This is a genomic window from Micromonospora sp. NPDC126480 (genome assembly GCF_040302465.1).
Lineage (GTDB): Bacteria > Actinomycetota > Actinomycetes > Mycobacteriales > Micromonosporaceae > Micromonospora.
This window is the reverse complement of the sequence record NZ_JBEORU010000008.1, coordinates 1-56533: the sequence shown is the minus strand read 5'-3', so window position 1 is coordinate 56533 and position 56533 is coordinate 1. Positions and strand designations below refer to the sequence as shown.

The 56533-nt window shown below is 69.6% G+C and carries 56 protein-coding genes (1 of these 56 cut by a window edge); 27 read left to right on the top strand and 29 right to left on the bottom strand.

Annotated features, from left to right (window positions below):
* The 3 genes from ABTW87_RS09995 to ABTW87_RS09985 all read right to left on the bottom strand — a co-directional run.
* On the bottom strand, positions 1–614 hold the beginning of the coding sequence (locus tag ABTW87_RS09995) for a recombinase family protein (RefSeq protein WP_350650412.1). 1129 nt of this gene lie to the left of the window's left edge; the window shows 614 of its 1743 coding nt (coding positions 1–614); it begins with the start codon at positions 612–614; its stop codon lies beyond the left edge, outside the window.
* The gene (locus ABTW87_RS09990) at positions 611–832 is read right to left on the bottom strand and encodes a hypothetical protein (protein WP_350650410.1); all 222 of its coding nucleotides are present in this window, start codon (positions 830–832) and stop codon (positions 611–613) included. The genes ABTW87_RS09995 and ABTW87_RS09990 overlap by 4 nt, the downstream gene beginning before the upstream one ends.
* Positions 833–1246: 414 nt before the next feature.
* Positions 1247–3163 (bottom strand): Hsp70 family protein, encoded by a 1917-nt coding sequence (locus ABTW87_RS09985; protein ID WP_350650408.1) that lies wholly within the window; start codon positions 3161–3163, stop codon positions 1247–1249.
* A 161-nt stretch (positions 3164–3324) separates the two neighbouring features.
* Between ABTW87_RS09985 and ABTW87_RS09980 the strand changes: the two genes are divergently transcribed.
* The 4 genes from ABTW87_RS09980 to ABTW87_RS09965 all read left to right on the top strand — a co-directional run bounded on the left by ABTW87_RS09980 (position 3325) and on the right by ABTW87_RS09965 (position 8477).
* Positions 3325–6063: an AfsR/SARP family transcriptional regulator gene (locus tag ABTW87_RS09980; protein WP_350650406.1), complete on the top strand. Its 2739-nt coding sequence runs from the start codon at positions 3325–3327 to the stop codon at positions 6061–6063.
* Positions 6064–6246: 183 nt separating this feature from the next.
* Entirely contained in the window at positions 6247–7080 is an 834-nt protein-coding gene (locus ABTW87_RS09975) for an SAM-dependent methyltransferase (RefSeq protein WP_350650404.1), read from the top strand.
* An 18-nt stretch (positions 7081–7098) separates the two neighbouring features.
* Positions 7099–7329 (top strand): PH domain-containing protein, encoded by a 231-nt coding sequence (locus tag ABTW87_RS09970; RefSeq protein WP_350650402.1) that lies wholly within the window; start codon positions 7099–7101, stop codon positions 7327–7329.
* A 149-nt stretch (positions 7330–7478) separates the two neighbouring features.
* Positions 7479–8477: a hypothetical protein gene (locus ABTW87_RS09965; protein ID WP_350650400.1), complete on the top strand. Its 999-nt coding sequence runs from the start codon at positions 7479–7481 to the stop codon at positions 8475–8477.
* 224 nt (positions 8478–8701) lie between these two features.
* Here the strand turns inward: ABTW87_RS09965 and ABTW87_RS09960 are convergent, their stop codons facing one another.
* Positions 8702–9364: an immunity 21 family protein gene (locus tag ABTW87_RS09960; RefSeq protein WP_350650398.1), complete on the bottom strand. Its 663-nt coding sequence runs from the start codon at positions 9362–9364 to the stop codon at positions 8702–8704.
* A 59-nt stretch (positions 9365–9423) separates the two neighbouring features.
* Positions 9424–10128: a hypothetical protein gene (locus ABTW87_RS09955; RefSeq protein ID WP_350650396.1), complete on the bottom strand. Its 705-nt coding sequence runs from the start codon at positions 10126–10128 to the stop codon at positions 9424–9426.
* Positions 10129–10292: 164 nt separating this feature from the next.
* Here ABTW87_RS09955 and ABTW87_RS09950 point away from each other — a divergent pair, with 164 nt between their 5' ends.
* Positions 10293–10973, top strand: coding sequence for a hypothetical protein (locus ABTW87_RS09950; RefSeq protein WP_350650394.1), 681 nt, complete (start codon positions 10293–10295; stop codon positions 10971–10973).
* A 131-nt stretch (positions 10974–11104) separates the two neighbouring features.
* Positions 11105–11611 carry an STM3941 family protein gene (locus ABTW87_RS09945; protein WP_350650392.1) on the top strand — a complete coding sequence of 169 codons (507 nt, stop codon included), beginning with the start codon at positions 11105–11107 and terminating at the stop codon, positions 11609–11611.
* Between the two features lie 184 nt (positions 11612–11795).
* On the opposite strand, the gene ABTW87_RS09940 is transcribed toward ABTW87_RS09945, so the two are convergent.
* The 16 genes from ABTW87_RS09940 to ABTW87_RS09865 form a co-directional block, all read right to left on the bottom strand.
* On the bottom strand, positions 11796–12266 hold the full coding sequence (locus ABTW87_RS09940; protein ID WP_350650390.1) for a hypothetical protein: 471 nt from the start codon (positions 12264–12266) through the stop codon (positions 11796–11798).
* A 33-nt stretch (positions 12267–12299) separates the two neighbouring features.
* Positions 12300–13415, bottom strand: a complete 1116-nt coding sequence (locus ABTW87_RS09935; RefSeq protein WP_350650388.1) for a C40 family peptidase — start codon at positions 13413–13415, stop codon at positions 12300–12302.
* An 81-nt stretch (positions 13416–13496) separates the two neighbouring features.
* Positions 13497–13709 carry a hypothetical protein gene (locus tag ABTW87_RS09930; RefSeq protein WP_350650386.1) on the bottom strand — a complete coding sequence of 71 codons (213 nt, stop codon included), beginning with the start codon at positions 13707–13709 and terminating at the stop codon, positions 13497–13499.
* Positions 13710–13729: 20 nt separating this feature from the next.
* The gene (locus tag ABTW87_RS09925) at positions 13730–14278 is read right to left on the bottom strand and encodes a hypothetical protein (protein WP_350650384.1); all 549 of its coding nucleotides are present in this window, start codon (positions 14276–14278) and stop codon (positions 13730–13732) included.
* A gap of 110 nt (positions 14279–14388) precedes the next feature.
* Positions 14389–14826 (bottom strand): hypothetical protein, encoded by a 438-nt coding sequence (locus ABTW87_RS09920; protein WP_350650382.1) that lies wholly within the window; start codon positions 14824–14826, stop codon positions 14389–14391.
* Complete coding sequence (locus ABTW87_RS09915) at positions 14823–15221, bottom strand: hypothetical protein (RefSeq protein WP_350650380.1); 399 nt, start codon at positions 15219–15221, stop codon at positions 14823–14825. Before ABTW87_RS09915 ends, ABTW87_RS09920 begins: the two co-directional genes overlap by 4 nt.
* 121 nt (positions 15222–15342) lie before the next feature.
* Positions 15343–16332, bottom strand: coding sequence for a DUF932 domain-containing protein (locus tag ABTW87_RS09910; RefSeq protein WP_350650378.1), 990 nt, complete (start codon positions 16330–16332; stop codon positions 15343–15345).
* Between the two features lie 161 nt (positions 16333–16493).
* A complete protein-coding gene (locus ABTW87_RS09905) occupies positions 16494–17840 on the bottom strand; it encodes a helix-turn-helix domain-containing protein (RefSeq protein ID WP_350650376.1) in 1347 nt (448 codons plus the stop codon).
* A gap of 614 nt (positions 17841–18454) precedes the next feature.
* The gene (locus ABTW87_RS09900) at positions 18455–19186 is read right to left on the bottom strand and encodes a hypothetical protein (RefSeq protein WP_350650374.1); all 732 of its coding nucleotides are present in this window, start codon (positions 19184–19186) and stop codon (positions 18455–18457) included.
* A gap of 94 nt (positions 19187–19280) precedes the next feature.
* Positions 19281–19970, bottom strand: a complete 690-nt coding sequence (locus tag ABTW87_RS09895) for a hypothetical protein (RefSeq protein WP_350650372.1) — start codon at positions 19968–19970, stop codon at positions 19281–19283.
* 307 nt (positions 19971–20277) lie between these two features.
* On the bottom strand, positions 20278–21132 hold the full coding sequence (locus ABTW87_RS09890; protein WP_350650371.1) for a replication-relaxation family protein: 855 nt from the start codon (positions 21130–21132) through the stop codon (positions 20278–20280).
* Positions 21133–21336: 204 nt separating this feature from the next.
* Complete coding sequence (locus tag ABTW87_RS09885; RefSeq protein WP_350650369.1) at positions 21337–23802, bottom strand: type IV secretory system conjugative DNA transfer family protein; 2466 nt, start codon at positions 23800–23802, stop codon at positions 21337–21339.
* Positions 23799–25505, bottom strand: coding sequence for a VirB4 family type IV secretion system protein (locus tag ABTW87_RS09880; RefSeq protein WP_350650552.1), 1707 nt, complete (start codon positions 25503–25505; stop codon positions 23799–23801). The genes ABTW87_RS09885 and ABTW87_RS09880 overlap by 4 nt, the downstream gene beginning before the upstream one ends.
* Before the next feature lie 44 nt (positions 25506–25549).
* Positions 25550–26440: a PrgI family protein gene (locus ABTW87_RS09875; protein WP_350650367.1), complete on the bottom strand. Its 891-nt coding sequence runs from the start codon at positions 26438–26440 to the stop codon at positions 25550–25552.
* A complete protein-coding gene (locus ABTW87_RS09870; protein WP_350650365.1) occupies positions 26437–27348 on the bottom strand; it encodes a TrbL/VirB6 family protein in 912 nt (303 codons plus the stop codon). The genes ABTW87_RS09875 and ABTW87_RS09870 overlap by 4 nt, the downstream gene beginning before the upstream one ends.
* A gap of 11 nt (positions 27349–27359) precedes the next feature.
* Positions 27360–27629 (bottom strand): pilin, encoded by a 270-nt coding sequence (locus tag ABTW87_RS09865; RefSeq protein ID WP_350650363.1) that lies wholly within the window; start codon positions 27627–27629, stop codon positions 27360–27362.
* A 587-nt stretch (positions 27630–28216) separates the two neighbouring features.
* Between ABTW87_RS09865 and ABTW87_RS09860 the strand changes: the two genes are divergently transcribed.
* Complete coding sequence (locus ABTW87_RS09860) at positions 28217–28630, top strand: hypothetical protein (RefSeq protein WP_350650361.1); 414 nt, start codon at positions 28217–28219, stop codon at positions 28628–28630.
* A gap of 194 nt (positions 28631–28824) precedes the next feature.
* On the opposite strand, the gene ABTW87_RS09855 is transcribed toward ABTW87_RS09860, so the two are convergent.
* Positions 28825–29601: a hypothetical protein gene (locus tag ABTW87_RS09855; RefSeq protein ID WP_350650359.1), complete on the bottom strand. Its 777-nt coding sequence runs from the start codon at positions 29599–29601 to the stop codon at positions 28825–28827.
* A gap of 386 nt (positions 29602–29987) precedes the next feature.
* On the opposite strand from ABTW87_RS09855, the gene ABTW87_RS09850 reads away from it, so the two are divergent.
* The 9 genes from ABTW87_RS09850 (at position 29988) to ABTW87_RS09810 (ending at position 37853) form a co-directional block, all read left to right on the top strand.
* Complete coding sequence (locus tag ABTW87_RS09850; RefSeq protein WP_350650357.1) at positions 29988–30443, top strand: hypothetical protein; 456 nt, start codon at positions 29988–29990, stop codon at positions 30441–30443.
* Positions 30436–31281, top strand: coding sequence for a TRM11 family SAM-dependent methyltransferase (locus ABTW87_RS09845; RefSeq protein ID WP_350650355.1), 846 nt, complete (start codon positions 30436–30438; stop codon positions 31279–31281). Before ABTW87_RS09850 ends, ABTW87_RS09845 begins: the two co-directional genes overlap by 8 nt.
* A gap of 310 nt (positions 31282–31591) precedes the next feature.
* Positions 31592–32788, top strand: coding sequence for a hypothetical protein (locus ABTW87_RS09840; RefSeq protein WP_350650353.1), 1197 nt, complete (start codon positions 31592–31594; stop codon positions 32786–32788).
* Positions 32789–32928: 140 nt separating this feature from the next.
* On the top strand, positions 32929–33936 hold the full coding sequence (locus ABTW87_RS09835) for a DUF4192 domain-containing protein (RefSeq protein WP_350650351.1): 1008 nt from the start codon (positions 32929–32931) through the stop codon (positions 33934–33936).
* A gap of 51 nt (positions 33937–33987) precedes the next feature.
* Entirely contained in the window at positions 33988–34422 is a 435-nt protein-coding gene (locus ABTW87_RS09830) for a hypothetical protein (protein WP_350650349.1), read from the top strand.
* A gap of 104 nt (positions 34423–34526) precedes the next feature.
* Entirely contained in the window at positions 34527–34805 is a 279-nt protein-coding gene (locus ABTW87_RS09825) for a hypothetical protein (RefSeq protein ID WP_130327240.1), read from the top strand.
* Positions 34806–35178: 373 nt separating this feature from the next.
* Positions 35179–35856 carry a diguanylate cyclase domain-containing protein gene (locus ABTW87_RS09820; RefSeq protein ID WP_350650347.1) on the top strand — a complete coding sequence of 226 codons (678 nt, stop codon included), beginning with the start codon at positions 35179–35181 and terminating at the stop codon, positions 35854–35856.
* Entirely contained in the window at positions 35853–37145 is a 1293-nt protein-coding gene (locus tag ABTW87_RS09815) for an AcrVA2 family anti-CRISPR protein (protein WP_350650345.1), read from the top strand. Before ABTW87_RS09820 ends, ABTW87_RS09815 begins: the two co-directional genes overlap by 4 nt.
* 303 nt (positions 37146–37448) lie before the next feature.
* A complete protein-coding gene (locus ABTW87_RS09810; RefSeq protein WP_350650343.1) occupies positions 37449–37853 on the top strand; it encodes a hypothetical protein in 405 nt (134 codons plus the stop codon).
* A gap of 181 nt (positions 37854–38034) precedes the next feature.
* Here the strand turns inward: ABTW87_RS09810 and ABTW87_RS09805 are convergent, their stop codons facing one another.
* The 5 genes from ABTW87_RS09805 to fxlM all read right to left on the bottom strand — a co-directional run bounded on the left by ABTW87_RS09805 (position 38035) and on the right by fxlM (position 44107).
* Entirely contained in the window at positions 38035–38811 is a 777-nt protein-coding gene (locus ABTW87_RS09805) for a thiopeptide-type bacteriocin biosynthesis protein (RefSeq protein WP_350650341.1), read from the bottom strand.
* 15 nt (positions 38812–38826) lie between these two features.
* Positions 38827–39903: a lanthionine synthetase C family protein gene (locus ABTW87_RS09800; RefSeq protein ID WP_350650339.1), complete on the bottom strand. Its 1077-nt coding sequence runs from the start codon at positions 39901–39903 to the stop codon at positions 38827–38829.
* Positions 39900–42644, bottom strand: a complete 2745-nt coding sequence (locus tag ABTW87_RS09795; RefSeq protein WP_350650337.1) for a lantibiotic dehydratase — start codon at positions 42642–42644, stop codon at positions 39900–39902. Before ABTW87_RS09795 ends, ABTW87_RS09800 begins: the two co-directional genes overlap by 4 nt.
* Positions 42645–42707: 63 nt before the next feature.
* Complete coding sequence (gene fxlA, locus ABTW87_RS09790) at positions 42708–42854, bottom strand: FxLD family lanthipeptide (protein ID WP_350650335.1); 147 nt, start codon at positions 42852–42854, stop codon at positions 42708–42710.
* A 14-nt stretch (positions 42855–42868) separates the two neighbouring features.
* Positions 42869–44107: a methyltransferase, FxLD system gene (fxlM, locus tag ABTW87_RS09785; RefSeq protein ID WP_350650333.1), complete on the bottom strand. Its 1239-nt coding sequence runs from the start codon at positions 44105–44107 to the stop codon at positions 42869–42871.
* 472 nt (positions 44108–44579) lie between these two features.
* On the opposite strand from fxlM, the gene ABTW87_RS09780 reads away from it, so the two are divergent.
* From ABTW87_RS09780 to ABTW87_RS09765, 4 genes are all read left to right on the top strand, one after another.
* Positions 44580–45728 carry an NsdA family TPR-like regulatory protein gene (locus ABTW87_RS09780; protein ID WP_350650331.1) on the top strand — a complete coding sequence of 383 codons (1149 nt, stop codon included), beginning with the start codon at positions 44580–44582 and terminating at the stop codon, positions 45726–45728.
* The gene (gene ribD / locus ABTW87_RS09775) at positions 45728–46612 is read left to right on the top strand and encodes a bifunctional diaminohydroxyphosphoribosylaminopyrimidine deaminase/5-amino-6-(5-phosphoribosylamino)uracil reductase RibD (RefSeq protein ID WP_350650329.1); all 885 of its coding nucleotides are present in this window, start codon (positions 45728–45730) and stop codon (positions 46610–46612) included. Before ABTW87_RS09780 ends, ribD begins: the two co-directional genes overlap by 1 nt.
* Positions 46613–46770: 158 nt before the next feature.
* Positions 46771–47277, top strand: a complete 507-nt coding sequence (locus ABTW87_RS09770; RefSeq protein WP_350650327.1) for a hypothetical protein — start codon at positions 46771–46773, stop codon at positions 47275–47277.
* 29 nt (positions 47278–47306) lie between these two features.
* The gene (locus ABTW87_RS09765; RefSeq protein WP_350650325.1) at positions 47307–47642 is read left to right on the top strand and encodes a phosphotransferase; all 336 of its coding nucleotides are present in this window, start codon (positions 47307–47309) and stop codon (positions 47640–47642) included.
* Positions 47643–47825: 183 nt separating this feature from the next.
* Here the strand turns inward: ABTW87_RS09765 and ABTW87_RS09760 are convergent, their stop codons facing one another.
* Positions 47826–48542, bottom strand: coding sequence for a creatininase family protein (locus ABTW87_RS09760; RefSeq protein WP_350650323.1), 717 nt, complete (start codon positions 48540–48542; stop codon positions 47826–47828).
* A gap of 12 nt (positions 48543–48554) precedes the next feature.
* Positions 48555–49817: an NsdA family TPR-like regulatory protein gene (locus ABTW87_RS09755; protein WP_350650321.1), complete on the bottom strand. Its 1263-nt coding sequence runs from the start codon at positions 49815–49817 to the stop codon at positions 48555–48557.
* Positions 49818–50396: 579 nt separating this feature from the next.
* Between ABTW87_RS09755 and ABTW87_RS09750 the strand changes: the two genes are divergently transcribed.
* From ABTW87_RS09750 to ABTW87_RS09720, 7 genes are all read left to right on the top strand, one after another.
* The gene (locus ABTW87_RS09750; RefSeq protein ID WP_350650319.1) at positions 50397–50729 is read left to right on the top strand and encodes a hypothetical protein; all 333 of its coding nucleotides are present in this window, start codon (positions 50397–50399) and stop codon (positions 50727–50729) included.
* Entirely contained in the window at positions 50726–51418 is a 693-nt protein-coding gene (locus tag ABTW87_RS09745) for an N-acetyltransferase (RefSeq protein WP_350650318.1), read from the top strand. Before ABTW87_RS09750 ends, ABTW87_RS09745 begins: the two co-directional genes overlap by 4 nt.
* Before the next feature lie 99 nt (positions 51419–51517).
* Positions 51518–51901 carry a hypothetical protein gene (locus tag ABTW87_RS09740; RefSeq protein ID WP_350650317.1) on the top strand — a complete coding sequence of 128 codons (384 nt, stop codon included), beginning with the start codon at positions 51518–51520 and terminating at the stop codon, positions 51899–51901.
* Positions 51868–53358 carry an APC family permease gene (locus ABTW87_RS09735; protein ID WP_350650315.1) on the top strand — a complete coding sequence of 497 codons (1491 nt, stop codon included), beginning with the start codon at positions 51868–51870 and terminating at the stop codon, positions 53356–53358. Before ABTW87_RS09740 ends, ABTW87_RS09735 begins: the two co-directional genes overlap by 34 nt.
* 342 nt (positions 53359–53700) lie before the next feature.
* Positions 53701–54363, top strand: a complete 663-nt coding sequence (locus ABTW87_RS09730; RefSeq protein ID WP_350650313.1) for a hypothetical protein — start codon at positions 53701–53703, stop codon at positions 54361–54363.
* Complete coding sequence (locus ABTW87_RS09725) at positions 54360–55616, top strand: histidine decarboxylase (protein ID WP_350650311.1); 1257 nt, start codon at positions 54360–54362, stop codon at positions 55614–55616. The genes ABTW87_RS09730 and ABTW87_RS09725 overlap by 4 nt, the downstream gene beginning before the upstream one ends.
* Before the next feature lie 38 nt (positions 55617–55654).
* Complete coding sequence (locus ABTW87_RS09720) at positions 55655–56311, top strand: GNAT family N-acetyltransferase (protein WP_350650309.1); 657 nt, start codon at positions 55655–55657, stop codon at positions 56309–56311.
* The last annotated feature ends 222 nt before the right edge of the window (positions 56312–56533 follow it).

Below are 56533 nucleotides of genomic sequence, written 5' to 3'. Positions count from 1 at the left end.
TTGCCGTCGGCGGCCTTCGCCGGGTTTGGGTGCGGCCCGAGGTCTTTGAGCATGTACCCGTACGGTGGGCGTCCGCCCAGGTAGCGGCCTTCGAGTTGGGTTTGGGAGGCCATGGCGGTGCGGACGCGGACCTTGACCCGGTTCCGCTCGCCCTTGCTCATCCCGCCGAAGACGGACATCACCAGGTCGTGGGCCTCGTTGTCGGGGTCGATCGGTCCACCGACCTCCGGGACCCACAGTTGGACGCCGTAGTGAGTGAACAACGGCAGGGTCAGGCCGAACTGGTTGCCGTAGAAGGCACGGTGGGGCTCACCGATCACCACTGCGGTGAAGCCTCGCCGCGGGTTGCGTAGCGCGGCCAGGAGTCGGCTGGCGTCCGGGCGGCGCTGCCACGGCAGCGCTCGGCTGTGGCCGACATCGAAGAATTCCTCGACAATCATTCCGCCTCTCGGGGTGATCAACGTCTGGGCGAGGCACAGTTGCCAGTGTCGGGACGACTCAGGGTCCTGGTTGTCCTCCGTGGAGACGCGACCGTAGAAGGCGAAGGAGAGCTTCGGCGCTTCGAAGCTCTCCTTCGCGAGGTCTTGTCTCAAGCGTTGCTGGTCAATGGTCATGTTTCCTCCACAATGTGGTGATCGGCACCCGAGCGTTTGCCGTGTACCGCGACGAGAAGGCGTAGGAGAGCGCGCGCGCCGACCGGCCCGAACGCGGGCGGTTCGGGCGGCGCAATGACGCGCAGTTCGTCGGATCTGCTGTCTGTGGTTTCTTTTGGATGGTCGCTGAAATTGTAATTCAGCGTGGGCTGATCCGGGATGTCTGGTTGGAATGGCATGATTGTTCCCCCATTGGCTTGACATTTTTCTCACCCGATGGCTTGCAGTCATCGCGGGATCTCCTTCGGTCACTTGGCGGTCATCGGATATGGATGGTTGGCGTTGGCTCCGTGCTGTCCCGTGCTCAGTCCGAACACAGGGTTGGTGTGAGCAGGGTTTCGCGGCAGCGGCGCTTCGCGGCGTGGAGTCCACGTTGGTGGGTTTCAGGCAGACTTAGACGGCAGTGGAGGGCACGAAAACTGCCTTTTGCTGGTGTTTCTTGCTGGGTGGGTGGCTGCTTCACTCGCAGCGAGTCGTCGGACGACAGGAATCGGGCAGCACGCAGTGCAATTTCGGCCGGTGCTGGCCTTGATAAAATTCTCCTGAGGACGGACAGAGGCCGATTGGCGACGGCGTTTAGCGAAAAGAGCCCGTCAGGTCTTACGAGCGTCTATGAGGCGGCGGAGTGCCGCGCCCGCGGCGGGAAACGCGAGTTGCAGCGTGGACCCGACCAGCCGTACTGCCCACCAGGTGACCGCGATCAGGTAGCCGACGATGAGGGCGCCGCTGGTGGCGTTGGTGAAGACGATGGCGTAGCCGATGGCGAGGCCTGGTGCGGTGATGATGCGGATGGTGCGGCTTCGGATGGCCGTCAGGGCGGTGGCGATGCCGAGGAGGGCTGCTCCGGCGCTGCCGATGAGGCCGGGCATGCCGGTCCAGTCGACGGGTGGGGTGAGGGTGAGGGCTGCGCGCATGAGGTAGATGCCGACGGTGGCGATGGCGGCGTGCAGGAGGGCGGGTCGGGTGTGGTGGAGCCAGGTGGGCAGATCGGTGGCGGGGATGCGGGGTGCGGTGGCGGCGATGACGGCGGCGCACACCGCGAGCGGCAGGGCAGTGCCGAGGGTCCATCTCAGATAGGGGCTGTAGTCGTATCCGACGGAGGTGCCGGTGGCCAGGCCGTAGAGGGCGGCGGCGACGGCGCCGCCGACGGCGGCGGTCAGGTATCCGCGTCGGATGAGGTCGCCGGTGGCGGATTCAGGTGTTGCGGTGGTGGGTGCACCGGAGAGCCAGGTGGTGGGGGCGAGGTGCGCCACGGCGAAGGCGGTGAGCATGGCCAGTGCGCCGGCGGCGCCGAGTTGAGGCAGGGAGGTGCGCACGCCGATGATCCGGTAGGCGATGGTGGTGATGTCGGCGGTGAGAACTGCTTGCAGCAGCAGGGCGAGCGAGCAGGCGGTGAGTACGGTGGCGCTGGTCAGGTCCCGGACGCGAAGTCGCACACGCGGCAGGTGGGCGTGCGCGGCCGTCCTGGTGTGGTGGTGCGGTGCGGAGAGGGCGAGGGCGCCGTCAGCGAGGGCATGGGGCTGGCCGGTGAGAGTGGCCGGGGCGAGGCTGGTCGCGGTGGCCAGCCGATCCGCCAGTCCGGGCACCGGCTCGACCTGATGGAGGATGACGCCGACGAGGTGCTGAAGGTTGATGTCGGCTGCGTCGAGGACGTCGGAGACCGCGTCGTGGACTGCGTCGAGGAGGGGTTGTGCGGCGGCCGCGACGTCATCGCGGGTGATGACGGCGGGTGTGCGCGGCGCGGGAAGCAGGACTGGTGCGCGGTCCTGTGTGACGAGACGGTGTCTGGCCTGGCGCACGGATTCCTGCAGGATTCGCCCGTCCTGCGTGGGCTGAGTCAGCTCGGCGCGCAGCGGGTCGTCGTTGGTGGTGGCCGCGTCCAGGAGTTGCTGGGCGAGGACCTGGTCCAGGTCGCCCGGTGAGTCGATCGCTCGGGTGGCCAGTTCGCGGTATCCGTCGCCGTCTACTTGAAGGATGGTCAGGGCGACCGGGTGGCGGTCGGCCAGGCAGATCAGCAGGCACGAGCCGTCGGGGGCGGTGAGGCCTAGGGCTTGGGCGTGGGCGGCGAGCGCTGCTGGTGCGGTGACCATGGCGGGCGCGGGCAGTCCGGCGCGGGACGCCGCTTCGGTGAGCTCGTCACGTCGGCGTGGTCCCCAACTCGACGGGATGGCCATGGTGAGCGTGCCAATCGGCTCACCGACTTGATTGACGGCTTGACCAGCGACGTGCCGCAGTAGTGCGGCGATCAGGTCGACGGCGTCGAGGGCCGGTCCGCCCGCTTGGGTGCCGAGCAGGTCCAGCGGGTCGGGTACGAACTGGTGGCCGGCTGGCGGAGGGGTCGTTGCGGGCACGCCGAGGTAGAGGTTGCCGGCTGGGTCGAGGGCGACGCCGCGCGGCATGACGAGGTGACCGTCGAGGATGATGGGGATCCGGGCGCCGTGGTGACCGACGGCGGCGGCAATGGCCGACGAGTTGAGGTCGATCGACAGTTGTGCGCCCCCGCTTGGCATGTGCGGCAGTCTCACCCGACCCGGCGGTGGACCGTCAACCACCGTCCCGCGCAGTGATCCTTCGTGCGCGCATGGTGAGAATCCTTCTTCGCGGGATGGTCATCGGCATGCATCCTCGTGTATGCGGGAGAAGGTCAAGGTCGGGTGAAGGGGAGGGCACGGTGCCGCAGGAGTCCCCAGACAAGGTTCGCCGGCTGGCCGAGTACGGCACGCGTCCCACCTTCTACAAGCCCAGAGAGCAGGCACCGCACACCCGGCCTGCGCGGTCGGCAGTGGTGGTCCGACTGATGCGAGCGGCACTCGGCGCCGCGGTGTTCCTCGTTGTGGTGCCCGCGTTGCTGTGGGTCGTCGGCGGCGATCCGCTGCGGCGGTTACCGTCGTGGTCGCAGGTCGCCGTCTGGTTCGACCAGCCGAGTGGACGCTTCACCCCGACCGTCCTCGCCGGCATAGCGGTCTGGGCGCTGTGGCTGCTCTGGGCCGTGTTGGCCCTGCTGTTGGTCACCGAACTGGTCGCGGTGGTGACCCGCTGGCGGATCCCAGCGCTGCGACTTCCGGCACCGCTGCACCGGCTCGTGTTCGGCCTGGCCGGCACCGCCGCGATCGCCGTCACCTCCGCCGGCCAACTCAACACGGAAGACGACGCCGGCAGGCCCACAGCCCTCGTCGCCTCCGCTGACAACCCTGGCGTGATCCCTCGGCAAGCCATCGCGCGTGGCCCCGCATTGATCCGCGTCGCCGACACCCGCTACCTCTACACAGTCGAGCGCCACGATACCCTCTCCAAGATCGCCAAACAGTGGCTCGGCGACGCGAACCGGTGGCCGGAAATCTGCCGGCTGAACAAGCACCGCCACTTCCCCCGAACCGGCGGTACCCTGCGCGACTGCGACCTCATCTACCCCGGCTGGGACCTACGGCTGCCCGCCGATGCCCGCCCACCAGCAGACGCCATACCCGCCACCGCACCAAACCGGCCGACACCACCACAGGCGACCGCCACGCCGTCGGCGACGCCGAGCACCGCTGCGGACCCCTCACGTCCTACCCCGCCGGCCACCACGGCCTCGCAGAAACCAGCCACCCCACACGGCACCGCGTCAGCGACGGATGCGCCCACGACCGTGCCGCCCGCAACCTCCAGCCCCACCACACCGGCATCACCATCCACCACGCCAGCGGTCGATGGCCAACCGAGCCCGACTGCGGCAACCGACGGTGATGGCGTCAGTCTGTCGCCGGCGGCGTGGCTGCCCTGGTCACTCGCCGCCGCGGTCAGCGCCGCCGCCGCGCTCGTCTGGGCGCACCGCCGCCGCCGATACACCGGCCAGCCCGACGCAGAGCCGCCCACCGACCTGCCCCCACCCGTGCGACAGCTGCGCCGCGCCGTAGCCCGCAACCCTGACGTCGCCGGCCCGGATGACACCGAGCCAGCCACGCGTGTGCCGGACCTCGTACCACTGCACCCCGGTGGAACCGGCCTGGTCGGGGACGGCGCGCACCCAGCAGCCCGCGGTGTTCTCGTCGCGGTCCTGTCCACCGGCGGCGCGCACCACCCCGACACGCGCGGTGAAGTCATCACTGACGCCGCCACCGTGACGGCCCTGCTCGGCCCCGGGGCGGCGGCCCTCAGCCCGTGGCCACGGTTACACGTCACAGACAGCGTCGACGATGCGCTCACCACGATCGAGGCAAGGCTCCTGCACCGCAGTCGCATCCTCGACGAACACGCCCTGACCGACCTGGACGCCCCGCGTCAGCAAGCTCCCGGCGAGGAACCGCTACCACCACTCGTCCTGATCACCCACACCCCGCCGGCCGCGGCCAGCATGCGCGCCAAAGTCGCCCTCACCCTCGGCAGCGACCTGCACGTGTCCGCCCTGCTGCTCGGCGAATGGCCGCACGGCGCCACCATCGACGTCACCCACGACGGCCACACCACATTCGTCACCAACGAAACCGTCGAGCCGGTGCCACCGCGGCTGCCTGTCCTCGACGCCGACACGACAATCCAGATCCTCACCACCCTGCGTGAGGCACACACCGGCGAACCACCCACCGTCGCACCGGCACCGGCCGCCGTCGTACCACTGCACACAAGCCGAACCGACACCGAGCCGGAGAATCCATCCGCCATGCCAGCCCCGCCCGCCGCGACGGGGAAGGTACGGCTGCGGGTACTCGGCCAGCCACGAATCGACAACATCACCAAACCCGGCCGGCCACTGCGCGCCAAAGCCCTCGAAATGGCCGTGTTCCTCGCCTGCCACCCCGACGGCGCCACCACCCGCGACATCGGCGAATACCTCGAACCCGACGCCCGCATCAGCCAAGCCGACCAACGCGTCCACACCAACGCCAGCAACCTGCGACACGTCCTCGGCCGCGCCGGCACCACCGACCGCAAAAACGCCTACGTCATCACCACCGGCGGACGCTACCGACTCGACCCCGCCACCGTCGACGTCGACGTGTGGACACTGCGTGACCTGTTGCGCACCGCCACCATCGCCACCGAAACGCGCCGCCGGGAACTGCTCACCGTCGCTTGCGACCTCTACACCGCGCCGCTCGCGCACGGCCACGACTACGAATGGCTGCAGCCGCACCGCGAGACGGTCCACCGATGGGGCATCGACGCGCACCTTCTGCTGGCAGACGACCTGCTCCATCACGACCCGCAGGCCGCATCCGACCTACTCGACAAAGCGCTCAGCCTCGACCGCTACAACGAGGCCCTCTACATCAAAGCGATGCGCGCCCATCACGCCCTCGGCGACGCAGACGGCGTCACCACACTCCTGCGCGCCCTGACCAAAGCCCTCACCGACCTCGACGCCGCACCCCAGGACGACACGGTCACGCTGGCGACCCAACTCCGCAGCGACCTGGACCAGAAGTAACCGCCGCCGACGTCGCTCCGACACGCCGGCAGCCTCTGGCAAGGGCAGTCCACTGCTACGTGCGGTTGGCGCTCACCCGCCGAAGGCCGGCTCTCTGCAGGACCCATCGGGAACGCCGCCGGTGTCCGTCTCGGGCTAGGCTGAACGCTGCTTGCTCTCAACTGTCCTTTGTAGGAGGCTCCCGTGCGGCCCGGTGACGAGACTGCGGCAGACCAGCACCAGACACCGCCGTCCGGGATCGACCCCAGCGTGCCGCACTCGGCGCGGATCTACGACTACTGGCTCGGCGGCAAGGACAACTTCGCCGCTGACCGAGCGGTCGCCGAAGCCCTCGCCGCGGCGATCCCGACGATCCGAGAGATGGCCGCCGAGAACCGTCACTTCGTGCACCGGGTGGCCCGCTACCTGGTCGGCCAGGCCGGTGTACGGCAGTTCCTCGACATCGGCACCGGCATCCCGACCAGACCGAACCTGCACGAGATCGCCCAGCAGATCGCCCCCGAGACCCGAGTGGTCTACGTCGACAACGACCCCATCGTGTTGGCCCACGCCCGCGCCCTGATGGTCAGCACCGAGCAAGGGCGCAGCGAATACATCCACGCTGACCTGCGCGAGCCGAAGATGATCCTCAACCACCGGACGCTGCGCGAAACACTTGACCTCGACCAGCCGGTCGCGCTCACGATGATTGCGATCCTGATGCTGCTCGCCGACGCCGACGACCCGTGGCACACGGTACGCGTACTGCTCGACGCCCTACCGTCCGGCAGCTACGTGGCGATCACCCACCCGACCGGCGACTTCAACCCCCAGGCCATGGCCACAGCCGTCACCGCGGCCGTCAACAACGGCATGACACTCGTACCCCGCACCCGCGAGCAGGTGGCCCGGTTCTTCGACGGCTGGGACCTGGTCGAACCGGGAATCGTGCCCGTGATGGCCTGGCAACCCGACGACGGCGAGCCCGCCGACCCGCACGCCGCCTACTACTGGGCCGGCGTCGCCCGCAAACCCTAGCCTGAATGGTTCGGCAGGGTGCTGGGATGCGTGCTCGTCACGAGCGGCTTGGCCGGGATCTGGCGGGCTCTTCGACTCGGCGTGGTCATCGACGCAGGCGGTGTCCGCGTTCGCGGCTTCGTCAGCCGTGAAAAGGTCACACCGTGGAGCGCGATCCAGTCGGTCGACTGCGCGCAGATCGACGTAAGCAAACGTCGCTTGCCAGGACCTGACGTGGGCGAATCGGGAGGATCGGTCGGTGTGCCGTAAGAGCCGGAAAGCCGCCATGATCGTGATCGTTTCGCCAGTCGCACACGGTGACCACCACCAGGCCCTATCCCAGCCCAGGCCGCACCTGTTGCCAGATGAGTGGCTTCCGCCGTCCCCGTCTGCGTGACCGGCTGCAGTACCGTCACGCCGTGCATTTCGTGTATCGCTCCCACTACGAGGGCCTGTTGAGTAAGCGGGTCCGGCGGCTGCCGGACGAGACTGTGCTGAGTTGGTTTCAACGAGGTTGGGACAGCGACGATCCGGAGTCGTGGGTTGAGAACGAGCTGGGCGGTGACGTCTACGGCCTCGATTCGATCTTCGAGGCGGCACGGAAGCACGGGCTGTCTCGGGCGGCCACGACCAGCGAGCTGCGCGAGCTCCTGCATGAGCACTTGTACGTGGAGGGTGACGAGGACTTCATCCGCCTCGACGATCACAGCCTCCGGGTACGGACCGATGACGACGAGGTGGAACTGGCGTACTTCTTCCTCGATGACGAGGTGGTCGCGACCGCCCTCGACCGGTTGGCATACCTGCTCCAGTCGTGGCCGTTGCCCGGCGCGGGCGGTGAGTCGACGTCGTTCGTCACGGATGTGCCAGTGACAGTCGTTACGCCCGCCGGCACCGGTGGCGCCAGCACGTACGCGGTGTTCCTCACGTTCTACGACGGCGCGAGCCTCGCTTGTTCCCGGCCGCTGGTATTCCCGGGGGTCGGGTTGTGGGAACTGCCCGGACATCTGCGGACCGCGGACCCCGACAGCGGTGCAGCATGGCCACCCGAGTTGCTGGTCTTGCGAGCACTCGTCGCACCCGAAGACGACGCCATCAGGCCGGCGCTGGAGCGGTGCAACAGATGGCCCGGCTTCAACCTCAACGCCGACCCGTGGCCCAACCTGCCCAACGAGCACACCCCCGCCCACCACGAAGCCATGGCGCTTCTCACGACGGGCAGATACGTCGACGGGCGACGCCCTGACGCATCACGCATCGAGGTCGACAAACATCTTGCCCAAGTCACCATGCACTGTGGTGGGTCATTCGGGTACCAGCAGTGGTTCCTATTCGACACCCTGTGGGCGGCCGCTCACTCCGACCTGGCGCAATCACTGCTGCGCTACAGCAACCACTGGGATCCACTCGAGGACTGAACACAGCCGAGCCATCAGCTCCGGTCGTCAAACGAGCGGATGCAGATCGGGCGCGCGGTCGCTGGCTACCTCTATCAATGACCTGCGCCCGTGGCCCGCCACGTTTGGGGTCTCAGGCAGCCCGGCGGCCACCAGGGAACGACCCTCATCCGTTGCGTCGAGCCCGATCCGCGGCAGATCCGGACGACCTGGTGGAAGCTGCGTCTGCCTGCAGCTGTGCGAGTTCACAACACGGGTTGAAGCTGAACGAGGATCATCCAGTTGGCGCCGTCGGCGCGAGATGTCGCCCGGACCCGGTACTCGCTCGGGCGTAGATCGATCACGAGGTGGTTGTCAGGCTCCAACTCCGCCCCGGGCCATGCCGAATCAAACAGCACGACTGGCCCGTCCACCGCCCAGCGGACATCCTCGTCCTCGTCCCAACTCACGCCGTCACGCAGCGCTCGGCGTGCAGCGCTCACCAGGTCGTCTTCCTCGTTTGCCGCTGCCCACCGCAGGAACAGCCGTTCCGAGGGTAGATACGTCGTCGTTGCCGGCTCGTCGCCCAGAACAAGTGCCTGCCGTTGACCGATGGCGACCACGCCGACGTAACCGTCGATCGCGCACGCCCGGCCGTAGTCCCCCCAACTCTCCACGGGACCGTCAGTGCTATCAGCGCCGGTCCATAGCGACAGCGCCGATTGCGGAGCAACGAGCAGCGGTCCGCCAGCCGACGAAACCCACATGTACCGCAATGACCCACCTCCCACAGCGATCTTGCCAGGCAACGGCGATACACGTGTGCTCGGCAAGACGCGTTTGTCATGGCCGGAGAGCTGATTGCCGCAGATCGAGGGCCGCTGGATCGCCCGGCTGTGCGCACTTATCGGCACATGGCTGAACGGCACTCAGGCCAGCTCGACAGATCGCTTGGTACCACGCGACTCGCGGCATCTGTGGATGCCGCTCAGGTGTTCAGCACGGTGAGCCAGTCGGCGGTCCGGGGGCGGTAGCCGTGTCGGTCCGCGAGTCCCCGCACGATCGCTGGGACGTGCCCGGCACCGTAAACGACCGCGACGTCGATCCGTTCGGACGAACGCGTACGGATCAGCTCGGACAGCGTGGCAAGCACTCGCTCATCCCGGTCGCCGCCGAATGTGCGCTCGAAATGTTCGGCGAACTCGTCGTCTGAGTACATCTCGTCCTTGGCGCTGGGCAGGTCGTTCAACTCGACCTCAGGCGAGAGCAGCCGTCGCGTGCCCCCGAAGAACTGGGCCACGGCCACGATCGGAATGACACACCACATCAAAAGCCGGTATCGCAGCGGCATGGCCCGCCAACCCTGAGTGAACTCCGCCGTCGTCACATCCGGGTTGATCAGCTCGACGCCGAGCGACCGGTACGCGATGTTGTCGACCACGAGTCCGGAGCGCTTGTTGGCTGGCATGACCCGGTAGGTGAGCGTGAGGGCCCACGTCAGTACCGAACGTCCGCTGACGCCTTCGACGACGAGCAGGTCACATCGCCGGAGCCGCTGCGCCACCGCCGCGTAGAACTCGGGGCTCGCCACATGCAGCATGGGGAACAGCACGAACTGCAACTGGCTGCCCGGGCGCCGAAGGCGCAACACCGCGGAGCGGGTCCCGATGATGCTGTGCTCGATGATCTGCAAGCCCGCCCACCTGACGTCTGCCGACGCTGAGATCCAAAGGGTATGCCTGGAGCGCAAACCGGACCCGTCGATATCGCGCCATGGAGCGTGCACCGCCGCCGAGGTGTCGCAGACGCCTGGAGGCATGCGACGATCTTGATGCTGTCTTGGCGTAGGTTCCCCGGGTGACTGTGTACGACATGGCCGCCAAGCTGCCTTCCATCGGCGTGCTGCGTGACCGCTGCAAGACACTCGCCGTCCTGGAGTGCATCCTCGACGGTGGTGAGCCCTACTACGCCTACACCCGCACCTGGGGTGACGACGAGGCCGCGCTGATGAACAACGGCAGCGGCGACGAGTGGGCGGTCGTGTTCACCGCCGAGGGCGCGTTCATCCGTGTGTTCGACCACGAGTCGGCGATGACGCCCTACCGCAGTCCGGACCGGGAACTGTGGCCCGGCCTGCTCGACGGAATCCCGGCGGTGTTCCGTCCGCAGCTCGAGGAACCAGCGTTCGGCGACGAGGAGCGACAGTTCCTCGCTACCGCTGTGCTGTGGCGGCAATCCGGTGACGACCGCTGGCACGCCGGTGAAGGCATCACGTTCCCCCCGCTCCGCGGACCGTACGACGACAACGCCCCGGACGGCTCAGGACTGCTCGAGATCCTGCTCGACGACATCGTCGACCGGTACGTCACGTTCGCCGAGGACTACTACGAGATCGAGGTGGACCCGACGGTGGTCGAGCACGTTGTCGCGCACCGCCCGCTCACGGACGTCGTTGTGCAAGCCTTGAACCCAGAAATGACCGTCGCCAGGCTGCACGAGGACCTCACCGCGATCGGGTATCCGACCGCGGCCGCGTGACGACGGGCTCGTACCTGGGACCGCCTCGACAGCACGCTGGTCGCTCAACGGCCAGTACCGGAAGCTGAAGCACATGACTGGGGTTAGGTGACGGTGTTGGGTTGAGCGGCAGTTGCCGCTACGGTCCCATCGTGAAAACGGTCCGCGTCTACGCCCCCCGATCGAGGCTGCTGCTTCTGTTGCTCGCCTCCGCCGGCTTCGTGTCAGGGAGTCTGTGGATCGCTTCGTTCGCGGGGGGCGTCGGCATTGTCGTCGCGATGGCCGGCGTTGCGTTCTTTGGCTTGGCCGGTGTCTACTTCTTGCTCGAACTGATCTATCGGCGGCCGTCCCTGCAGGTTGACGCGGAGGGCATCACCGATCGGGCGTCACTGGCCTCGGCTGGCCGGATCCGGTGGCGTGAGATCGGCGCTGTGAGGATCCACTCCGTTGCGGGGCAACGGATGCTGGCGATCCTGCCGCATGACCCCGATGCGGTAGTTGCCCGATCCGGGTTCGTGCGCCGCGCCTTCCTACGGATGAACCGCGCAGCCGGCTTCCCGCCGGTTAACTTGCCAGAGTCCGCCCTGCCGTACTCCTTGGAGGCGCTCGTCGACGAGATGCGCCGGCATAACCCCGAGCTTCAGGTATCCGCCGATTAGGCACGCCACAACGACACCGCCGGCCGCGGTGGATCTCGTCAACAACGTCAAGGTGACCGGGTGCGAGCAGGTCGAGAAAACATCCGCTTCGGCAGGAGCGCGCGTCGAGCGCCACCACGCCCGTCACTGAACTTGGCGCACGGTCGGCGGCAAGAGCGGACGGATCCTGCTGGCCAGGGCGTGTCTAGAGCGGATTCAGGAGCAGCACGCCGTCCGGTGAGTAGAAGTAATCGCGCACGGGCCAAGCCCAGTCTTCAATCTTCGGGTCTTCCGACTGCGACAACCACTCAGACAGACGCGCGTGCTCGTCGGTGTATCCATTCTCCAGGAGCCACCGAAGCGTGTCGCCCCGGCCCGCTCCGAAGATTGCCTGGGCGTCGAAGCCGATGCCTAGGTCCATGTCGCCCGTGCGGAACTTCGCCCCAGACAGGCGGGGCGAGTCCGCTGGATCGCCGATGAGGAACAGCAGAAAGGCCGTCACGTAGACCTGCTCGTACTCGTCGCTCTCGCCCACGTCCGGACCTTCGCGCCACGCCCTTTCGAGGTCGAAGATCTCTCGGAGCATCGCGTGGTAAGGGCCAGGATCGTCTACGTCAACCATCCGGAGCGCCTCCCGACGCGAAGCCGGACTCCAGAGGTCCAAAGACTCGGCCATGTGTGAACGCTAGTCGGAGCGCCCGCTCTTCGGCTAGATCCGGGTGCCATCGGGCCGCCTGCCGATGTTGGTAGCGACATCGGCGTCGGCGTGATCTTGAGGATGTGTAAGCGAGCTTAGACCTGCATTCTGCCACCAGGTAACGACGCGGCGGATGTCTGCGATCTGATCGAGCCATCCGCTCAACCAGATGATTTTTACTGTATGGCCTGTTCTTGGTGCTTGGATGAGAAGTCCCTGGCCGAGGTACATGCCGACGTGGCGGGGGTCGGCCATGGTGCCTCGGCTGCCGGGGATGAAGACGAGGTCGCCGGGCAGCAAGAGAGCCGGGTCGGCCACGGGTTCTCCGGCGTTGACCTGATCGGTGGTGATGCGCGGGATGGTGATGCCGGCTGCCCGGTACGCCGACTGCATAAGCGAGGAGCAGTCGCACTGCTTGTCGGGGTCGCCGGAGTGCGGGTCGGTGCACGACCCGCCGAAGTGGTATGGGGTGCCCAGCTGCCCGAGCGCCCAGAAGATCGCGGTCGTGACCTGGGGCGGGGTGCCGATCGGCAGGGTGAATCCGTCCGGCAGGGCAGCGAGCGCGTCGGTGGCGCAGTCGGTCAGGGTGCTGGTCAGCTGTTCGACGAGCTGGATCGCGTCGTCGGCCCACTTAGCGTACGCGTCGGGGTAGGCCGCCACCTGGACCGCCTGCGCGGCCTGGGTGAGGGGCATCTGCTCCCAGCCGGCGACGGTCAGCAGCTTGTCGAAGAACTTTCCGGCCTGGTACTCCGGCTGGGACAGCTGCTCGACGGTGCCCCAGCCCTGGCTGGGGCGCTGCTGGAATACGCCGATGGAGTCGTGGTCGTTGCGGTTGCCGAGGTGCGGCAGGTTACGCAGGCCGGATTCCTGCATCGCGGTGGCGAGACCGACGATCCACCCCCAGCGGGGCACGCCCTTGGCGACACCCACATCGATGATGGTCGCGGCGATCTCGAGCTGCTCGGTGTCCCAGCTGAGGCCGGGTGGCTGCCCGGAAGGCCGTAGCGCGGGCACGGCGGCGACGCCGCACCCGCCGGGGCCGCCGCCTGTGACGGAGGACAGCAGCAGCATCGGCAGACCGAAGCAGCCGATGACGACGGTGACGATTCCGATGATGGTTTTGGTCATGGCGAATGCCTCCAGGTGAAAACAGAAAGGGCCGGTGTTCGCGCGGGTGAGCGGCCGGCCGGGGACGAGACGGGATATCGGCTACATGCGGTGGATCAGCGGAACCAGCTCGGCGTGGGTCTGGCGGAGGAACTCGGCCATCAGGTCGGCCGCGTCGAACAGCGGGTGGCCGAGTCGACGGGGGGCGGCGTTGCGCCAGTCCCAGTGGTCCGGTTCGAGAGCGGGCACGAACCACAGTGCGCCGTGATAGTTGAGGAACAGCGCCTCGCCGATCTGCGGGGCGAGCAGGGTCATCGGCTTGCTGGCGCAGGTGGTCAGGCAGTGGCAGCCGGGGTCGTTGTAGATCGAGCGCGGCTGGCGCCGTGGTGGGTCGGGCCGGTGCAGTCGCAGGAGCGCTCGTAGGCGTTGCGGTAGGTGCGGTACATGCTGTCCCTTGCGAGGTCGTGAAACGCAAAAGGGCCGTGGGCCGCTCTCGCGGGGCGGCCCAACAGGCCCATGGGTGTGGGTGAGTTCGGAGCGACTACGCCTGGCGGCTCTGCTCGAAGGGGTTGCGCAGGATGGGTGACGGTCTGGCGTAGCTGCCGCTCGATGCTGAGGCTGGCGGCGTAGAAGTCGTGGTGCTCGTGGGCGTGGTCGGCGTTGGGCCAGTCCCATTGGCCGCCGGGGAGACGGTTGACGAACCAGAGGTCTCCGCCGAGGTCGAGGAACAGGGCGCAGTTCCAGTGCTCGGTGATCAGCGTCGTCGGCTGGGTGGTGCAGGTGACGCAGGCGCAGCGGTCGTCGTTGTAGGTCGTGCGCTGGTGGCCGTGGTGCTGCGGGCAGGGGCAGTCACAGAGCCGCTGCCACGGCGGCGTGTAGGCCATGTGGATCCTCCTGAAGGGGTGGCATGGGTACGCCTCGGGACCGCTGGCGTGGGCGGCTGGCGTGGGCGGCTTGCCGTGGCGTACGCGGGTGGGAAGGGTGACGGCCGCGGTCAGCGCGGCGGGGCGAGGCGGGTCCGGCCGGGTCCGAGGCGCACGTCGCGCTGGACCTGGCGGGTCTCCTCGTCGGTGAGCAGGTAGGCGGGCAGCTGTGGCACGCCTTCGCGCGAGGCGCGGTAGCGCCGGTGGGTGCCGTCGATGAGCAGCGGGGAGGATGGCTGGCCGCTGATGAGGAGCTGCGCGACGATCACGGGTTTGGTCAGGTCAGCGGTCATGGCGTAGGCGCGGTCCAGGCCATCACGGGCCGGACCGATGAGGCCGATCGTGGAGCTGTCCGGGTTGTCGTGGTGGGTCAGGCCGTACGCCTGTGCCCACGTCGCGACGTCCAGCGGCCGGGCGTCGCGAGGGATGGCGGCGATCAGCGCCAAGACGGCGTCGACCGAGAACACCCATGGGCCGAAGTGGAACCACTGGTGGGTCGGCTCGGTCATCGGCCGCCTCCACCGGTGACACGGAAGTAGATCGCGACGCACCGCAGGATCAGCTCGTGCGACGGCAGAGTCAGCAGCTGCTGCCGGTGCTTCTCCTTGAGGCGGTCCCAGATCAGGCTGGTGACGCTGGCCGACCACAGGTCCACCAGCACTCCATCGATCTTGGCGTGCTGCCGTTCGGCGACGATACGCCGCAGCGACTCGATGAGCGTCGGGTCGCCGGGCGGGTGGTGGTAGTCGTCAGGCCGGACGGCTTCGGGCAGCAGGGCCAGGCAGTCCTCGCAGGTGCGGTCCACCCGAGGTGGGTCCTCGGTCTCCCACCGGGCCACGGCGGTAGCGAGCAGGCCGCAGACGGCTTGCCGCTCGTCGCGCGGGTGACGGATGTGGCCGATCATCAGCGGGTCCTCCGATCCGACCGGCACCCGATGCGTCGGGTCATGGGGTGGCTGGCTCCGTTCTGACGGGCCGGGGCAGCGGTCGTGCGACCGCCGCCCCCGGCCGATGGGTGGGCGACGGTCAGATCTTCAGCAGGTCGAAGGCGGCCACCTTCAGCTCGCCGACCTTGCCGGTCACGACCCGGTTGGCGCGGGTGGTGGCGTCCTTGGCCTGCTGGTAGTGGTCCAGGTACTCGGTGATGGCCTGGTATCCGGCCCACCGGGTGCCGGCGATGGCGCGCTGCGTGTCGGCCTCGGTGATCAGGTACTTGAGCGTGCCCAGCCGCTCCTTGGCGTTGTTGCGGGTTTTCTCCGAGGCGTTGTCCTTGACCGGCCACACCTGCGCGACGATCTGCTCGAACTCGCGCATGGTCATTTCCGTCTGGAGCATCCGCTCGGCGGCCTTTTCGAACGTGTCCATGTACTTCCACATCAGGCCCAGCGCTTCGCGGGCCTGGGCGATCTGGGAGTTCACGTTGCTCGTGTGCCGGAACGTGTAGTGGCCCACGGCGTGGGCGAAGGCCGCGCGCTGGGTGTTGGCGCACACCACCCGGATCGGGCTGGCGTCCACGCGCAGCGCGGCGGTGCCGTCGTGGGAGGTCGTCCCGATCAGATAGAGGTCCATCCGGTCGACCCCGGCGATCTCCATCGCCGTGGGCAGCTTCATGGTGACGAACACCGACTTGCCGTTGCGGAGGCTGCCTGCGGTCTCGAAGTGGGCGCCGCCCACCTGGTCCACGAGCCGGTCGAGCATCTCGGCGCACTGCTCGTTCTGGACCACGGTGTAGTCGGTCCCGACGATGCCCAGATACTCGGTCGCACCCGTCACGGGGTTGCGGCGCACGGTCATGCGCTTGTCCTCGGCCGGGATCGGGACCTCGACGCCGTCCACGATGTCGATGCCCTGGACGCGGATCGTGCGCACGCCCCAGTCGCCGAGCAGGGCGGCACCCATGATCTCCTGGGCGCTCATGGTGTTCTGGGTGACGGTGCCCAGTTGGTGCCAAGCCGACAGGCGGGCGCTGGCGAAGGCGGTCTGCCCGTTGGCGAAGGTCTCAAGTTCGTGCGGCACAGGGGGTCTCCTCTCGACATGCCGCGGGGGCCGAGCCGCATGGCCCGGCCCCCGGAAGGGATGGGATGGGTTACTGCTGCCCGGCGTCGCCGTCGGCCGGCGCGGATGCGCGAGCGTTATGGGCTCCGGGTCGACCTGGGTGAGGCGGCCGTGGGCGGCCGTCAGGACTGCTCGGCCGTGGCGTCGTCGGCCTGGTCCGCGCCGCCGTCCTCGGCCTGCCTCGGGTACTGGAACGCCCACGGCGACTCGGAGACCATGACGATGCGGCCGGCGGCACCGAGCTTGCCGCAGTTGTTGCGCACCGCCCCCGCGCTGACCGTCCGGCCGCCGAGCTGGTTGCTGATCGCGGTGGCGATCTCCTGCGGCGTCATCGTCCGGCCCGGGTTGGCCTTCAGCGTGTCGAACGTCAGCCGCTCCAGCTCGCCCTTGGCGAACGGCTGGCTGCCGTCGGCGTTGGCCGTGACGTCTGTGCGGCGCGCCCCGGCCGTCGCGAGGCCCGGCGTGCGGGTGGGCGTCCGCTTGGGCAGGGCCACGGTGTGGACCGTGCCGTCCTCGGCGACGATGTGCAGCGTCCCGTCCGGGCGGACGAGGGGCTGCACCTGGGCTACCGCCTCGGGCGACTCGGACAGGCCCCTGATCACCTGGAAGCACAGCGGGCAGCGGGGCGGCTCCGGGTTCGGGTTGACCTCGCTGGCCTTGGTGGGCCCGGCGATCCACCGCGCCGGGACGCCGGGCAGGCGGCGGGCGGCATCGGCCTGCTCCATCGCGGTCAGCAGCCGGGAGACGGTCGCCTCCCCGATGCCGCTCTCGGCCACGATCTCGCCGATGGCCGCGCCGTCGTCGCCGTGCTCGCTGAGCACCGCCTTGATCGTCATGACCTTGCGGTCGCCGGGACGGCTGGGCTGGACCACGGTGATCTGGCCGCCGTTGCCCTTGTCCGAGTCGCCCTTGTCCGAGTCTTCGTCGTGGGAGTCATCCTCGTCCGCGTCGTCGTCGGAGTTGCCCGGGTCATCGGTGTCCTCGCCCGTGTCGTGGTCGTTGGCGTCGCCCTGGTCGGCTTCGTCGACCTCGGCCCGGTCCTGGTCGGCGCCGGCGCCGTCCGGCTCGTCGCCGGGCTGCACGTCGTCGCCGTTGGCGTCGTCGTCCTCGGCCTGGCGGTTCTCCGCCGGATCGGTGTCGGGCTCGTCGGTCTCGGCGATGTCGGTGTAGTCCTCGCCGCCGGCCGGGTCGCCGTCGCCGCGGTCGGCGTCGGTGCTGAAGGCGCGGTCCTGGGCCTCGGCCGCGACGCCCTCGGAGAGGGTCCACCGGGTAGGGGTGCCCTCGGCCGGGTCGGCGTCGGAGTCCCCCGGCACGATCAGCCCGGCGTCGGCCAGGGTCTTGATCGCCCTGTCGGTGGTCGACCGGGCCTTGCCGGACCGCTCGCTCAATTCGTGGACATTGCCCTGGCCGAGGGCGGTCAGGGCGTCGAGGACGGCCTGCGTGGCAGGCGTCAGGGACACGTGATCCATCAGTGTTTCCCTCCTTGGGAACGCGGGGTTGGGACGCCGGACACAGGGTTGTGCCGGGCGGTGGTGCGCCGGTCCCGGGCAGCGTCAGCGCGGCAAGCACCGGCGAAGTGGTGTCTGCCGTGCGGGATGCCGCCTGGATGCGGTCCGGTGGTCTTGGCGGTGTGGCCGCCGCGCTGATACGTCAGCGACCGGAGGTCGCGGCCTGCAGGATGTAGTTGCGGTCCTCTTTTGGCTCCCGGTAGATGCCGGCGTCGACGGGGGACAGCCGCAGCGGGTTGACGCTGCGCGCGGGCGTCGGACGTGCCGACGGTGACGTGGATGACGTATCCGGCAAGGTTCTGTCGGCGGCAGGAGCCGGTGTGCGGCAGCACGACCAGGACTGTGTCGCCGGGATTGACGCACCGCCGCTGCCCCGAGCGGCCCGGGTTCGTCTCGGCGTACGCGGCGCGGGCGCGGTCGTCGATGAGGGTGTTGATCCAGTTGCGGGCGTAGCGGTACGCGCGGGCCGCTCCTTGATCGTTTCCGCCGGGCCGGCGACCATGCTGACAGGGTGCGACCGGTGGCCAGGGCCATCCAGCGGCCGATCGCCTCGAGGTGGAGCATGAGGTCTGCTCCTAGCTGGCCAGGTGAGCGAGTTCGGCCGGGGTGAGCTCGGCGGGGGTGCGGCTTCGCCAGGCGTCGGAGTGGCGCAGGTGCCACCAGCGCAGCAGCGACCGGCAGGCCGAGGCGAGGTCGTCACAGACCGGCAGGGGATAGGTCATCCCGGGCTGGGTCCGGCGGTGCTGCGGGTCGGTGTACGCGGTCGGCGCCCACCCGTGGTCGGTCTCGGTGACCTCGCCGACGACGCGGTCCGGATACGGGATGTCGAAGGAACTGGCGGCTTCGGCGTCGGGTACCACCAGCCAGGTGCGCTGGTCGGTGAGCCGCAGCGTCGCCACGCCCTGCGACGGGTCGCTGCGTCGCAGGAGCAGGTGCCGCTCGTCGCCGACGCCGACTGGTCGGTGGTTGCGCCACGCGCGGTAGGCGGTGACGAGCGCCGCCCCGAGGACGATGTGCCGTTCGCGGGCGGCGAGCGCGTCGGTGAGGGCTTGGTGGTAGCCGGGCATGTGCAGGTCGGCTCGAGCAGCCAGCCCGTGCCGGGCGGTTGCGGTCAGCTCACCCACGCGGGCGAGGGCGTGGTCGAGGGTGGCGGTGCTGTCGGTGAACTCGCGGGCGGTCTTGTGCAGGAGGCGGGCGAGGTCGCCGGTCGGGTCGAGGGTGGCCGTGTCGTGGCGCCACAGGTGCTCGGGCAGAACATCGTTGGTGTCGGCGGCGATACGCCGCAGCGCCGGATCGGTCAGGAACACCGGGTATCTCCTTTCACGGACGAGGGTGTGTGGGCATGGCGAAGGCCGGTCGCAGCGGGGCTGCGACCGGTCTCGGGTGTTCCGCGGGGCGGGCTTAGGCGATGGCGACGGCGCACAGCCGGGCGCTGGAGCGCAGGCCGCGTACGTAGGCGCAGGCTTCGTTGAGGAAGCGGAATCGGTCGGCGACGGAGTCGCTGGCCGGGGTGAGCAGCCGGCCATCAGTGGTGATCAGCGCGTCGCCGATCAGCGCGATGCGCCAGTGCAGCCCGGTGTAGGTGGCTTCGCCGGCCTGGTAGACGGACAGCTCGTAGGGGTCGAAGTGGTGGGCGAGCATCGCCAGGACGCGGGGCTGCTGCTCGAAGCGGCGGCGGGCCTCGGCCACGCTGACCTTGGCCGGGTCGGCGTGGTGCTGGGCGAGGTAGTCCTCGAAGGGGCGGGCCGGACGGGTTGTCGCGGCGATGTGGGTGTTCCAGGCACGCCAGCGCAGGGCGGCGTCGTGGGCGGCTTTGGCGGCGGTGCCGGTCAGGTCCAGGCGGCTCTTGCGGCCTCCGGCGGCCATGGTGACCGCGCCGAAGCGGCGGGCGGCGTCGAGCAGGTAGTAGCCGATGAACCGGGTCAGCCAGCCGATGAGACGGCGGTGGCGCACGTGGTAGCGGCGGGCCGGGGTGCCGTTGGCGTGCAAAAGGTCGTGGACCTTCTCGGAGGCGGCGAACCAGTCCGCGTCGTCGCCGGGGGCGAAGCAGACGGTGACCACCTGGTCGGTGAGCGGCCGGGATTTGGGCATGGCGGGGCGATCCCTTCGAAGAAGCAGTGGGCATGGGTGCGTGGTGGTGCCACCGGATCGCGGCGTCTGGACCGGGGACGCTGCCGTGCGGGGCGCGGGGCGTGGATCACGAGCCGACCAAACGGTGGGCTGCTGGGCGATCCCGCTGGCGCGGGCAGATCCGAGAAAGGACCAGACGGGCGGCGGCGTGAGCAAGAGAAGAAACTGCACCGTAGCTTCGTGACCTGACAGCACTAGCCCTGTCAGGAATCACGACAACGCCTCTGACCTGCGATGACAGGATTGGCCGTCTGACCGTCAGGGTCTGTCAGAGCACGAAGAGTCCGTCGTCGTCGAAGTTCGGGTTGTCCGCCACGGGCTGACCGTGGTCGCTGGGCAACTCGGTGAGCCGGACCCGCCCGGTGGCGCCGCCGGGGAGCCAGACCGCTGCGGCGGGGTCATGGCGGTGGGTGGCGGTCGCGATCGGGACGTCGCCGCGCCGGCCGCGCAAAACCTGGTGGAGGTGTTCTTCGCGTTGCTCGCTGCCGAGCCAGAACAGCACCGGGTAGCGGGGGCCGCCCCGTCGGATGAGCCCTGTGTACCGGTCGAGCTTGGCCACCACCCGCCCGAGGGGTTCGGTGCCGGTGTCGACCTCCAGGAAGAACCCGGTCGTGGCGTTAGCGACGCTCCACAGGCCGTGCCCGTCGGCGGTGATGGTCCGGAACTGTCGTGTGGTCATCGTCTCCGACCACCACCGGTCCAGGCGTGCCTCGGGATGCCGGCGGGCATACGCCCGCAGCCGCACGAAGAACTCGTTGACGGTGACCTGGTGTGTCAGGTTCGGGTTGGCCGACAGCCGCTGCACGGTCTGGCGGCTCGATCGGGCGGTGGGCTCGGACCGGTTGTGGGCGGCGGCCTGGAACCGGTGGCCGTTGTGGCCGAGCGTCCAGTGCCACGGTTGGCTGCCGCCGCCGGTGCGTGCGAAGCGGAACCGGTCCAGCAGGCCCAGCCCGTGCAGCTCGCCGAGGCGGATCTGGCAGGTACGCCGGGCCAGGAAGAACAGGTGGTGGATCTGACCGGTGGTGAGGACGTGATGGTCGTCGAGGAGTTGGAGGAGCTGTCGGTCACGGCTGGTGATGTGCGGGTAGATGGCCAGCAGGCCAGGAGAGCGCGATTGCGGCAAAGGTGGTCACCCCTGGAGAGGGAGTCCCGGTAGGGAGTCTGGATAGGTTGATCTTGTTATCTGGCCGGGGATCGGCCGGGTTTGGGCAGGTCAGGCACCTGACAGGCCGGTGCGAGCGGGCTCGCTTGAGGTCTCGTGTCGCGGACACCCCCAAGCGAGCCCTCAATGCCGCATCCGGACGAGGCCCGAAACGAGCGGCGGTGATCAGCGGTCGCGTCCGGCCATTCGTCGTTTCATCGCCGTGCGGGCGAGCTGCTGCATCGGCGGCTCGTCGTCGGCGCGGCTGTGCGCGGCGGCGCATTCCTGTCGGATCGCGGTCGCCTCACCGATGACCGGTGCCGGCGGAGTGGTGGTGAACGTGAACGCCGGCAGCTCCCGGTTGCCGACCAGCAGCCGGGCGGCGGCGGTGTAGACGTCGAGGTGGGCGAGGTCGTGCTCGTCCAGTTCCGGTTTGGTGTGCCGGGACAGCTCGCGGGCGTCGGCCGGATCGACGGTGAAGAACAGCTTCGACCGGGCGTTGGCCGACACCGCCGCGGCGACGTCCTTGGGCAGCTGGGCGAGGTCCTGGTGCGCCAGCACCAGGCCCAGCCGGAACCCTCGCGCCTCGGCCAGCATGTCCCCAACCGAGCCGGGCAAGGTCAGGAAGTTCTGGCACTCGTCCACGTAAAGGCAGGCGTCTTTGCGCTGGTCTTCGGGGATCGAGGCGCGGGCGATGGCGGCCTGCCAGACGCGGGCGACGATGAGCGAGCCCAGGATGCGGCTCGTCTCCTCGCCGAGGATGCCCTTCGGCAGCCGGCACAGCAGCACACCGCCGTCGAGGATCGTGCCCATGTCGAACGAGCTGTGGGCGTTGCCGATGACCGACTTGACGAAGTCGCGCAGCAGGAACGCCCGCAGCCGGGCGAGGACGGGGGCGATGACCTGCCCGCGGAACTGTTCGTTGATGCCGTCGTACCAGAGCCAGAACCCGCCGAGCCCGTCCGGGTCGTCCAGGCCGTGGGTGAACCGTGCCCGGAACTGCTTGTCCTGCAACAGCGACGGTACGAGGCTCAGGGTGGGCTTGGCGTGGCGCATCAGGGTCAGGCAGGCCACCCGCATGGTGTCGTCCATGCGCGGACCCCACTGGCCCTGGAAGATCTTCGCGAAGATTCCCACCAGGTTGTCGACCGCCAGGTGCGGATCGCCTCGGTCGTCGAGGGGGTTGAAGCAGCCGGGGTTCTCCTGGTCCGGGTCGATGATCACGATCTTCTTGGCGTATGAGGCGGGGAGCCGGTCGAGGATGTCGGTGATCAGGTCCCCGCGCGGGTCGATGACCACGGTGCCGCGGCCGGCTTTGATGTCGCCGAGGATCATGTTCAGTAGGAGCGTGGACTTGCCGACGCCGGTCTTGCCCACGACGTGGACGTGCTGGCGGGCGTCGGTCACCCGTAGGCCGATGCTGTGGTGGCCGATCTGCGAGCGGCCCAGCACCTTCACACCACGACCGCCGGAGGGCACCTGCACGGGCGCCGGCACGGCTTTGGCCCGAGCTCGGTCCAGGCCCGGCACTGCCAGGTCTTGCGGCAGCGCGGCGAGGGCCGCGAGTTCCGGGACGGTGGCCAGGAACCCGCGCCGCAGCCAGCGTCCGGCGAGGGTGGCCACCGGTTGGGGCATCTTCATCCGCCGTAGCCGGTTCGGGCCGGTGTACGCCGCGGCGGCCGAGGCGATGGTGTGCCCGAGCCCCGCGAGGCGTTCGCGGATCTGCGTGGCTCGCTCCTTGTCCGGTGGCGTGTTGTCCGGATCGGCGGCGACGGCGAAGCGGACCGCGATCTCGAAGTGCGGCACGCGCACCGCCTTGTCCACGACCGTGCGGGCCTCCGCGCTGGCCACAGGGTCCCGCTCGGCCCCCCGCCGCACCGTGGCCGGTGTGCGTGGCGGCCGGGACGGGCCGGGGGTGAACACCTCGAGCAGCCACAGCAGCGGCTCGATGGCCAGCCGAGCAGCCCCCGACACCGCGCGGGCGGCCAGGTCGGGCCCCCCGTGGGGATGGGTGCTGGTGGCCGCCGCCGCGCGGCGGGCGGCGCGGACGCGGCGGGCGGGTGCCGGGCGGGCGAGGATCTGGACGCACGCGTGTTCGCGGTGGCGGACCTCGGCCCCGGCGGCGAGCAGCGACCGCAGCGGGTCGGTGTCGTGCTCGGCGCGCAGGGGCAGCCCGTCGGTGTGCTGCGGCCAGTGCGCCCCGCCGACCTGCTGACCGACCTCGGCCGGGATCGGCGCGGCGGCGTCGGCTGTGGTGAGGGTGGCGGCGGGCCAGGCCGCGCGGACGGCGGCTTCGACCGCGCCGGGCGGCACCGTCCCGGGCACCCAGATGTGGATGGTCAGGGCGCGGCCGGTCCAGGTGTACTCCCACCCGACGTGCGGGTAGCCGAACACCCTGCGCCGCCACACCGACGGCGTCAGGACGCCCATGAGGGTGGTCCAGAACGCGGCGGCGGCCTCGGCAGTGACCTCCGGCGGGGCGGCGATGGTCAACCACCGCGCCCCGGCCGCGAACCGGCGGTGCCGCCAGGCGAGCAGCTGGTCGTGACCGAGCACGGCGGCGACGATCGCGGCGGCGGCGAGGAAGCCGAGCCACGGCCGGGCGACGATCCAGTGCCCGACCTCTGCCGGCCAGGCCGAAGTGGTTGTCATTCGGCCTCCCCGATACCCGTGACGGCGATCGTGTGCTCTGCGGCCGACCCGACGCTGCGAAAGGGAATTCGCGACCGCCCCGCGACGAGCAGTCCCTCGCCCCTGGGCACCGACAGCAGCAGCCGCGACTCCCCAGCGGTCAGGTTGAACGCCTCGGATACCGCGTCGATTGACTGGGTGCTCTGGCGCATCAGCACCTGGGTCGCGGCGTTGGACACCACGGCGAGGCCGAGGTCGGTCGACAGCACGTCGGCGGCGTCCTGGGTGATGACGCACAGCCCGGCCGACCGTTTGCGGGCGGCCTTGGCCATCCGGAACAGGAACCGCGCGCCCTCGCCGTCGCGCATCAGCAACCACGCCTCGTCGACCACGACGAGCTGCCGCCGCCGGCGGGCGCCATTGGTAGATGTGTCGATGCCCGACCAGATCGAATCCAGGGCCAGTAGCGTGCCGACGGTGCGTAGCTCGTCGGGCAGGTGCCGCAGCGTCCAGACCACCAGGTGCCCGCGCGGGGTGGTGGTGGTCGGTCCGTCGAACAGGCTGGCGAAGTTCCCGGCCGTCCAGGGGGCGAGCCGGGCGGCGAGCTGCCCGGCGGCCGGGTCGCCGTTGTCGGCGGCCAGGGTGTCGGCCAGGTCCCGCAGCAGCGGCGCGGGCTTGGTCCAGGTGGCGGGGTCGCCGGTGATCCCGGCGTTGGTGTAGGTGGTGGTGATGGCCCGGTCGAGGGCGGCGCGTTCGGCCGGTGGCGGCGGTGTGCCGAGCATGACGGAGATCAGGGTGTGCAGGTACAGGCCGCGGCGGGTCAGCGTGTCGGGCCGGTTGTCGGCGGGCAGGTCGAGGGGGTTGATGCGCACGCCGGTTTGGCCGAGTTGCACGACGGTCCCGCCGACGTGCTCGGCCAGCGCTGTGTACTCGTCCTCGGGGTCGATCACGCTGACGGTCGTGCCCTGGTAGAGGTTGCGCAGCACCTCCAGCTTGACGAAATAGCTTTTCCCGGCGCCGGACCGGGCCAGGACCACGCTGTTGTGGTTGTCCTGCGCCCACCGGTTCCACAGCAGCACGCCGTTGCTGGTGGTGTTAACGCCGTAGAGCACCCCGTCGGGTGGGGCGACGGTGCCCGGTGCTGGGGCGGCCAGGTCCGCCGACGCGAGCGGGAACGCCGCTGCCAGGGCGGTGGTGTCGAGGATGCGGCGCATCCGCAGCGGGTCCACCCCGACGGGCAGGGTGGAGATCCAGCCCTGCTGGTGGCGGAACGTCGCCGGCTGCAAGTCCAGCAGGACGCTGGCGGCGGCCGCTCTCACGCCCGCGGTGACGGTGGCAAGCTCGTCGAGGGTGCGGGCGTGGATCGTGACGTAGATGCCAACGTCGAACAGCTTCGCCGCGCCGCGGGCGACCCGCTCGGCGAGGTCGGCGGCGTCGGCCGCTGCTGCCTCGACCATCGGGTCGCTGAGGCGGCCCTGGTCGGCGTCGAGCCGGCGGGAGGATTCGAGGCGGGCGCGTTGGCGCTTGAGCATCGGCGCCGCCAGGGGCGGCGGCACGGGGTCGAGGTGAACGGCGACGTCGACGCGGCTGGGGTAGGACAGCAGCGGGTCCAGCCACGCCGGGCCGACCTCGGCGGGGTAGCCGCACACGGCGTAGGTGGCGGCGTAGCCGTCGCCGACCTGCACGTGCCACGGCGTGACCGACAGCGCGGCCGGGGAGGGCATCCCCTCCCCGGCCGCGACGGTCTTCTTGCGGGTCCTCAACAGGTTCACGGTGTGCTCCGAAGCGTGATCGGGGCGCCGGGCACCGCTCGCGGGCCGGGCACCGGTGGGGAGAAGGGATCGACGGCGCTCGCGAGGGCGGCAGACACCGCTGGCCCGTCCAGGGCGGTGGCTTCGACGCCGAGGCCGGACAGGGCACGCACGGCGTTGTCAGCGGCCTGCTCGCCGGTGACGACCGCGAGCACCTGACGCCGCAACGGGTCGCGTTCGCTGTCGAGGTCGAGCAGGAACTCGGCGTAGTCGTCGGCGGCGGCCTGCAACGCCGCATGCGGCAGGCGGGGCGCGTAATCGACGGTGGCCTGCGCGTGAACGGTCAGGTCGTGCCGTTGCGCGGCCACCACGATCTGCGCCGACCCCGTCAAGGAGTTGAGGAACCGCCCGAACCCGTCGAGCAGTGCGCCCTGCTCGGCCCCGGTGCGCAGGTGGATGTTCGTGGTGCCGCAGCCGATCAGCACCCGGCTCTTGCCCTCGCAGGTGAGGACTCCGGTCGGGCTGATCGCCGTGACCGGTGAGCGCAGCGGCGCCGGGACGCTCGGCGTGCCGGCCACGGCCGCGACCGCGCTGGCCCGAGGCGTGCCCGGCGCGAGCGTCCGTGGGCTGCGGGACAGGGCCACACCGTGCCGCAGCCACATGTCGAGGGGCAGGCCGTCGCGGCGGCCGAGCGCGATCACGACCGCGACGGCGAACACGACGACCCCGGCGACGATCCACGCGATCGGCGGGAGTAGGTGCCCGACGGCGCGGTAGACGCCGAAGCCGGCCAGGCCGGTACCGCCGATGATGCCGAGCTGCCGGAAGGTCAGGCCGAACGCGATCCGGTCGGCCTCGCTGATGTTGGCCGGTACGACGGCGCGCGGAGTGGTGTCCTCGCTGCTCATGGCGCGCCCCGCAACCGTGCGAGCCGGCCGAGCGGCAGGGTGCGGGTGATGCCTTGGATGAACACCGCGCGCAGCAGAACCCCGCCCATGTTCGGCGAGCCCGCGCGGGTGACGTACCGGCGTACCATGGCGGGGATCTTGACCGTGACCCACAGCACGACGATGACCAGCAACAAGTTGAGGGTGTCCGAGCCGGGTAGGCCGAGCAGGATCGGCAGGTTGGCTTCCGGGTCGATCAGCAGGCTGATGCCCGCCGAGAACGCGACCGCCTGCAGCGTGGGTGTGGCCAGACAGCCCAGCAGGGTGCGCCACCACAGGTCGGCGGCGCCCTGCGTCCATGGGGTGGCGTAGCACGCGAGGGCCACCGGCGCGATCCCGGCCAGGACGATCAGCACCCCGATGCGCACGAGCCAACTGCCGACGAGCATGAACATCAACACGACGATGAGCAGCCCGATGATGGCCATCAGCAGGGCGCCGCTCTCGTCGGTCATCGCCGAGGTGATGCGGGCCTGGACGAAGGTGACCGCCTCGGTGGTTGGCGCGGACGTGCCGGCCAGCGACACCGTCAGGGCGTTGGCGACGTCGATGAGCACGGCGGTCAGCGGGACCGCGAACGCGGATAGGACGAACCCGACGACGAGCCGGGGGACCAGTTCCTTGACGGTGTAGCGCATCTGCACCGAGTCGCCGACCATCGTGGCGACACCGACGGCGATGATCGCGAGGATGAAGCAGGCGTTGACGACCAGGGCGCTCTTGCCGGCGATCGAGCGCACCTGCGGTAGGACGGTGACGTCCGGCGAGACGAAGATGGAGGAGGCCAGGAAGGCCAGCAGGCCGCCGAGAAGGTCGACGACCGTCTCGGCGAGCCAGCTGACCAGGCCGTTCATCATCCAGTCGACCATGACCGGCCGCCTCAGCCGCCGAGGATGCCCTGCAGCACCTGCAGGATGACCGGGGACAGCACCGCGAGGGCATAGCCGACCAGCGCGGACTTGACGTTGCCTTTCGCCTGCTCGACCTGGGCGGGGTCGCCGCCGGCGGCCATGTAGCGCAGCCCGCCGATGACCAGGAACATCGTCGCGACCAACGCGATAATGCCCATGATCCAGCTGGTGATGTTCGAGATGACCTGGTTGATGCTGTTGGCCGCCATCGGCTGAGACGCGGCGAGGTCGGACAGCACGGAGAAAGTCGTGTGCATTACGGCGCTCCACAAGGGGACTGCGGCCGCCGCGGTGGGAACCAAGGCGAAGGACCGGTGCGGTCCGGTCGGGGGCGCTCCTCCCTTGCGGGTGGCGAAGGGATCGCGGTGTCAGGACGCCGCGCCAGCCGTGCCGGACCATTGGCCTCACCGGGTGATGGTCCCCACCGCAGCGGGCATGCCATGGATGACATGCACCGCCCAGATCCCGGCTGTCAGGTCGATCGAACCCATCGTTCGCCTGTCACGCCCTAACAGGACCGGTCAGCCACTCGCATTTCCGCGTCGGAAGGCACGGGGAAGACCGCAGGGAGGCCGTCTGGGCGGTCGCCCGAGACGGCACCAAGCCGAGCCAAATGCCAGGCGCGTCTGAGCAAACTGGCGCTGGCGTAGGGCCGGCGCATCCGTTCCGAGCGGCCTTTGTGGCCAGCCGGATGGTGGCGCGATGACACCGGCCGACGGTAGGCATGGAACGTGAAGCGTAATCAAGCTGAAGGCGACAGGGTGCTGCGTGCGCGCAGGGAGGCCGAGGGCCTGCGTTGCTCGGCGGTCCGGTCGTGGTGGCCGCGATGACTGGATACGGGCGCGACGACGACGAGTGGGACCGGTTGACTGAGGCTGGCCCGGCATTTCTCATCGAGCGGGCGCGGCTCAAGAAGACGACGACGTACACCGAGCTCAATGCCACGCTGTGCCGCCGGACCGGCTCGCGCGGATTCGACTTCGAGCAGGACAGCGAGCGTGCCGCCATGGGGCACCTACTGGGGTTGATCGTGGATCGTAACCGTCCGACGACCAATCTCATGATCTCAGCGTTAGTGCAGTACCTGAACGCCAATGACGCCGGTCCGGGGTTCTACGCGTTGGCGGTCGAGCTCGGCATGCTGCCGCGTCGCCCATCCGCCCTGGCGAAGCAGGAATTCTGGATCCGGCAGCTCAACGCCCTGTACGCCTACTATGCGCCTGACCGCCGGAGCGCCTGAGCTGGTGGACTCGATGCCCGTCGGGGAAGCCGCGCCCAGCAAGCCCAAGCACTGAAGTCCGACGTCAGCCTAAGCGGGACGGAGAGCTACTGAGGTTGGCGGGCGACGTCATCGCCGTCATAGCCGCGGGCTACCAGCATCCCGATCTGCCGCGACTCGCGTGCTTCCATCGGTATGCCGACAGGGCGGTGTTGTCAGGCCGCCGCGGCGGTCTCGCGGTGACCGGACGAGCGGATGGGGCCGGATAGGTCGCCTCGCACCACGGCGGCGGCCACGACACGCTCGGCGCGGCGGCGGCGCATCCGCAGGGCCGATGCGGTCACGCCCTGCTCGGCGGCCAGGTGCTCGATCAACGCGTCGCCGAAGCGGGTCGCGCTGATCAGCTCGGCGGCGTCGGCGGTGATGAGTCCGGCGGCGGCTGCCCGGCCGAGCAGCAGGTCCGGATGCCCGTAGGGCATCCTCGGCGACCGTGACCCGCTGGGCAGGTCCAGTGGGAGTTCCTCGCCGTCGTCGGCCTTGATGACGCTGATGCCCGCGCGCCAGGCGGCCCAGCACATCCGCAGCCACAGCCGGGGCGGAGCCAGGTCCGCCGTGCGCAGTGCGTGGAGGAACCCGGCCAGGACTTCGGAGTCAACGTCGTCGGCGTGCCGGGCCCGGCCGCGGCTGATCTTCGCCGCCAGGTGGGTCAGCGCGGGCAGCGCGACGCCGATCGCGCCGACGAGCCAGGCCGGTCCCCATTCGCGGGCGTGGTGGGCCAGTTGACGCCACAGGGCGTCGGTGGTGGTGCTGTCGTAGCGCTCGAACACCAGCAGGTTGCGTAGCCCGTCCAGCGGCATCGTGGTGTCCGGCAGGCCCGGTACCGGCCGGGCGTCGAACGCCAGCGGCGCGGGTGCGCAGGTCAGCAGCGTGAACGCCGTCTCGGCGGTGGTCAGCGCCGTCCCGGCCGCCCTGGCGTGGGTGGTCGTTGCCATGGTGATGTCCCCTCGAATTGGGACGCGTCGCCCGGTGCGACGGCCCCGAGGCCCCCGATTGGGACAGCCCGACCTGACACCAGGGCCGATTGTCAGACCGGGACAGGTCGCGTCAGGTTCACCGCCGGTCAGGCGGCCGGTCCACCCGTTGATGTGGTTGTCAGCAGGACGCGGTGACGGGTCCTGTCAGACCGGGGGCGGGTTCGATCGGCCTGTCACCGCGGCCCTGGGAATCGTCAGGACGCCCGCCGGTCCCGGGGGCCACCGTGCCTATGACCGACCGAAACCCGCGCCGCGCACCCGTCCCTGTGGGGGATGTGGTGCCCGGCGACCCGCCCGTGCCGATCACCGTCTGGCCGGTCCCCGCCCCACCGCCGGACGCAACCATGTCCACCGCGATGGGCGTGCGGCTGGTCCACAACCTCACCCACCCGTCCGATCTGGTCATCGACCTGGCCGACGGCCCGCAGCTGGCCCGCGCGGTCATCGCCGCGCACCGCCGCAGCCACCTCCACCCGGCCCACCCCGGCGGGTGGGGTCGGGAGCCGGCGACGCTGATCGTCACCGGCTGGCCGCCCGAGGCCTCGCCGGGCGAGTTCTTCGCCCGCTGCCGCGCGGGCCTCGTGCCCGGCGGCTGCGTGGCGGTCCTGCTGCCACACGGCGACGTGACCCTTCCGGTCGACGTGGTCATCGCCGCCAAGCAAGCCGGGCTGGCATACCTGCAGCACATCGTCGCGGCCGACCGGCCGCCCCGGCGTGGCCAGCGCACGCAGCTCGACATCCACACCGACGTGCTGATCCTGACCCGCAGCGCGACAGACACCGGCAGCGCCGATGGCTGAGGCCCTGCCGATCACCTCGGTGTGGCTGACCTGCCAGCAGCCAGCCCGGGACCAGCGGCGAGGCCGCTACGTCCCGCAGACCTCCAGCCATCCCGGGAAGATGCTGCCCCACCTGGCGGCGCACGCGATCGCCGCCTACACGGGGCCCGGGGAGCTGGTGCTCGACCCGATGTGCGGGTCCGGCACCACCCTCGTCGAAGCCGTGCACCTCGGCCGGCGCGCGCTCGGCGTGGACATCGAACCGTGGTTCACCGCCCTGGCGGCGGCCAACGTCGCCCTCGCCGTGTCCCAAGGCGCCGCCGGCGCGGCGACGGTCCTCACCGGCGACGCGACCCGACTGCTCGACCTCGCACCCGCGTCCGCGGCCGGCGAGGTCGGGCTCGTGCTCACCTCACCGCCGTACGGGCGGTCCACCCACGGACTTGTCCATGTCGCTGGCGCCAGGGTCAGGAAGCGGGCGCACCTGTACGGCGACCGGCAGCGCGGCAACCTCGCCTACGCCGGATGGTCCGGGCTACTCGACGGGTTCGCCGCCATCCTGGCCGCCAGCTACCAGCTGCTGCGCCCCGGCGGCACCGTGGTCATCACCTGCCGGCCGGTACGCCGCCGCCCGGACGACCTCATCGACCTGCCCGGTGAGCTCCTGGCGGTGGCGCAGTCGGTCGGGCTGATACCGGTGCAGCGGTGCGCGGCCCTGCTCGCCGCCGTGCGCGACGGTCAGATCGTGCACCGCGCCTCCATGTTCGGGCTCATGGCCGTCCGCAAGTCCAGGGTCGACGGCGTGCCTGTGCATCTCGTCGCCCACGAGGACGTGTTGGTCCTGAGACGAGGCGCGTAGCCGACCCCACGCTCAGGGGAGGGCTCAGGCCGCCAGTTGGGCTGTCAGGTCGTGCCAGGCGGCCGGACCTGACAGCCCAGCGCTCACCAGCGGCAACGCCGTTAGCCTGAAGGCTCATTCCTTGCCCTGTGCTGATCTGACGCGTCCCGCGACGGCCTCGCGCCCACCCTTTCGGTCGGCTGCCGTCGGTCACCCTCAGACCCCAGCACATCCCGCCCCGCGCCCCATCTGCGGCCTGGGCACGTCACCCCTATCCCGTCAGGCAGCCACCACCAGTGGCCGCCTCTTCTGCATGTCCAGAGGAGGACCCATGCTTCATTCCGCCCGGCAGCTGACAGACGCCACCCTCCCGAAGCAGCTCCAGACCCTGCACGCCGAAACCATCGCCGCCATCGAGCAGCGGCAGACGCTGGCCACCGAAGCCCGGTCCGCTCTCATCGCTGCCCTACGCGACAGGCTGATCTGCCGGCCCGGCTGCGAGGACGCCCTCGCCACCTGGGGCTTGGAACCGTTGCCGCAGCGCTGGACCGTCACTGGTCAGGCGCAGCTGTCGTACACCCGCCCGCATGCCGACCTGGGTGAGGCCCGCGAGCAGGCACGCTTCGGCGTCCCAGACGAGCTGCACCACCTCGAACCGGCGATGGCCGTCTACCCGAGACACGTCATCGACGTGATCCCAGACGGCGAGCCCGATTCGCGGCGGTACCGAATCACCGTGCAGGTCACGCTCCAGACGTGGGTTACGGCCACCGGTGAGGCCGCCGCGCTCGACGACGCACGCGCGGCCGTGGAGGGACATCTGCCGGCGCTGGCCGCCGCCGGTATCACGCTGACCGGGCTGACCTGGCAGGGCACTGACGGCGCCGACGACGTCCCGGCCGACGACATCGACGCCGAGATGCGGCCTGTGGCCGGCAACGTGCGCCTGACCGACGTCGACGACCTCACCGTTGCGGCGGCGGCACGTGACGAGGCGGTACAGGCTCTCGCGGACCTGCGGCGCAGCATCCGCGCCCGCGCGATCAGCGCCCTGGTCGACGACGAGATCGGCGGGGTCTATCAGCACACCGCGCAGCGCGTCGACCGGTTCCTGGTCGATCTGGGGCTTGACCCGCTGCCGCGCGCACACCACGTCACCGTGGTCGCCGACCTGATCCTGTCGGCCGGGACCGGCACCGCCCGGCAGGCATACGACGCGGTACGGGACGCGATGCGGGCGGCCACGACCAGCAGCCCGGACAAAGAGCGGCCGTGGACCGCCTATGGGTGGACGGTCCCCGAGCATGCCGCGCGCGAGCAGGACGGCTGGCGGATCCTCTGGCGCCACGAGTACGACATGCGGCTGCGCGGCCACACCACCACCGCCGAGGCGACCACCGCAGCCGAGGCCCTCGTTCGCGCGGATCTGAGCCGGGCGCTGACCGGCGTGGAGCACACCGTGGTCACGGTGCGCGTCAGCGTCGAGGGCGTCGGTGTCGACCTGTACCTGGACCCCGACCGGGACTGAACCCGTCAAGCGCCGGTCCGCCGGTCGGCGCGCCTGCCTCGAAGACGCCGTGGCAAGCCCCGCCGTGCCGGCACACGCGGCTCGTCCGGCCTGCCGCCTTGCGCACCCTGCCGACCCCGATATCTGAAGTGGAGATCATCATGTCGTTCCCCGATACCAAGCTGACCGTGCGATCCCCGGCCGACCTGGTGGCCGCGGTGCCCTACCTGCTCGGCTTCCGACCCGCCGACGGCAGCATCGTCGTCATCGCCAGCAACCACCGGCGGATCGTCTTCGCCGCCCGAGCCGACCTGCCCCCCAGCACACCCGCAGGCGAACTCGCTGACCTCGCCGCCTCCCTGGTCCCGGTCGTGCGGCGACAGCAGTCGATCACCGACGTCATGCTCGTCGGTTACGGGACCGCCGACCACATCGATCCGGCACTGCCCGCCGTCGGTGAGGCATTCACCGCCAGCGGCATCCCCGTCCGAACGCTGCTGCGCGTCACCGACACCCGGATCCTCAACCTCACCTGCGACAACCCTGACTGCTGCCCACCGGACGGGATGCCGTTCGACCCGACCGCCTCGCTGGTCGCCGTGCAGGCAACCGCTGCGGGGCTGGTCGCGCTACCGGACCGGGCAGCCGTAGCCGCCCGGTTCGCGCCCGTCACTGGCGCCGCCCGCGACAGCATGCGCCGCGCCACGACCGCGGCGGCCGCTCGCCTGAAAGTGGTGACCGGGGCCGGCGCTGCCGTCCTGGACCAGGTCGGCGCGCACGCGGTGCGGGACGCGCTGCGCCGGCACAAGGCCGGCGAGCACCTCACCGACGACGAGGTCGCCTGCCTGACCCTGCTGCTGAAGCGCACATCGGTGCGGGACCTCGCCGTCGACTTCACCCAGCCACGCGACCAGCATGTCACGTTCTGGGCCGATATCACCCGCCGCGCCGACGAGGCGCTCGTGCCGGCACCGGCCACCCTGCTCGCGCTTACCGCGTGGCGTTGCGGCGACGGCGCCCTTGCCGCCATGGCAGCCGACCGTGCCCTGCAGGTCGACCCCGCCTACCAGCTCGCCGACCTGCTGCGCCAAGCCCTGCAAGCCGGACTGCCGCCATCGGCGTTCGAGCAGACCACCGGCCAGACCCGCAGCAACTCCTCGACTCAGTAATCCGCAATGTCGGCCAGGAACCGGAGGATCACAGTGAATCCCGCTCGCAGAATGCTGCTCGCCCTCGCCAAACACGCCGAAGAAGCCCGGCTGCGCTGCAACGCCGAACGCGCCGCAGTAAGGGCCCGCGGCGAAACACCCGCCCACACCGAGGCGTACGCCTACCACGTCCAGGCCAACCTGTGCCTGATCACCGCGATCGACGCCGCCGACCTTCCGGCGAGCTTCCGCATCTACGACATCACGCTGTCCCGCGACCCCCTCACCGCGGCCAAGCAACTCCGTCAGCCGGTTGTCGCCTACGACCACAGCGGCCCGATCGAGGCCGCACACGAGGCAGCCCGGCTGGCCTACAAGGCCGCCTACGCCGAACCCGTCACCGCAGAAGAGCAGCAGTACGTCGATCTGCTCGCCGGCCTGCCCGCCGCCCGCCGCGACAAGATCATCGAACTGGCCGAGGACCGCGCCCGCCACTCAGGGGCATGAAACCCGTCCGGGTGTCCTACCAGTCCTGTCTGCCGTACGGCGATTCGATCGTGGCGCGACTCCTGCGAGACGGGCCCTGCCACGTACCCCTGTGAGAGGAACCGATGAGCCTCTACACGCTCACGCCTAAGCCCGGCTGCGAGCGCTACACCATTCAGGTCGGCTGGAACCCACGCCGCACCTACTTCGCAACCGTCGCCGACTACGCCTGGGACCCCGTCACCGACGCCGACCACCCACCCGACACGGTCCGCGTCGGCCTGGTCGAGACGATCCTCGACCCGACCGAGGTGCTCCTGGCCGTCGAACCCTACGCCACCATCCCGGCTGACCTGGCCGCCACACTGCGTGCCGACCAAGCCGCGCACCCGGCCCGCCGCTAACACCACCCGAGGCCCGACGTCGCACTGTGGGCCGCACCGCACCCGCACACAGCGGGGCCACCGGCCGTCGCCCGGCCGCTTCGCGCGAACCCTGCAGCGCTACCCGCGGCACGACCGACCCGCCGCGCCCCGTCCGCACCCATCGCGGCCCAACTGGGACGTCCTAGCTCCCTGCCGCCGGCCACATCGCCTGCGTGAGCGATGCAGGGGAAGCCCCCGCAACTGAGGCAGCCACGGCCATGCCGCCAGCGGGGCGGCACCAACAAGAAAGAACGGCCCGCCACACGGCGGGCTGTCGTCGCATTCAGGACCCGGGACGCCTCGCCTCGACAACGTACGCGTCCCGGGTTCTCCACTGAAATGGAGGACTCCAGTGTCCCTACCATTGATCATGATCGCCACCGCCGTGGTGGCGTTCATCCTCGGCGGCCTCACCACATGGCCCACCATCCGCCGACTCCGGAACCGACTCGCCGACGCCATCTGGCAGCTGGAACACGACCCGGTCACCGGCATGCTCAACCGCACCGGCCTGCTCGCCGCACACGCCACCCTCACCGACACCGCTGGGCCGATCATCGTAGTCCTGATCGACCTCGACGACTTCAAACCGGTCAACGACACCCACGGCCACGACCGCGGAGACGACGTCCTGGCGGCGATCGGCGCCCGCATCACCGACATCGCCGCACTCCACGGCGGCACCGCCGCACGGCTCGCCGGCGACGAATACGCCGCCCTGCTACCGGCCCGCGCAGGCGATCTGGCCCGCGTCGCCGACACCTTCGTCGCCCTGATCTCCCAGCCCGTCCACCCCACCACCGACGGCGAACCCATCACCGTCACCGCCAGCGTCGGCCTGGCGCTCGCCGAAGCCACCGACCCGATCGACGAGGTGGCGCTGCGCCGCGCCGACATCGCGATGTACCACGCCAAGAACAACGGCCGAAACCGCCACGCCGTCTACGAGCCCGGCATGGCGATGCCCGCCACCGAGCGTCGAGGACCACGCCTGCGCGACCGCCGCCACAGCGACGAGGCGACGGCATGACCGCGCCCGAGGAGATGGCCTGCCAGGTCTGCCTGTCCCCACTGAACACCCTCGGCGTCCCACCCACCTACGTGCACCCGATTCAACTCGCCACCGACGGGCACGAACCCGTGCCGGTCCCGGTCAGACAGCTCGACACCGTGCAGCGCCGCTGCGACTTCTGCGGCGACCCGTATCCGACATGGACCCTCGTCGGCGGCGAAATCGCCGCCGTAGCGATCGGCGCCGCCGGGGGACTGGTGCAGAACTTCGGCCAGGCATGGGCAGCGTGCGCGACGTGCCAGACCTACATCGACGACGGCCGAAACGACAAAGTCGTCGACCGGGCCGTACAGGCGCTCGGGCTCGGCAACCGTCCCGAGGCACGAGAACGCATCGAGCAACTGCATCTCGCGTTCCTCAACGTCCGGGTTTCGGGACGAACGCTCATCACGACGACCGCGTGGCCGGCCACCCCCATCGCCGCCCGCGACCTGCCCAAGGTGCGCGACCGGCTCACCCGCTTCTACCGAGGCCGCGACAACCTCCCCTTCGCGTTCGCGTCCAACGACGTACGCCAGCAGATCGCCGACGGCCTGGACCGATCACGCATGTACTGGATCGACGACGACTTCACCGACCTCGGCGAGTACGCCGCCGAGAAACTGCCCGACGTCGCTGTCGGCCGCAACCTCACGCCGTCGACGGACGGGCTGCTCGTGTGGTCCCGACCCGTCACGCGCCGGCAGATCACCGCCGCATCCTGGACCGTCACCGGCGACGGCTGGCACCTTGTCACCTACCGCACCATCGGCGGCGGCCTGCACGGCACACCGCTGCAGCGGCTACGCGAACAGGTCGGATGGCTCGCCCCGATGCACGCCGGGCACGTTCACGAACAACACCTGCTGCCCGGCGGCCACCCAGCCGCGACGCTGGTCGCCGCGTGGCTGCTGATCGGGCAGCAAGCCGCCCAAATAACGACAGCAGACCTCGACAAGGCCGTCCGCAAAACCTACGCCCGCACGAACCGACCCGCGCCAGAGGTGCGAGTCGTCCGCATCCGCGCCGGCCGCGACACCACGCCACCCAGCCGACGATCAACACCGGCCGGCCCAGAACGCCCCACCAACAACCGGTTCTGGGTATCCGGCCACTGGCGCAACCAGCCATACGGACCCGGCAGAACCCTGCGCCGGCCCGTCTACATCAACCCGTTCCTCCGAGGCCCCGACGACGCTCCAATCAAACTCAGCACCACCGTGCGCATGCTCAAAAGCCACAAGCCGAAACCAGAAGACCATGACTAGACGGCGGTAAACACGTGGTGGCAGGGGCACGTCCCCTGCCACCACCTGCATCGAACCTTGACCGGACCTGGCGGGCGCCTTGGGCGTGGAGGTGGATGGCTGGAAGTGGGCACCGAGATCGGAAGAACACGCTGATGCCGCTGCTGTTGGCCGTTGCACATCCCGGTGGGGGACTGCCGGCCGTCGACCGCCCGTGGCGACAGACGGGCGGCAACTCGCGGCTGCAGTTGAGCTTGTTCCTGGTCCGGTTGGCGTCCCGAAAGACAATGAATGCTATCTCTACCTCCGACGAGGGGAGGATCGATGGGAATCTGCGCTACCTGCGGCAGCGATCAGGAGTACCGGATCCAGATTGACGAGGGCGGCGTGCCACACGGAAGCCCCGGCCACCAGATCACGTACCGGTGGACAAACCTGTACGTCTGCTTGCGCTGCGGTGCTGGAGTGCTCGCCCATTTCGACCACGACTGTTTCGCGCCCCCCTATGACGAGCCGTGGGACATGAACTGGCGCTGGCCCGTGACTGTTCAGGACGTCCAGCGTCTGGAGGCCGTGCTGACCCGCTGCCCGGATCCGACGCGAGGGGCCTGCGTGTGCCCAGTCCACCGATCGCTGAGAGCGAGCGACCAAGCCTCCCGAGCACCTGACGCGACCGCGACGATCCTCCTGACCGAAGACGAACTGCCCGAACTGTGCTTCCGCACGTAGCGCAGCGACGCCTCGCTTTCGGGCTATCTCGGCGAGGTCGGTTCGGCGGGTAACCGCTGTCGGTCGACGGCGACGGTCGCAGCACCTTGATTTCCTCGTTCGGGGCGTGGCGGTTTTTCGGCCTCGGCCGAGCGCGGTTGCCTGTCAGGGTCAGGCGACCGCGACGGCCGCCCCGGCGGGGTCACTTTTGCCCTGTTGGGACCGGACGGTTGCCGAATATGGCTTCCGCAGCCGCTTGTGCGAGGGTGGCTTGGGTTTTGGCGGGTATCCCGATCCGGTTCCAGTGGAAGATCACATGTTCGGTGATGACGGCACGTAGTCCGCGTGTGAGCCTGCCTGCTTCGCGTAGGCATCGAAGTGTTGTGCCTGCGTGCTCGAACGCTGTGTGCCAGTCGCTGATGGTGCGAGATGTGCCGAGCAGCAGGTGGCGGACCTTGCTGGTGAAGGCTTCCCAGGCGTCCGGGTCGGGGGCAGGGGGCCAGCCGAGTGTTTCGGAGCGGCGCTGGGTGACACGCGCCCATACGTCGCCTTGTTCGTTGAGGTCCAGCCCTGAGGCGCGCATGAGGGCGGTGCACAGGATGAGTGAGCGTTCCCGCCGGTCGGTCGGATGGCCGTCGAGGTAGGTGAGTGTGTGGCGGCTGTCATGGTGGAACAGCGTGTGGGCGGCGTGCATCGCGTCGGGGCCGCCGAAGGCGTGAATTTCTGGCTCGTAAATGTCGCTGGTCCAGGTGACCGTTTCGGCGAGCAGGCGGTGTATGGGATCGGGGCCGCCGTGTGTGGCGGGCCGGTAGCGGATACGCCACGGTCCTTTGCGCATGAACCACCAAGAGGTGATGAGGCCGGCGGTTTCGGCGGTGGGTAGAACGCTGCTGAGGTGGGGCGTTGCGTGCTGTTCGCGCTCGCGGCGGCTGTGGCCGGGATAGGCGATGGTGACCTGTCGCCAGGGATTGTCGTACACGGCGTTTTCTTTCGTTCAGGTGAGCAGAAGGCAGGCGTCCCACTCGGTTGAGGTGGTGGGGGCAGTGGCGAGGCCGCAGCCGGCTGTTCCGTCGAGGAGTCCGGTGGGTTCGTCGGCGGCAGGGGCGGTGCGGTGGTGGAGGCGTGCCAGTGGGCTGAGGGGTGTCGGGGTGAGGGCGTCGGCGGTGATGCGGCGGCCGGTGGCCAGGAGCCCGGCGGTGCCGTGGCAGAGGCTGCGGTCGGTGAGGCGGCGGATCTGTGCGGGGTCGCTGACACAGGCGGTGAACGCGGTCTCGGCGAGATGCTGGCGGGTGGTGTCGTGCAGGGCGAGAGCAGCCAGTTGCTGGGCGCGGGCGATGCCCGGGGTGCCGTAGCACCAGGACGGGCGCAGCGACTGTTGTTGCGCCGGCGCCCCGCGGCGCAGGTCATCGAGGGTGAGGGTCTGCGGCCACCAGATGGTTCCGGCGGTGTGCTGTTGCCAGATGTCCAACCATCGGCATATGCGGATAATCGCCTCGCCGTGCCCGTCGACGGTGATGCCGTCGCGGAGGGTGAGGGCGAGAAGCGCGAGCGGGCCGGTGATGCCGTGGGCCAGGCCATGGTTAGCGTGGCCACCGGGTGGAGGCGGCTGGTTGCGGTCGGGTCCGTTGGCGCACCACCAGCCGGGAAGGTCGTTGATCGGTTCGGTGAGCCGGACCAGGTAATCCAGTACCTGGCGGAGCAGGTGGTGGTCGCCGAGGCGGCGTAGGGCGACGCCGAGTCCGGTCAGGCCGCGGATGAGGTCGTACTCGGCGTAGTGGGGCTGCCGGTGAGAGTCGATGCGGCGGTGAGCTGCCTGCAGCCGTCGACGTGTCACTGTGGCGGTTGCGGCTGCGGCGATCGATCGTGCTCTAACGAGGCGTGGGTGGTTGGTGGTGGCGAGGACGAACGCGAGCGCGGGGGCGCCGTAGAAGAGGCTGGCTCCGGCGGCGGTGGTGACGCCGGTGGCGGTGGCCTCCCGCAGGGCCTCGTACGCGGCTGGCCAGTTGCCGGTCTCCAGATGCAGGAGGGCGACGCCGGCGGCGCCGTCAGCGAGGGACTGTCCTGCGGTCATGACAGTGCCTGGGCGGTGCGGGCGATGGTTCGGGCCAGGCGTAGGCAGTGCCGCTCGGAGCCGGTGTCCACGCCGATCATGCGGGCGTGGTGCAGGTGCAGCAGGTCGGCCAGCACGTGGTCGAGGTCGAGATTGTCGGCCTGTGCCAGAGCCCGGTAGGTGGCCAGCGCCGCTTGCAGACCGTCGTCACGGTAGGGGGTGCGGGCGAGGTCGAGCTGCACGGGGTCGAGGCGGGGGCCGCTGCGATGGGGGACGTGGTCGGCGAGCCACCGTAACCCGTCACCGTCGGTGAATCCGTCGGCGATAGCGATCATGCCGGCGGCTGTGGTGGCCTGGCGGTCGCCGGTCAGCCGTTGCAGGACGGCGCGGGAGTCCGCGGCGAACACTGATTCGGCGGCGGCGAGAGTGGGCCCGGTGCCGTGGCGTGCCTCGGGCCGGTAGCTGTGCAGGCTGTAGTCGTGCAGGACGCCTTGCCGCTCGAGGTCCTGGGCCCACTCGGCCAGGCACTTGACGGCGCCAGTGAACCGGTCGGCATCTCGGACCGGGATGCGCAGCCGCAGGTGCGGTTCGGGGTCGGGGTACCGGAGGAACCACCAGCCCGGGGCGAGGAAATTGTCGGCCCGGCGGGCGAGGTCGGTGAGGATGTCGTCGAGTCGGCCATGTAGACGGGCCTCCAACCACGGTGACGATCCGGGCCGGTGCGGTAGTGCGGTCGCGGCTCGAACCGATCGTCTCGGCCGGCTGACGGGGGAGGTGTGGGCGAGGGTGAGGAGGACTTCGGCGGGCCTGTCGTCGATCCACCCGGCTGGGCCGGGCGCCTCGGTGACGACGGTGCGGGCATGCCGGTCGAGGTGTCGGCGCAGCATGGTCAGCTGGGCGCAGTCGTCCAGGTTCAGCCGCAGCTGCACATCATCGTCGCCGATCAGGATCTCGCCGGGGATCCGGTGTTGGTCGCGATAGCGCTGCCAGGCGTCGCGCCACTGCGGCCACGGCGCCGTGTGCGGAAGGGCTGATCGGTCGATGACCCAGCGAGCGGGATGCAGGATGCTGCGTCCGCGCCGGATGCGGGGCAGGAACGGCAGGCCGCTCGCGTGCCCCCAGTCGAATCTGCTGCAGGGAGCCATCCACGCCGTCCAGATCTCGGTTAGGAACCGCGTCAGCGGCTGCTGGAGTCCGGGTAGCAGAACGCTGTTGAACAGCAGCGGCTCGACCGGCCGGCCGCTGGTCCGCGACACCAGCCACAGACGCTGGCCATCCCCGGTCACCGCGAGGTCCCCAACCGTGTATGGCGGGTCAGGGTGGAAGTCGCCGACGGGCAGGACGGGCAGCATCTCCGGTGTCCGGGTGACCGACGTCAGGCGGGAATCCAGCGGAGGACCGGACAGCTGAACGGGCTCCGCTTCGGGGATCGCAGTGGGGAGGTTGCGGTAGGCGCGCTGGAACGACGCGAGTTCTGCCCCGGTGAGCAGGTGAAGGAACCGGCCGGCGGAAACCCCTGCGTGGCGCGCCCCACTGATGACCGTCAACGTGAACGCGCCCCGGTCCAAATCCTGTGGGGTGGCGGCGGCGAGGGTGAACCGCAGTTCGGTGTGCGGGATAGGCGGCCGGTCATCGTCGGCCCGCAGGCGGCCCATCAACTCGTCGTCGAGGACCACCTCCGCGCAGCCGTCCAGGGCGGACTGCTGGGCAAGCTGCGCGAGGAGCCGGTCGCGGGAGGAGAACACCGCAGGTAGGTGGCGGGTGGAACCGCGGTATCCGGCGGGGAACCCCAGCACGGTCAGGACATCACGTACCGGCACGGCCGCGCCAGGGCCCCACCGCTGAATGAACGCGCGGTGGTACTCCACCCACTCGGAGAACGCAGGTGCCACCGCCACCAGCGTCGAGGTGGCTTTGCCCGCCTCGTGCACAACCGCCGGAGGCAGTGTCACCGACACGTCGACCCGCACGTCGACCGCGACCCGATCGCCCGGATTCGGAACTGGGACGTGACGGGCCAGGTGGGCGGCCGGGTCGGTGACGGTCATCGCCGGCCGTAGCGCCGACAGCAGGACACCCGTGCGGACCAGCGAGGCCAGCAACCGCTCGACCGCGTCCACTCCGGTAAGCGTCGGACCGGCGATCGTCGCGGCGAGCTCACCGAACACGACGGGAGAGCGCGCTGTTTGTAACGCCGCCTGCACGTGCGTGGTCAGTGGGATCTCGATGTCCCACCTGCGGTCGTCGTAGGAGCGGGCGCAGGGCAGCACCCACACCCCGCCGCGTTGGTATCCCGACGCGTTCGTCACCACGGCGACACTTCGAAGCACGTCCAGGTCCTGCTCGGCCCGCGCGGTGTGCTCGGCGATGAACTGGCCGTCGGGGCGGACGACCGCGTGGTGCGCCTCGCCCACGCGGACAGATGCGTGGGCACCGAACTCGACCGGAGCTACCCCGGCGAACATGCCGAATGGCGTGGCGCGGGTGGTCCATCGCAGCAGGTAACCGACCGCCGATTCGACCAGACGTCGCAGCCGACGGTGTGGAGTCGGCTCGCCGGTCACAGCCCGGCTGATCTGCTCGGCCAGCTCCGGTGTGGCGAAGGCGACGGCCGTGGCGAACCCGGGCAACGCCCACACCGTGTCCAGCCACTGCCGCCACTGATCGGGGTGACCGGACGCCAGGTCGGGCCACGCCGGCAGTGACAGACCGCTCGGATAGGCGGCGACTCTGACCAGCGCCACAGCAGTCGTGGAAAACATGACGCACCACCGGAAAGCGCGGCCCGGCGTCCGTGAACGCCGGGCCGCAAGCGTGAGGATCGGTTACTTGCCGCCGCCGGAGCAGGCGTTCGAGCCCGTGTTGCCCGAGCCGCAGCCGTCGTCGGTGGCGGTGGCGTACCCGCCGGCGGCGGGGCCGGCGTCGACCAGAGTGATGTCCAGGTCGAGGTCGTCGAGTTCTGTGGCGTCCACTCGCGTTTCCCTTCCTATGCGGGGTTGAAGGTGAGGACGATGCGGCTGTGCCGCTTGTCCAGCACCGTCCCGACCGGCAGGTCGCCGTCGGGAGTCTGTCGGGGCAGAACGCGCAGTACCGGCTCGGGTTCGCGAGCTTCCACCCACGCGCGCATGTGCTCCGCCATCCGCTCAGCCGCCGCGGCGGCGTCGGGCCCATGAGCACACGCGCCCAGGTCGAACACGTCGTCGGTCCAGGCCAACGCCGAGCGGTAGACAAACGTTCCGTTGTGCAAGGCGGCGGGAGTGCCGAACCGCCAGGCAGGGGTGACGATGCCGGCATCAACGGCCGCCTGCTGCGCCGCGAGCACCACAAACAGATCCACCTCACCGGCAAGGCGCGCCGCCAGCCACAAGTCCAGGTCGGCTAGGACTGTCAGAGGCGGCAAGCTCACCCCGGCCCACGCCTGCTCCCGCGGCTGCGCCAGCAGACCGCGCACGACGTCCGGGTTGACCTGCTGGCCCTCATCCAGCCGCAGGTGGACGCCGTCTGCGATGTCGACATACCGCATCTCGTAAGCTCCGGCGCCTTGCATCGCCACGAATCCGCACAGGCGCTGACTGCGGCTAATCAGCCGGTCGCCAACACGGCGCAGCGCCCACGACCGGGTCATCCCGAACGTGCGTAACGGCACCACCAGCACGCCGTCGTCGACGAGCTGGGTGATCCAGGCCGGGGGGATGTCCCACGCGCCGGCCGTGACAATGATCAGGTCGAAACGGCGGTTTGGGTCGATCGGCTGCTCGGCGTCGGCGCATACCACGGTGACGTCGCCGTACCCCGCCGACGCGAGGCACGCCACGGCCCGCTCGGTCACCTCGGGGTCGATATCCACGGTCGTGACCGACCCCGACGGACCAACCAACTCCCGAAGCAGCGACGCGTTATAGCCACCCGACCCGATCTCCAGCACATGCCGCCCCGCCAAACCGCCGCCGATGGCGTCGGCCGCCTGACCGAGCATCTCCGCGATCAGCCACGGCGCCGAGACCGAACTGACCGTCTCATCTCCGCGCCGCTTGGTGATGACAGCGGTGTCGCTGCGATACGCCTCCTCCACCGGGACACCCGGCGTGTACAGCTCACGCGGCACCGCCCGCAGCGCCGCCTCCACCTCGGGCCGCATCACCAACCCTTTGGCCTCATGGTCGGCGACCAGGCGGTCGACCATCGCATTACGCAAGCCCTCGCTGCTCACCGTGCCGACAATCATGTTTGCGCCACTCTCCCTATTCGTTGCGGCCGCTCCAACCGAACGATCCGCTACAACCGGCATCCACTGCAGGACGACCATGGCCTCGGGTAACGCGGCCGCACCAGCCCGTGAGAGCGCCAGCGTTGGCGGCACCAGAACCCCAGCTGATCACCGTCGATGGGCGTTCAAGGGCTGTCGAGCAGGCGGTCATCGTTCGGAGATTTACCCTGTCCGGCTTACACGATCACCCACGGTAACGTGACGGGGAATACCGACTTGCGGTCCGACTTTGCCGTCACCCCGTGCCGATCCCTGGCGTGACAGCATGGGAGGTGTCTGTTCTAGACGGCCGGTGGCATAGTCGGCAGGCCGGCATGCTGGGCCGAGGGGAGAGATGGTGCCTCGCCATCCGGATACGATGATCACGCCGAACACCGTGCTGAGCGCTGCGCGACGACGTTTACCGTCGCCGGTACACCCTGGCCGGTGCATGTCTCGCAGCGAACTGGCCGAGGCGGTGAACGCTGCGCTCGACGCTATCTACTCAGACCGTGACGTCACCGCCCACTACGTCGACTTTCGCTGGGTCGGCAAACTGGAGCGTGGCGAGCATCGCTGGCCCAGCCAAGCGCGGCGGGCAGCACTGCGTCAGGTACTTGGCGCCGCCACCGATGCGGATCTCGATCTCTACAGCCCTCGACGTAGCGACACGATGTGCCTCGTCGTTGAGGCAACCGAGCCTCGGTCAGGCAGTTGGGACGAGACCATTCACCTGCTGCGCGAACAGTGGCATCTCTTGGTCCAGAACGACAAGATGTTCGGCCCGGAGTACGCACTGATGGGCGTCACCAGACAGCTGGCGGTAATCGAGGACCTTTTGCGTGAGGCTCCCCAAGCGCTGCGCCCAGCCGCTGTCCGCCTCGCCGCTCAGTACGCCGAATCCGCAGCCTGGCTCAACCAGTCGCTTAACGACCACGCCGCCGGCCACCGCCGGACACAACAGGCACTCACCTGGGCAGTCCAAATCGCTGATCCGACAATGATCGCCTGGGCCACCTACCGCAGCAGCCAACAGTGGTTGACAGGCGGATGCCCCGCCCGAGCCGTCGAGCAGGCCGAGGCGGCGTTGCGCTACGACCAGAAGCTACCCGGACCGATGAGAGCGGCGCTGCGCGTTCAGTACGCGCACTCCCTAGCCGCCACCGGCGAGCACCATACGGCCATGCGCCTGCTCGACGACGCGCATCGCTGGGCGGCGGACCGCCATCCAGGAAAGCCAGAGGGCGAGCACGGCTCCTACTGCACCAGCGGATACATCGAAGTGCACCGCGGGGCATGCCTTCGGCTAGCGCAGCGACCAGAGGAGGCAATCAGCGTCCTGGATGAGGCTCTTCCGACGATTCCGCGCCGGCATCGCCAAGACTTCGCGTCCGCCCTGTTGAACAAGGCGATAGCCCATGCCGCAGCGAGCCAACCCGACCGGGCAGCGGCGACGGCACACCACGCACTGCCGATCGCGCGTCGAGCGGGATCACGGCGAATCCTGCACCAGCTCGCGCACCTCGGCGCAACGGTCAGCAGGCACCAGCAACTACCAGAGGTCCGCGCCTTCCTAGATGATCTCAAGGAGGCCACCTGATGGCATCCGACGTCGAGCTGGCCGCGATGCGGCAAGCGATCACGTTGTCGTCGTTTGGCCTGGGCACCACGAGCCCGAACCCGCCCGTCGGCTGCGTCATCCTCGATCGCCATGGTGCGACTGTTGGCGTCGGCTATCACCGTCGCAAAGGAGAAGCGCACGCCGAGGTCAACGCGTTGAGCGCAGCTGGCGATGCAGCGCGAGGCGGCACCGCCGTCGTCACACTCGAACCCTGCAATCACATCGGCGTCACTCCGGCCTGCCGCCAGGAACTCATCAACGCCGGCATTACCCGAGTCGTCATCAGCGTCATCGACCCGACCTCCCGAGGCGACGGCGGCGCCGCCGTGCTTACCGACTACGGCATCGACGTTGAGATCAACGTGCTTCCCGACGAGACCCTCACCGTCCTTGGCCCCTGGCTCGCCGCCACCCGCCGTCGCCGTCCCTACCTGACCTGGGCCTACGCCCTCGGCAAGCAGGACAGCCAGCCTGTCAACAACCAGCTCGCCGCGGACCTGCGCAGTAGGACGGATCTCGTGCTCAGCGACAAAGCGCTCGAGGAGGGCGTCCCCGGCGGTCACGCGCCCGAACACTTCACGCTGCCTGACGACCTGAGTGCCGATCTCCGACCGTGGCTGTCGGCCTGCTACGCCGTCGGCTCCCGAACCATCCTCGCCGTTGGAACTCGCCACTCCGGTGCCCTCCACGGCAACCTCGACTGCATCGATGAGGTCGTGGTCGCCGTCGAAAAAGCCCCACCGACGGACGATCTAGCGGCAGGCATCGTAGGCCTCACGCCGGCCGGTTTCGTGTTAGCTGATATCTCGCCCGGTAGCACCGGTGTGCGTGTTCGCCTCCGCCGGCCCACGCCTTCTCCTTAGCGAGTCGGATATCACACAGCAGGGCATGGGCTGATGCGCTGCTGCCGCTGTCGGAGTTGAGCGGTCATACCTTGACAAGGGTGAGCCTAAACAGGCACGCCGAGGCCGACCGCAGGAGCCGTCGAAGTGCTTCGGCCTCGCGGCGGGAGGATGGTCGGGTGCGTGCGGAGGAGGCGATCGATGCAGTGACGTTGGCAGCCACCGCAGCCGGCCTCCCGGCTCAAGACGCCACCGTGGTGCGTGTCGGCGAGAACGGTGTGGTCCTGCTGCCGAGCGCTGGTGTGCTGGCGCGGGTGGTACCGAGGGTGGTTGAGGATAGGGACCCTCGTTGGGAGATCGAGGTCGCTGTCTGGTTGGCCTCGCGACAGGTGCCGGTCGTTCACCCCACACGGCCGGAGCCAATCGTCGTCGAGCGGTACGTGGTGTCGCTGTGGGAGTATCTTCCCGATAGCCGACCGGCCGACTTGGTCACCCTTGCCAAATGCCTGCGTCGGCTACACGCGGTTGACATCCCGACAAATTTGTTGCCCTCCCTGTCGCCATTTGACAATTTCGAAGAGCGGCTGCAGGTGGGCGTTGGTCTCGACATCGGCGACCGCGTTTTCCTTCGCCAACTCCGCGATCAACTCTCGGCGCGCAGTGGGCCACTGCGGAACTCGCGCTAGGCGAAGCGGTGCTGCACGGTGACGCGCACATGGAGAATCTTCTGGTGACGGCCGACGGTCGGAAGGTATTCGTGGATCTGGAGGCAGTGTGTATCGGACCACGGGAGTGGGATCTGACTCTGACGGCCCTCTACCACGAGTGCGGATGGTTCTCTGTAGAGGAATACGCCGACTTCGTCCAAGCGTATGGCCCCGATGTCCGCTGCAGCCCGTCGTGGCCGGTGCTGCGGCTGATTCGCATGCTGCGGATGACTCTACGGCTGACCCAGTCAGCGGAGAACGACCCGCAACGACAGCGGCAGCTAAGGCATCGCATCGACACGTTGCGAAACGGAACCGCTCCCGCCGGCTGGACGGGCTACTAGACCTGCTGACTGGCGGCGTTGATGGCGTTGGCGAGTTCGGCTCGGGATAGGTGCTCGCCGGGCCGTTGCAGTGATGTCAGGCGCTGGCGGGCCCGGACGAGCAGCCGGTTGGGCGTGATGAAAGGGGGCGGGTGGCGGGACACTCTCGCCTCCTTCGTAGGTGGGTCGTGGCGTCTTGTTTCGTCACCCCTGGCTCAGCAGGGCTGCGAGGTGGTCGTCGAACGACTGCACGAGGCTTGCCAGCAGGGCTTGGCCCTTGGCTACCGTGCCTGCCGAGGGTCGGCCGATGACGCCCGTCTTCGTGTACGCGCTCATTCCGTGGACTAGCAGCATCGGTCGGTCGTCTGCGGCGTGGTCGCCAGCGGCGAAGTCCTCGCCGACCGCTTGGGGGTGTACGTGCAGCAGGATCGACACTTCCAGCTCACCAGCGTGCATGTCGTGGTGGGCGTCGCTGTCCAAGTGTGCGTCTTGCCGGGCCTTGGCCCAGTCGCTGCGGGTGGGGAACAGCGTCATCGAGCCCGGCGTCATCGCGTTGGCGGTCTGCACGATGTTGGACAGCACGTAGTTGCCGCCGTGGCCGTTGACGATGACCAGCCGGGTGATTCCGCTCGCGGAGAGCGAGGACCGGATGTCCTCGACGATCGCCGAGAGAGTTTGGTGGCTGATACTGACGGTGCCGGCCCAGCCGGCGTGCTCGTGCGAGCACGACAGCGTGATCGGCGGCAGGACTAGGACGTTGTGCTGTCGCGCGATGGCCGCAGCGATTGCGGTGGCGACGATCGTGTCGGTCGTCAGCGGCAGAAACGAACCGTGCTGCTCGAAGCTTCCGACGGGTAGAACGGCTACCTCAGGTGCGCTCACGGCGACGTCGGTGCTGGTGAAGAGCGGCAGTAGGTCCATTCGGTCATCTTGTCACTGGGATGTCACTGCGGCGCGGTGCCTGTCGATGAAAGCCAGGACTGAGGGCATGGCGCTGTGCCGGCGCAGCGCTATCGCCAGTGGCTGGGTAGCGCGGATGACACGGTAGGAGGCGGTCTCGTCCGCCAGTCGCAACGCGCGCATTCCGTGGTCGACAGCGCGTTCTGGGTCGTGGTGCAGGTAGCACTCGGCGAGGTGTGCGTGCCAAAGTCCCGCATCGATCGGTGCGATAGTGGCTAGGTCGGCGACGAGTTCCTCCAAGACCGCGGTGGCGGAGGCCGGGTCACCGAGCAAGTGCCGGCAGCGGGCGTCGACCGCGGCGACGTAGCGCAGGTCGCAGTGCCGGGCGAAGTCGTCTTCATCGACTGCGTTGGTATCCGCGTCGGGCAGCTCACGTCGGGCGGCCGTGATTGCCGTACGTGCTTCGTCGTCGCCGCCGGCAGCCAGTGCTTCGGCCATGCGAGTAAGGCACAGCGCGCGAGTCCGGGCGGGTACCGAACTGCGCGCCAGGGAGTGGCGTGAAAGGACGATCGCCGCGCGGACGTCGCCGTTGTCGAGGGCGCGCTGACTCTGCCGCATGAGGGCGTAGGCGGCAAGCGATGCGTCATCAGCCTCGATCGCACGGCGGTGCGATCGGTCAAGCCAGGCCCAACCTTCGGGCGGGGCGGTGTTGTCGGCGATCCAGCTCATGAACTCCGACCATCGGGCATCGACTCGTGCGAGGTGCGGTCGAACGAGGCCGCCCTGGAGATCATCGAGGACTTCGAGGTACTCCTGCACACGGCCTTTGAGTTGAGGCCAGGTTCGCATGGGTTGGTTCGTGAGCTCGTCGAGCTCCCGTAGCCATGCGTCTGGATCGCCGTCGAGAAGTGTGCCACTGACGCGGACGTGGAGTGGCCGGCGCGTAGCCGGTTGGTTCTGCACTTGCCCGGATCGGACAGCGTCCGGTGTACGTCGAGGGCTGTAGAGGCCGATGTCGGCGTCTGTGGTGGCGCCGAGCACCTGGCGGAGGGCCGTGCGGCGTTCGTGGCTAGGCCAGCGGTGCTCGCCGCGTTCGAGTTTGCCGACCCAGCGGTGGTCAACGTAGTGGGCGGCGAGGCTTCGCCCGGGGTAGAGGCGATCGAGGGTGGCGTTGACGGCGTCTGCCAACTCGGCTCGGGACAGGTGCTGGCCGGACCGATGCGGTGACGTCAGGCGCTGGCGGGCCCGGACGAGCAGTCGGTTGGGCGTGATGACGGTGTCAGGGTGCCGCGGCATTTACACCTCCCTCGTGTGCAGGCGCGTTCCCCCGGCCGGCTAGCGAATAAGCGTCGCGTGACCTGCCGCCGCCATCGTGGTCGCGGGCACACACACAGTCAAGGAAGTCACGGGCGGCGTCGCCGTGAGGGCAGCCGATACCGGCCTCCGGATGCGGATCTCAGCCTGGGCCGTGACGCTACCGGCCAGTGTCTGCAGTCGGAGATGCGAATCGGCCATGACAAGGACCTTCCATGAAGGCATGCCACTGTGTCGGGTCGAATCGCAGCACATGCTCGGTGCTGTTTCCGGCCGCGCACGAGGACCCGGTTCGTGGGTGTAGACAACCTGGACGCAGTTGCCATCGTCGCTGTAGCTGGAGTTGCGTCAGGTGCGCTGGGATGTGGTGCCGCCTGCTACGTCGCCGCAGCCGCCGTTGCGACGTTTCCGTAAGCGATCCGGTGGTCGGACCGCAAGTCGGTACGGGAAGTCGGACCGGAAGTCGGTATTCCCAGCTTCGTGTCTATGCGTGATCGTTAATTCGCAGCGAGCTATTAGTCAACGCCCGGCACTGGAGACAAAGGGGGGTGGATGCGGCGGATGAAGTGGTTTCTCCGGGCCGACGACCGGCCGTTCAATCCGTTCGGCTGCCCTTCTCCTGGCCAGTACAACCGCGGCCTCCCGGGCAGCCGTGTGCAGCCGACGCCAGAAACAGCCGGACCGGATCCGAACCCGTCGTTGGCGATGGTCCTCGACGCGCACGACCGCGCCGTCGATCACTTCTGGGCGCCCGCGGGCGGGCAGGCGGAGCGGCACGTGCGCGCCGCCGAGGAAAGCTCGGCGCCCCGGATGCTGGTGCGGCAGGTAGCGCCGGGCGATCTGCTGCGGTCGGGGCCAGCGGTCGATGCCGGATGCCAGAGGGATGAGCCATGACGCCGATAGACGCGATCGTGCGCCGGGCTTCCGGAGAGGACACGGCGGTGCTGGTGCCGGTCGTCGCGGATGCGCTGATGGCTGGTGGCCTGGGTGTGTGGTTGGTGCCGGACGCGGCCGATCGCGACGAGGTGCTGTGCCGCTACGCACGGTTCGTGCTGAAGCGCGGGTTAGCGCATGGCCGGGTCGACACCACGGTTGACCGGAGTGCTGTGGCGGTCTGGTACGCGCCGTTGCGGCCACCACCGCCGTCGTCGGTGCTGTGGCGCTACGAGCTGCATCGGCTGCTCGGCCCGTACGCGCCTCGGTTCGCGTTGCTGCACGCTTACCGTGACGCGGCGCATCCGCACACGCCGCATCACTATCTGGCGCAGGTGGCGGCACGCCCTGGTCGAGACGCTGCTGCGGCGGTGTTGCTGGACAGCCATCACCGGGTGCTGGACGGTGGCGGGCTGGCGGCGTACGCGGAGGTGTGCGGTGATCGGCCGCGGGAGGGCCTGCTGGCCCGGCTCGGGTATGTGCCGCGCTCGCCGATTCTGCTGGAGCCAGGTGGGCCGGCGTTGTGGCGGATGTGGCGGCCCGCGGCCGGCGGCGGGTACCTCGACAGCCTTCCCCGACGGATCCGCCTCGGCCCAGCCGTGACGCCGCGCGCGAGCCGGGTGATGCCGGTGTCACCGCGTTCTCCCTGACTCCCGGCCCGTACCGAAAGCCGATCACCTGCGGGCGATTGACCTCGCGCCCTGCGGGCTACCTCGTTGCGCCCCTGATTCTGAAGGAGGGCTCCCTTCATGCTGCCTGCTATCACCCATGCGCCCACCGTGGCTCCACCGCGACGGCTCAATGCCGGACGGTGGTGGCCGGGACGGCTGGTCACCGCCCGCACCGGTGCCGCCGTCCCGGACGCCGACGGCGTGGCGTCGGACGAGTTCGCGTGGGGGTACGCGATCCGACGCGAGTGGCCGAACGATGTTCACGACCTGTTCGGGTTCACTCCGGACGCGGCCACCGCTCAGCGGCGGCTCGACCGCGACCGGAGTTTCTGGCGTAGCGGCCCGGTACGGCCGACGGCGGTATATCTCGTGCCCGTCAACGCCGCCGTCGTGCGGCGGCATCCGGTGGAGGGCTGCCGCAACTCGTCGTGCCCGGACGCGCCGGAGCGGGGGCAGCGGTGAAGGCGACGCACGCGCAGGTGGCCCTCGCCCGGCGGACGATGACCCCGACCGGGCTGTGGGTGTTCGGGGCGGCGGCGTCGGCGCCGATGGTCGTTCTTGCCGGTGGCATCGTCGCCACGTACGCCACCACGGGGGTGACGGCGCTGCCGCTGACGTTCCTGCTGGTCTCCGGGGTGGTCGCGCTGTTGGCGGTCGGGTACACGGCGATGGCCCGGCAGGTCGGTCACCCGGCGGCTTACTACGGCATCCTCGCCGGCGGGCTGGGCCCCGGCTGGGGTGTGGCCGCCGGCTTGGTCGCTCTGGTGGCCTACAACGCGATCCAGATCAGCCTCTACGGGTTGTTCGGGGCGAGTATGGCCGCTCAGCTCGGCGGCACCTGGTGGGTGTGGGCGGGCATCGCCCTGGCGGTGGTCGGGGTGTTGGGGGTGCGGGCGATCGTGTTGTCGACCCGGGTCCTGGCCACGGTGCTGGCGGTGTCGCTGCTGATCGTGGTGGTGTTCATCCTCGCCGGGCTTGGGCGGCCGGCCGAGGGTGGGTTGTCCTGGGAGGGGTTCAGCGGCTCCGGGCTGGCGGTCGGCGGTATCGGCGGTGCGGTGGCGTTGTGTGTCGCGGCGTTCATGGGCGTTGACGCCCCGGGTTCGTTCGTCGAGGAGGCCACCGATCGGCGGTCGGTTGGTCGGGCCACCATCGCCGGGGCGCTGGTTCTTGGCGGGGTGTACGCGGCGGCGGCGTGGGCGATGGGCGTGGCGGTCGGCCCGGATGATGTCGCGGCGGTTGCGGCGGATCCGGCGGGCGGACTGCCGTTCGTGGTCCTGCAGCGAGCCGGCGGCTGGTGGGTTTCCCTGGCGAGCGTGGTGCTGGTGTTCGCGGTGATCACCTCGATGCTGGCCTTCCACTCGGTTATCGCCCGGTATGTGTTCGGGATGGCCCGGGAGGGTGTGCTGCCGGCCGGGCTTGCCCGGGCTGGCAGCGGCACGCGCGTCAGCGCACCGCGAGGCGGGTCGCTCGCGCAGACCACGGTGGCCGCGCTCGTGGTGGCCGCGTTCGCCGTCGCCGGCGTAGACCCCCTCGCCGTGATGTTCACGTGGTTGTCGACCCTGGGGGCGATGGGCTTGTTGTGCCTGCTGCTGGCCGCGTCGGTTGCCGCGCTGACGGCACCGGGCCGGGTGCGCGGTGACCGGGCGGGGGTGTGGCAGTGGCGGCTAGCGCCCGCCCTCGGCCTGCTCGGCGGGACGGTGGTGCTGGCGCTGATGGTGGTCAACGTCGGCTCCCTACTGGGCGCGGCCCCCGGGTCGCCCATGCCGTTACTGCTGCCGGCGATCCTGGCCGGCACCGGCGCGGCCGGCGGGGCGTGGACGGGGCACCTGCGTCAGTCCCGGCCCGACGTGTACGCCGGTATCGGTCGTGGCACCCCGGCCACGCACGCCGTTCCTGACGCCATCACCGTCTCGATCTGACAAGGAAAGCCGACCTTGATGACTCACGCGGCCACGCCCGCCGGGCGGTACAGCCCTGACCCACTACACCCCGGCTGGCAGCCCGAGCAACCCGCGCCGCCGGCCGGCCACCGGCCTCCCGCCGCCCAGATCCCACCGCCTGGACACGGCCCGACCCCCGGCCAATACCCGTACCGGCGCCCGTCGCAGCCGCCGATTCCCCCACCATCGCCAGCCCCATCTACGCCGTCGTACTCGGCGGGGGAGCAGCCGGACGGTGAGGCGGCTTCTGTCGAAGCCCGGTGGTGGGCGGATGTACGCCGCCAGGTGGCCTACCGGTGCAAGCGCCTCAACTCCGGTCACATGATCGAGGCCGACCAGCGGTTCGACACCCGCGACGCACTCGGCCCGCACGGCGTGACGTTGTTCTTCACCTCCGACGCGCCCAGCGAGCCACACGGCTACCGGCTGCATACCGCCTACCGGCTGTTCCTCGCCTCACCGGAGTCCAACAACCTGCCTCGACTGCTGGCTGACCTGGTTCAGGTCGCCGCGTCCAACATCGCCCGCGCCGTGGCCAGCCGCCACCGGTGGCATCCGCTGGGCCCAGACGGGTCGATGGTCAACGGCGGCGACACGAACCTGCCACCCGGCGCCGCCTACGTCGGAGTCGGGGTGAGCACCCTGGACTCCGAGGTGGGCAGCTGGTACCAGGTCGCCCGGAGCCTGCGCGAGCCGGCCGCGACCGGACGGTACCGCTCGGCCTGGGACCTGCGCGGCCAGTGCTACGTGCTGCTGACCGACGGCACCGCCCTGCACATCGACCGCAACCCGCACGCCCGCCTCGGTGACGAGGGCATCCGCAGCACCAAAACACTCGACGCGGACCGGCCCGCGCACTGGCACAACCCCCACGCCGACCTCTGCGAACGGGGCGACTACACGATCCGAGAGGTGTGGCGGCAACTCGCGGCCCTGCACGACACCCTGACCACGTACTTGTGCGGTGGAGGGCAGCTCGCGTGACGGATACCGCGCTCGACCTCGCCGTTGCCGCAGACCTCAATGCAGAGTCGATCGACGTCATCGCCGTCCTCGACCACCTGGTCGGCGAAGCCGACGCCGCCGCGCCAATGAGCGTCGGCTACCCCGGCGCGGTGGACCTCGACCACAGCATGGTCATGACCCGGCTCGGCCACCGGTTGTGGAACAACATCGGCGACCCCGCCGACACCGGCGGCGTCGCGCACACCCGGGTGCTGGAGCAGGCGGTGATCGCGTGGGTCGCGGACCTGCTCGCCTTGCCCGCCGACGACCGGTGGGGATACGTCACCGCCGGCGGCACCGAAGGCAACCTGTCCGCCCTGCACGCGGCCTACCGCCGCTGGCCCACCGCACGAATCTACTTCTCGACCGCCGCCCACTATTCGATTCCGAAGATCGTGGACATGCTCGGCGCCTACAAGGCGATCGTGGACGCGGGCCCGGACGGGGAGATGGACTACGCCCACCTGGCCGCGCAGCTGCGCCGACGCAGGCGCTGGCCAGCGATCATCGTTGCTACCGCCGGCACCACGATGACCGAGGCCGTCGACGACACCGACCGCGTCCGCGCCCTGCTCGACCAGTACAACATCACAGGGCACCTGCACGTCGACGCCGCCCTGTCCGGGATCCCCCTCGCCCTCGACGGACGGCTACGCCTCGATGACGCCAGCGGCATCGGCAGCGTCGCGATCTCCGGCCACAAGTTCTTCGCCACACCCACCCCGTGCGGCGTGGTGCTCATCCGCGACAGCGTCCGCAAACCGGCCTGGCAGGTCGCCTACACCAACAGCGCCGACACCACCGTCACTGGCTCCCGTTGCGGCCTGTCCGCGGCGCTGCTGTGGCACGCCATCGCCACCCACGGCCGCGAAGGACATCGCTGGCGCGCCGCCGAAGCCCGACGCCTGGCCGCGTACGCCGTCGACCAGATCAGAGCCACCGGCTGGCCCGCCTGGCGACACCCACACGCCTTCACCGTCGTCCTGCCCACCCCACCCGAACCCGTCCGCGCCAAATGGCTGCTGGCCACCGACGGTGCCACCAGCCACATCATCTGCATGCCCGGCATCACCCGCGGCCAGATCGACGCCCTCGCAGCCGACCTTGCCACCGCCCTGGACACCGCGCAGGCGGGACCGGTACCGCGGCCCCGCCTGCCCACAACTCCTCAGACATCTGCCGCACCACTGGTCACGGCCCCACCCACCACCCGACCGAGGCACCTGCCATGAACACACCCAACGACCCGACATCCCGCGGAAGCAGCCCCATGGACTCCGTACCTCGTATTCGCGCCGCCCGCTGGGCGGACAAGGACGCGGCCGCCGCCCTCATCGCGGACGCCTTCGAGCCGAGCGCCCTCGCGGCCTGGCTCGTCCCCGAGCCACCGCACCGGCGGCGGATCCTCGCCGACGTCCTCGCGATCTGGGTGGAGCATGCGTTGTTTTTCGGCGACATCTACCTCGCCGACGACCTCACCGCCGCCACCGTCGGTTTCCACCGCTACCGACCCATCCCACCACCGGCCAACTACCGCCTCCGGCTGCAGGACGCCGCCGGCCCGCACGCCGACCGTTTCCACCTGCTTGACCAGTTGCTGTCCGGGCCGCGACCGACCGAGCCGCACTATCACCTGGCAGTCCTGGCCGTGCGGTCCGACGCCCAGCGCACCGGCCGCGGCACGGCGATGCTCGCCCACCACCGCGCCCGCGTCGACCGGGTGGGCCTGCCGTCCTGGACCGACACCACCACCGGGGTCGGTGACCTGTATGCCCGCTACGGCTACACACACCGGCCGCCGATCACCCTGCCGGACGGCCCGACCATCCATCCGATGCGCCGCAACCCGGACACCGTCAGCGGCTACGCGTGGCCGCTCAACACCGCCCACACCAGCGTGACCCGCTCACATGACCACCCTGTCTGATCCGCCTGAGTAGTCCGTCGAGCAGGTGGAAAAACGGTGCGCCCACGGCAACGGCCACAAGACACCGAATCACTTCGTCCGCTGGCACGGTGTTGTAGCCAAAGTGAACTCGGTAGGCACCGCCAGCGGGACTGTAAAACGAACGGTGTAACTCCTGATCAAGGAGGAGCACCTGATGACGGATGTGTTGACCACCGGGGCTGATACTGGCGCGGTGGCGAA

Excerpts from the sequence above, each read along its gene's own strand:
- ABTW87_RS09990 (WP_350650410.1), bottom strand. The coding sequence starts at position 832 with ATGCCATTCCAACCAGACATCCCGGATCAGCCCACGCTGAATTACAAT.
- ABTW87_RS09985 (WP_350650408.1), bottom strand. The coding sequence starts at position 3,163 with ATGCCAAGCGGGGGCGCACAACTGTCGATCGACCTCAACTCGTCGGCC.
- ABTW87_RS09940 (WP_350650390.1), bottom strand. The coding sequence starts at position 12,266 with ATGGCCGAGTCTTTGGACCTCTGGAGTCCGGCTTCGCGTCGGGAGGCG.
- ABTW87_RS09935 (WP_350650388.1), bottom strand. The coding sequence starts at position 13,415 with ATGACCAAAACCATCATCGGAATCGTCACCGTCGTCATCGGCTGCTTC.
- ABTW87_RS09930 (WP_350650386.1), bottom strand. The coding sequence starts at position 13,709 with ATGACCCTGCTCGCCCCGCAGATCGGCGAGGCGCTGTTCCTCAACTAT.
- ABTW87_RS09925 (WP_350650384.1), bottom strand. The coding sequence starts at position 14,278 with ATGGCCTACACGCCGCCGTGGCAGCGGCTCTGTGACTGCCCCTGCCCG.
- ABTW87_RS09920 (WP_350650382.1), bottom strand. The coding sequence starts at position 14,826 with ATGACCGAGCCGACCCACCAGTGGTTCCACTTCGGCCCATGGGTGTTC.
- ABTW87_RS09915 (WP_350650380.1), bottom strand. The coding sequence starts at position 15,221 with ATGATCGGCCACATCCGTCACCCGCGCGACGAGCGGCAAGCCGTCTGC.
- ABTW87_RS09905 (WP_350650376.1), bottom strand. The coding sequence starts at position 17,840 with ATGGATCACGTGTCCCTGACGCCTGCCACGCAGGCCGTCCTCGACGCC.
- ABTW87_RS09895 (WP_350650372.1), bottom strand. The coding sequence starts at position 19,970 with ATGCCCAAATCCCGGCCGCTCACCGACCAGGTGGTCACCGTCTGCTTC.
- ABTW87_RS09885 (WP_350650369.1), bottom strand. The coding sequence starts at position 23,802 with ATGACAACCACTTCGGCCTGGCCGGCAGAGGTCGGGCACTGGATCGTC.
- ABTW87_RS09880 (WP_350650552.1), bottom strand. The coding sequence starts at position 25,505 with ATGCCCTCCCCGGCCGCGCTGTCGGTCACGCCGTGGCACGTGCAGGTC.
- ABTW87_RS09875 (WP_350650367.1), bottom strand. The coding sequence starts at position 26,440 with ATGAGCAGCGAGGACACCACTCCGCGCGCCGTCGTACCGGCCAACATC.
- ABTW87_RS09870 (WP_350650365.1), bottom strand. The coding sequence starts at position 27,348 with ATGGTCGACTGGATGATGAACGGCCTGGTCAGCTGGCTCGCCGAGACG.
- ABTW87_RS09860 (WP_350650361.1), top strand. The coding sequence starts at position 28,217 with ATGACTGGATACGGGCGCGACGACGACGAGTGGGACCGGTTGACTGAG.
- ABTW87_RS09855 (WP_350650359.1), bottom strand. The coding sequence starts at position 29,601 with ATGGCAACGACCACCCACGCCAGGGCGGCCGGGACGGCGCTGACCACC.
- ABTW87_RS09850 (WP_350650357.1), top strand. The coding sequence starts at position 29,988 with ATGTCCACCGCGATGGGCGTGCGGCTGGTCCACAACCTCACCCACCCG.
- ABTW87_RS09845 (WP_350650355.1), top strand. The coding sequence starts at position 30,436 with ATGGCTGAGGCCCTGCCGATCACCTCGGTGTGGCTGACCTGCCAGCAG.
- ABTW87_RS09840 (WP_350650353.1), top strand. The coding sequence starts at position 31,592 with ATGCTTCATTCCGCCCGGCAGCTGACAGACGCCACCCTCCCGAAGCAG.
- ABTW87_RS09835 (WP_350650351.1), top strand. The coding sequence starts at position 32,929 with ATGTCGTTCCCCGATACCAAGCTGACCGTGCGATCCCCGGCCGACCTG.
- ABTW87_RS09830 (WP_350650349.1), top strand. The coding sequence starts at position 33,988 with ATGCTGCTCGCCCTCGCCAAACACGCCGAAGAAGCCCGGCTGCGCTGC.
- ABTW87_RS09825 (WP_130327240.1), top strand. The coding sequence starts at position 34,527 with ATGAGCCTCTACACGCTCACGCCTAAGCCCGGCTGCGAGCGCTACACC.
- ABTW87_RS09815 (WP_350650345.1), top strand. The coding sequence starts at position 35,853 with ATGACCGCGCCCGAGGAGATGGCCTGCCAGGTCTGCCTGTCCCCACTG.
- ABTW87_RS09810 (WP_350650343.1), top strand. The coding sequence starts at position 37,449 with ATGGGAATCTGCGCTACCTGCGGCAGCGATCAGGAGTACCGGATCCAG.
- ABTW87_RS09800 (WP_350650339.1), bottom strand. The coding sequence starts at position 39,903 with ATGACCGCAGGACAGTCCCTCGCTGACGGCGCCGCCGGCGTCGCCCTC.
- ABTW87_RS09795 (WP_350650337.1), bottom strand. The coding sequence starts at position 42,644 with ATGTTTTCCACGACTGCTGTGGCGCTGGTCAGAGTCGCCGCCTATCCG.
- fxlM (WP_350650333.1), bottom strand. The coding sequence starts at position 44,107 with ATGATTGTCGGCACGGTGAGCAGCGAGGGCTTGCGTAATGCGATGGTC.
- ABTW87_RS09780 (WP_350650331.1), top strand. The coding sequence starts at position 44,580 with ATGTCTCGCAGCGAACTGGCCGAGGCGGTGAACGCTGCGCTCGACGCT.
- ribD (WP_350650329.1), top strand. The coding sequence starts at position 45,728 with ATGGCATCCGACGTCGAGCTGGCCGCGATGCGGCAAGCGATCACGTTG.
- ABTW87_RS09765 (WP_350650325.1), top strand. The coding sequence starts at position 47,307 with ATGGAGAATCTTCTGGTGACGGCCGACGGTCGGAAGGTATTCGTGGAT.
- ABTW87_RS09760 (WP_350650323.1), bottom strand. The coding sequence starts at position 48,542 with ATGGACCTACTGCCGCTCTTCACCAGCACCGACGTCGCCGTGAGCGCA.
- ABTW87_RS09755 (WP_350650321.1), bottom strand. The coding sequence starts at position 49,817 with ATGCCGCGGCACCCTGACACCGTCATCACGCCCAACCGACTGCTCGTC.
- ABTW87_RS09750 (WP_350650319.1), top strand. The coding sequence starts at position 50,397 with ATGAAGTGGTTTCTCCGGGCCGACGACCGGCCGTTCAATCCGTTCGGC.
- ABTW87_RS09745 (WP_350650318.1), top strand. The coding sequence starts at position 50,726 with ATGACGCCGATAGACGCGATCGTGCGCCGGGCTTCCGGAGAGGACACG.
- ABTW87_RS09740 (WP_350650317.1), top strand. The coding sequence starts at position 51,518 with ATGCTGCCTGCTATCACCCATGCGCCCACCGTGGCTCCACCGCGACGG.
- ABTW87_RS09730 (WP_350650313.1), top strand. The coding sequence starts at position 53,701 with ATGATCGAGGCCGACCAGCGGTTCGACACCCGCGACGCACTCGGCCCG.
- ABTW87_RS09720 (WP_350650309.1), top strand. The coding sequence starts at position 55,655 with ATGGACTCCGTACCTCGTATTCGCGCCGCCCGCTGGGCGGACAAGGAC.